Annotated in this window: 51 protein-coding genes, 1 pseudogene and 2 riboswitches (2 of these 54 cut by a window edge); of the genes and pseudogenes, 7 read left to right on the forward strand and 45 right to left on the reverse strand. The window is 35.6% G+C overall.

Translation table 11 applies throughout. The annotated features are described in order from the left end of the window. The 19 genes from NST60_RS09185 to NST60_RS09275 all read right to left on the reverse strand — a co-directional run. Positions 1–24 carry the 5' portion of an alpha/beta hydrolase gene (locus NST60_RS09185; protein ID WP_341098699.1) on the reverse strand. Its footprint begins 669 nt before the window's first position, so 24 of the gene's 693 nt are visible here — the first part of the coding sequence; the start codon lies at positions 22–24; its stop codon lies beyond the left edge, outside the window. Positions 25–348: 324 nt separating this feature from the next. Then, positions 349–1710: a UDP-N-acetylmuramoyl-tripeptide--D-alanyl-D-alanine ligase gene (locus NST60_RS09190; RefSeq protein ID WP_101729031.1), complete on the reverse strand. Its 1362-nt coding sequence runs from the start codon at positions 1708–1710 to the stop codon at positions 349–351. Between the two features lie 113 nt (positions 1711–1823). Then, positions 1824–2897, reverse strand: coding sequence for a D-alanine--D-alanine ligase (locus NST60_RS09195; RefSeq protein ID WP_016201257.1), 1074 nt, complete (start codon positions 2895–2897; stop codon positions 1824–1826). A gap of 230 nt (positions 2898–3127) precedes the next feature. Next, positions 3128–3841 carry a hypothetical protein gene (locus tag NST60_RS09200; RefSeq protein WP_016201258.1) on the reverse strand — a complete coding sequence of 238 codons (714 nt, stop codon included), beginning with the start codon at positions 3839–3841 and terminating at the stop codon, positions 3128–3130. Continuing rightward, entirely contained in the window at positions 3838–4323 is a 486-nt protein-coding gene (locus NST60_RS09205; protein WP_016201259.1) for an ECF transporter S component, read from the reverse strand. Before NST60_RS09205 ends, NST60_RS09200 begins: the two co-directional genes overlap by 4 nt. Then, complete coding sequence (locus tag NST60_RS09210; RefSeq protein ID WP_169187735.1) at positions 4304–4903, reverse strand: cob(I)yrinic acid a,c-diamide adenosyltransferase; 600 nt, start codon at positions 4901–4903, stop codon at positions 4304–4306. Before NST60_RS09210 ends, NST60_RS09205 begins: the two co-directional genes overlap by 20 nt. Positions 4904–5194: 291 nt before the next feature. Continuing rightward, positions 5195–5638 carry a bifunctional adenosylcobinamide kinase/adenosylcobinamide-phosphate guanylyltransferase gene (locus NST60_RS09215; RefSeq protein WP_169187734.1) on the reverse strand — a complete coding sequence of 148 codons (444 nt, stop codon included), beginning with the start codon at positions 5636–5638 and terminating at the stop codon, positions 5195–5197. Beyond that, positions 5587–6213 (reverse strand): histidine phosphatase family protein, encoded by a 627-nt coding sequence (locus NST60_RS09220; protein WP_101729032.1) that lies wholly within the window; start codon positions 6211–6213, stop codon positions 5587–5589. Before NST60_RS09220 ends, NST60_RS09215 begins: the two co-directional genes overlap by 52 nt. Next, entirely contained in the window at positions 6171–6965 is a 795-nt protein-coding gene (cobS, locus tag NST60_RS09225) for an adenosylcobinamide-GDP ribazoletransferase (RefSeq protein WP_224427838.1), read from the reverse strand. Before cobS ends, NST60_RS09220 begins: the two co-directional genes overlap by 43 nt. A gap of 1 nt (position 6966) precedes the next feature. Beyond that, complete coding sequence (locus NST60_RS09230) at positions 6967–8463, reverse strand: cobyric acid synthase (protein WP_169187733.1); 1497 nt, start codon at positions 8461–8463, stop codon at positions 6967–6969. After that, on the reverse strand, positions 8460–9017 hold the full coding sequence (locus NST60_RS09235; RefSeq protein ID WP_169187732.1) for a bifunctional adenosylcobinamide kinase/adenosylcobinamide-phosphate guanylyltransferase: 558 nt from the start codon (positions 9015–9017) through the stop codon (positions 8460–8462). The genes NST60_RS09230 and NST60_RS09235 overlap by 4 nt, the downstream gene beginning before the upstream one ends. Then, complete coding sequence (cobD, locus tag NST60_RS09240; RefSeq protein ID WP_169187731.1) at positions 8987–10078, reverse strand: threonine-phosphate decarboxylase CobD; 1092 nt, start codon at positions 10076–10078, stop codon at positions 8987–8989. The genes NST60_RS09235 and cobD overlap by 31 nt, the downstream gene beginning before the upstream one ends. Beyond that, positions 10053–11015 carry an adenosylcobinamide-phosphate synthase CbiB gene (cbiB, locus tag NST60_RS09245; RefSeq protein ID WP_169187730.1) on the reverse strand — a complete coding sequence of 321 codons (963 nt, stop codon included), beginning with the start codon at positions 11013–11015 and terminating at the stop codon, positions 10053–10055. Before cbiB ends, cobD begins: the two co-directional genes overlap by 26 nt. Continuing rightward, positions 11012–12478: a heme ABC transporter ATP-binding protein gene (locus tag NST60_RS09250; protein ID WP_169187729.1), complete on the reverse strand. Its 1467-nt coding sequence runs from the start codon at positions 12476–12478 to the stop codon at positions 11012–11014. The genes cbiB and NST60_RS09250 overlap by 4 nt, the downstream gene beginning before the upstream one ends. 4 nt (positions 12479–12482) lie before the next feature. Beyond that, positions 12483–13535: a FecCD family ABC transporter permease gene (locus NST60_RS09255; RefSeq protein WP_169187728.1), complete on the reverse strand. Its 1053-nt coding sequence runs from the start codon at positions 13533–13535 to the stop codon at positions 12483–12485. Next, positions 13501–14460, reverse strand: coding sequence for an ABC transporter substrate-binding protein (locus NST60_RS09260; RefSeq protein WP_169187727.1), 960 nt, complete (start codon positions 14458–14460; stop codon positions 13501–13503). Before NST60_RS09260 ends, NST60_RS09255 begins: the two co-directional genes overlap by 35 nt. A 130-nt stretch (positions 14461–14590) precedes the next feature. Then, a riboswitch (cobalamin riboswitch) is annotated at positions 14591–14778 on the reverse strand. Positions 14779–14848: 70 nt separating this feature from the next. Then, the gene (gene sfsA / locus NST60_RS09265; protein ID WP_016201270.1) at positions 14849–15583 is read right to left on the reverse strand and encodes a DNA/RNA nuclease SfsA; all 735 of its coding nucleotides are present in this window, start codon (positions 15581–15583) and stop codon (positions 14849–14851) included. A gap of 12 nt (positions 15584–15595) precedes the next feature. Beyond that, a complete protein-coding gene (locus NST60_RS09270) occupies positions 15596–16372 on the reverse strand; it encodes a hypothetical protein (protein WP_016201271.1) in 777 nt (258 codons plus the stop codon). Between the two features lie 881 nt (positions 16373–17253). After that, on the reverse strand, positions 17254–18588 hold the full coding sequence (locus NST60_RS09275) for a 5'-deoxyadenosine deaminase (RefSeq protein WP_016201272.1): 1335 nt from the start codon (positions 18586–18588) through the stop codon (positions 17254–17256). A gap of 62 nt (positions 18589–18650) precedes the next feature. Continuing rightward, positions 18651–18749, reverse strand: a riboswitch (purine riboswitch). A 233-nt stretch (positions 18750–18982) separates the two neighbouring features. Here NST60_RS09275 and mgtE point away from each other — a divergent pair. From mgtE to NST60_RS09300, 5 genes are all read left to right on the forward strand, one after another. Then, positions 18983–20341: a magnesium transporter gene (gene mgtE / locus NST60_RS09280; protein ID WP_016201273.1), complete on the forward strand. Its 1359-nt coding sequence runs from the start codon at positions 18983–18985 to the stop codon at positions 20339–20341. A 534-nt stretch (positions 20342–20875) separates the two neighbouring features. Continuing rightward, positions 20876–22045 carry an FtsW/RodA/SpoVE family cell cycle protein gene (locus tag NST60_RS09285; RefSeq protein ID WP_016201274.1) on the forward strand — a complete coding sequence of 390 codons (1170 nt, stop codon included), beginning with the start codon at positions 20876–20878 and terminating at the stop codon, positions 22043–22045. A 292-nt stretch (positions 22046–22337) separates the two neighbouring features. Continuing rightward, positions 22338–22790, forward strand: coding sequence for a Dps family protein (locus tag NST60_RS09290; protein WP_016201275.1), 453 nt, complete (start codon positions 22338–22340; stop codon positions 22788–22790). Between the two features lie 178 nt (positions 22791–22968). Beyond that, a complete protein-coding gene (locus tag NST60_RS09295) occupies positions 22969–23631 on the forward strand; it encodes a potassium channel family protein (protein WP_169187725.1) in 663 nt (220 codons plus the stop codon). 294 nt (positions 23632–23925) lie between these two features. Continuing rightward, complete coding sequence (locus NST60_RS09300) at positions 23926–25431, forward strand: mechanosensitive ion channel (protein WP_016201277.1); 1506 nt, start codon at positions 23926–23928, stop codon at positions 25429–25431. A 260-nt stretch (positions 25432–25691) separates the two neighbouring features. On the opposite strand, the gene NST60_RS09305 is transcribed toward NST60_RS09300, so the two are convergent. The 9 genes from NST60_RS09305 to NST60_RS09345 all read right to left on the reverse strand — a co-directional run bounded on the left by NST60_RS09305 (position 25692) and on the right by NST60_RS09345 (position 33777). Further along, positions 25692–26477, reverse strand: coding sequence for a divergent polysaccharide deacetylase family protein (locus tag NST60_RS09305; protein ID WP_016201278.1), 786 nt, complete (start codon positions 26475–26477; stop codon positions 25692–25694). Between the two features lie 341 nt (positions 26478–26818). After that, entirely contained in the window at positions 26819–27367 is a 549-nt protein-coding gene (locus tag NST60_RS09310; RefSeq protein WP_101729043.1) for a hypothetical protein, read from the reverse strand. A 149-nt stretch (positions 27368–27516) separates the two neighbouring features. Further along, a complete protein-coding gene (locus NST60_RS09315) occupies positions 27517–28590 on the reverse strand; it encodes an ABC transporter substrate-binding protein (protein ID WP_101729044.1) in 1074 nt (357 codons plus the stop codon). Then, positions 28587–29390, reverse strand: coding sequence for an ABC transporter permease (locus NST60_RS09320; RefSeq protein ID WP_016201281.1), 804 nt, complete (start codon positions 29388–29390; stop codon positions 28587–28589). The genes NST60_RS09315 and NST60_RS09320 overlap by 4 nt, the downstream gene beginning before the upstream one ends. Position 29391: 1 nt before the next feature. Further along, a complete protein-coding gene (locus NST60_RS09325) occupies positions 29392–30189 on the reverse strand; it encodes an ABC transporter permease (RefSeq protein ID WP_016201282.1) in 798 nt (265 codons plus the stop codon). Beyond that, a complete protein-coding gene (locus tag NST60_RS09330) occupies positions 30179–31285 on the reverse strand; it encodes an ABC transporter ATP-binding protein (protein WP_101729045.1) in 1107 nt (368 codons plus the stop codon). Before NST60_RS09330 ends, NST60_RS09325 begins: the two co-directional genes overlap by 11 nt. A gap of 187 nt (positions 31286–31472) precedes the next feature. After that, positions 31473–32015 carry a helix-turn-helix domain-containing protein gene (locus NST60_RS09335; protein ID WP_101729046.1) on the reverse strand — a complete coding sequence of 181 codons (543 nt, stop codon included), beginning with the start codon at positions 32013–32015 and terminating at the stop codon, positions 31473–31475. Between the two features lie 358 nt (positions 32016–32373). Continuing rightward, a complete protein-coding gene (locus NST60_RS09340) occupies positions 32374–32628 on the reverse strand; it encodes a hypothetical protein (RefSeq protein ID WP_016201285.1) in 255 nt (84 codons plus the stop codon). Between the two features lie 426 nt (positions 32629–33054). Further along, the gene (locus NST60_RS09345; protein WP_101729047.1) at positions 33055–33777 is read right to left on the reverse strand and encodes a hypothetical protein; all 723 of its coding nucleotides are present in this window, start codon (positions 33775–33777) and stop codon (positions 33055–33057) included. 233 nt (positions 33778–34010) lie between these two features. Here NST60_RS09345 and def point away from each other — a divergent pair, with 233 nt between their 5' ends. Continuing rightward, the gene (def, locus tag NST60_RS09350) at positions 34011–34592 is read left to right on the forward strand and encodes a peptide deformylase (protein WP_016201287.1); all 582 of its coding nucleotides are present in this window, start codon (positions 34011–34013) and stop codon (positions 34590–34592) included. 38 nt (positions 34593–34630) lie between these two features. On the opposite strand, the gene NST60_RS09355 is transcribed toward def, so the two are convergent. The 17 genes from NST60_RS09355 to NST60_RS09435 all read right to left on the reverse strand — a co-directional run bounded on the left by NST60_RS09355 (position 34631) and on the right by NST60_RS09435 (position 56662). Next, positions 34631–35515 carry a peptidylprolyl isomerase gene (locus NST60_RS09355; protein WP_016201288.1) on the reverse strand — a complete coding sequence of 295 codons (885 nt, stop codon included), beginning with the start codon at positions 35513–35515 and terminating at the stop codon, positions 34631–34633. Positions 35516–35702: 187 nt separating this feature from the next. Beyond that, on the reverse strand, positions 35703–37175 hold the full coding sequence (locus NST60_RS09360) for a S1C family serine protease (RefSeq protein WP_205835562.1): 1473 nt from the start codon (positions 37173–37175) through the stop codon (positions 35703–35705). A gap of 247 nt (positions 37176–37422) precedes the next feature. Beyond that, positions 37423–38859, reverse strand: a complete 1437-nt coding sequence (locus NST60_RS09365) for a sensor histidine kinase (protein ID WP_016201290.1) — start codon at positions 38857–38859, stop codon at positions 37423–37425. Next, complete coding sequence (locus NST60_RS09370) at positions 38849–39535, reverse strand: response regulator transcription factor (RefSeq protein ID WP_016201291.1); 687 nt, start codon at positions 39533–39535, stop codon at positions 38849–38851. The genes NST60_RS09365 and NST60_RS09370 overlap by 11 nt, the downstream gene beginning before the upstream one ends. 236 nt (positions 39536–39771) lie before the next feature. Beyond that, a complete protein-coding gene (locus NST60_RS09375; protein WP_016201292.1) occupies positions 39772–40668 on the reverse strand; it encodes an ROK family protein in 897 nt (298 codons plus the stop codon). Between the two features lie 35 nt (positions 40669–40703). After that, positions 40704–41696, reverse strand: coding sequence for a Gfo/Idh/MocA family protein (locus NST60_RS09380; protein ID WP_016201293.1), 993 nt, complete (start codon positions 41694–41696; stop codon positions 40704–40706). A gap of 362 nt (positions 41697–42058) precedes the next feature. Next, complete coding sequence (gene qoxD, locus NST60_RS09385) at positions 42059–42364, reverse strand: cytochrome aa3 quinol oxidase subunit IV (RefSeq protein ID WP_016201294.1); 306 nt, start codon at positions 42362–42364, stop codon at positions 42059–42061. After that, entirely contained in the window at positions 42365–42967 is a 603-nt protein-coding gene (qoxC, locus tag NST60_RS09390) for a cytochrome aa3 quinol oxidase subunit III (protein ID WP_016201295.1), read from the reverse strand. Continuing rightward, entirely contained in the window at positions 42967–44919 is a 1953-nt protein-coding gene (gene qoxB, locus NST60_RS09395) for a cytochrome aa3 quinol oxidase subunit I (RefSeq protein WP_016201296.1), read from the reverse strand. Before qoxB ends, qoxC begins: the two co-directional genes overlap by 1 nt. Beyond that, the gene (qoxA, locus tag NST60_RS09400) at positions 44909–45838 is read right to left on the reverse strand and encodes a cytochrome aa3 quinol oxidase subunit II (RefSeq protein ID WP_212119521.1); all 930 of its coding nucleotides are present in this window, start codon (positions 45836–45838) and stop codon (positions 44909–44911) included. The genes qoxB and qoxA overlap by 11 nt, the downstream gene beginning before the upstream one ends. Positions 45839–46465: 627 nt before the next feature. Beyond that, on the reverse strand, positions 46466–48565 hold the full coding sequence (locus NST60_RS09405) for a PBP1A family penicillin-binding protein (RefSeq protein ID WP_169189592.1): 2100 nt from the start codon (positions 48563–48565) through the stop codon (positions 46466–46468). Positions 48566–49057: 492 nt separating this feature from the next. After that, positions 49058–50209: a mannitol-1-phosphate 5-dehydrogenase gene (locus tag NST60_RS09410; protein ID WP_169187724.1), complete on the reverse strand. Its 1152-nt coding sequence runs from the start codon at positions 50207–50209 to the stop codon at positions 49058–49060. A gap of 4 nt (positions 50210–50213) precedes the next feature. Beyond that, positions 50214–50645 (reverse strand): PTS sugar transporter subunit IIA, encoded by a 432-nt coding sequence (locus tag NST60_RS09415; RefSeq protein ID WP_016201299.1) that lies wholly within the window; start codon positions 50643–50645, stop codon positions 50214–50216. 21 nt (positions 50646–50666) lie between these two features. Beyond that, positions 50667–52739 (reverse strand): BglG family transcription antiterminator, encoded by a 2073-nt coding sequence (locus NST60_RS09420; RefSeq protein ID WP_169187723.1) that lies wholly within the window; start codon positions 52737–52739, stop codon positions 50667–50669. Positions 52740–53022: 283 nt separating this feature from the next. Further along, positions 53023–54450 (reverse strand): PTS mannitol transporter subunit IICB, encoded by a 1428-nt coding sequence (locus NST60_RS09425; RefSeq protein ID WP_224427879.1) that lies wholly within the window; start codon positions 54448–54450, stop codon positions 53023–53025. A 229-nt stretch (positions 54451–54679) separates the two neighbouring features. After that, entirely contained in the window at positions 54680–55987 is a 1308-nt protein-coding gene (locus NST60_RS09430; RefSeq protein ID WP_040342621.1) for a hemolysin family protein, read from the reverse strand. A gap of 282 nt (positions 55988–56269) precedes the next feature. Continuing rightward, positions 56270–56662 carry a MerR family transcriptional regulator gene (locus tag NST60_RS09435; RefSeq protein WP_016201303.1) on the reverse strand — a complete coding sequence of 131 codons (393 nt, stop codon included), beginning with the start codon at positions 56660–56662 and terminating at the stop codon, positions 56270–56272. Between the two features lie 229 nt (positions 56663–56891). Between NST60_RS09435 and NST60_RS09440 the strand changes: the two are divergent. Continuing rightward, positions 56892–57671, forward strand: a pseudogene (locus tag NST60_RS09440) (AI-2E family transporter) (it continues 203 nt past the right edge of the window).

The following is a 57671-nucleotide window of genomic DNA, read 5'->3' on the forward strand; positions in this document are numbered from 1 at the left end:
ATGTATACATAAACAAGCTGTCATTTTATCTCTCCTCCTATTAGAGACATTTTACACTTTAATAGTATTTTTATCCATCATTTCTTTTTTCACCTTATAAAGAAAATTCAATCAGTGCGGGTTATTCCTCTTCCCTCAACTGATGTTTAGTTACCCTTAACACCTAGTCCTCGTTTTTCTGCAACTTACAATCGGGTCTTATTACCTGTTAAGAGTGGGACAAATGATGTCCGTTAATTTCCAATCGGTCACTTGGCTTCTGAAAAAATTTACTTTTTACTCCAGAAAAAAAGCCAAACCTATAAAGAGAACGTTTTTCGCGTATCTGATAAGGCTTAGCTTTTTCTATTATTGGATAGCCTTAACTATTTCCTCTAACTTCATTCCTCTAGAGGCTTTAACTAAAACTACTGTCTCCTCATTTAGATAAGAGACTAATTTATCTATTAACGGTTCTTTTTCAAAAAAAGCAAATACTCGATCTGCTGGAAGGACTGTTTTTGCACCTTCTGCAATGAAACTACCCAGCTTTCCATATGTTAAAACGTAATCGACATCTTCGAGACGTTCTCCCATTTGGTAATGAAAAGATTCTTCTTTATCGCCTAATTCTAGCATATCACCAAGTACTGCAATTTTTTGGTCGTAGCCTGGCAGCTTCTTTAATACATCAATAGCTGCAAGCATAGAAGTAGGACTGGCATTATAAGCATCATTAATAATTTTCACACCAGATTTTCCTTCAACTAACTCCATGCGCATATTTGTAAGTTTTAGCGATTGAAGTCCTTTATTCATTTCTTCATAAGGAATATCAAAATACTCTGCTACTAGCATTGCCGCTAACGCATTTAAAATATTATGATTTCCTAAAACAGGCAATTGGAATGGAGCGGCTATTTTATTAATATGAAAAGCACTGCCATTTTCTAGCGCATTGATTTCAAGCGGATATAAATCATTAGCATGATCCATTCCAAAAGTTTTTGTATCAACCTTACTATTTTTCATACGACTTGATAAAAGTAGTTCATCTCCAAAGTAAATAAATCTTCCTTTATCCTTCAATCCATTTAAAATTTCTAACTTTGCCTCTGCGATGCCTTCTCTTGAACCTAAATCCTGCATATGAGATTCACCGATATTCGTAATAACAGCAATATCCGGTTCTGCTAGCCGGCTCAAAAAGTCAATTTCTCCCCGGCCACTCATTCCCATTTCTAGCACCGCAATATCCGTATCCTCTTCTAAACCTAGAACAGTTAAAGGAAGACCAAGATGATTATTATAATTACCTTCTGTTTTTTGCACTTTATATTTTAAGGAAAGAAGACTTGTTGTTATATCCTTTGTAGAAGTTTTTCCATTACTCCCTGTTATCCCAACTACCTTAACATTCAGTTGGCGAAGATAGCTTTTAGCAAGAGCTTGAATAGCCTTTAATGAATCGTCAACAAAGATAAGTGGTAGATTCTCTGGTGGATTAGGAACATCCTTTTGCCAAAATGCTGCAGCGGCACCTTGTTTTATTGCATCTGCCACATATTGATGTCCGTCCGTTCTTTCGCCTTTAAATGGGATAAATAATTGCCCTGCTTCTATTTTTCTCGAATCAATCGTAATCCCATTAATTTGAACATTCGCATATTGCTCGAACGTTTCTACACTACCTGCCATTGTAGCAATTTCTGCATATGTACGTTTAATCAAAAAAATACCTCCTTTTTTCACAGTTATAGATCATTAGAGGAGCAAATCTCCGTTTCATGGAACAAAAGAAGAGGCTATGTTGTTGCTCACCTCTCCTTTTCTTATTCTCTCTATTAGATCGTATATTTAATATTTTGTTTTTCTGTATGTCTTTCTACAGCAAGATCCACTAATTTATTGATAAGAGCATCATATTCTAAACCTGTATGTTTCCATAATAATGGGAACATGCTGAATGGTGTAAATCCAGGCATTGTATTCACTTCATTAATGTAAACTTTTCCTTCTTTTGTTAAGAAGAAATCTGCACGGACAAGGCCAGAACAATCAAGTGCTTTAAATGCTTTAATTGCATCTTCTTTAATAGCTGCATACTCCATTTCCGTGATTTCTGCAGGAATAATTAAAGCCGTGTCTCCATCTTCATATTTTGCTTTATAATCATAAAAATCTTTTTTCGGAACAATTTCGCCAGCTACAGAAACTTCAGGATGATCATTTCCTAGCACCCCTACTTCAATTTCTCTTGCTGTTAAGCCTTCTTCCACGATTATTTTGCGGTCAAATTGGAATGCCTCGATAAAAGCCGTCTCTAATTCTTCTCTTGTCGTACATTTACTAATTCCTACACTTGAACCAAGATTAGCGGGCTTAACAAAACAAGGAAAGCCTAATTCTTTTTCTACGCGATCATACGCTGCATCCTTATCACTTTGCCAATCACTGCGGATAAAAGAATTATATTTTACTTGATTTAGTCCAGCTACTTCAAAAATATTCTTCATAATTACTTTATCCATCCCAGCAGAAGATGCTAGAACACCATTCCCCACATAAGGAAGATTTAATAGTTCCAACAATCCTTGTACTGTTCCATCTTCTCCATTTGGTCCGTGAAGCAATGGAAAAATCACGTCTAAGGTAGCCTCATCATTTGCTTGGAAAAGAGTAGTAGAAAGAGCATTTGAACCAATTTGCTCATGTGAATGGAACGCAAGCTCTTTTACATTTTCAACTGGTCCCATTAATTGTGGTCCACGCACCCATTCACCACTCTCAGATATGTAAATCGGGTGAATATCATATTTATCCGTATCTAACGCTTTAATTACAGCCATCGCCGTTTGCATACTAACTTTATGTTCAGCAGATTTTCCGCCATATAATAATCCAAGTTTCTTTTTCATTATGAGTTTACCTCCATTTAATCAATGCACTTGTTTATTCTACCACTAGAATCATACCTTTAAAAATAAAACATGTAAGTCAAATAACAATTTAATCAAAAACACATATTCCTGTAATAGACAGGTGCTAAAGCCAGATAATCCTTTTCCATTTTAACTCTTATTACCATATGAAAAAAGGGCTAAAATGAAGCTTATTCATTTAAATTTTTCTCCTCGCTTGCGCTTTTTTAATTAGAGCGCTGAGTAATAATCACTTCATGAAAATAGGAACCCGCTATTCTCTTTAGTTCTGCTTCTTTTTCATACTCTACAATAAAGCATGTAGCAGGTCCTGCTGATTTTAAGAGATCAAGTGAGCATATCACTTCTTCCTTCTTAAACAGTGTTCCCTTTAACTGACCCAATTCATAAAGAATACCTTTAGAACCTACAGGCTGTATTCGATAATTATAATTCTTCGCCAATTGCATAAATATTGCTAATGGAACTACTCTTTCCCCTTGTAAAATTACTTCTTCTCCGACAAGCGGACTTCCAATAACAGCTATTTTCCCATTGGAAATCGATAGCTCCCTTGAACCTGCTTTCCTTTTTCCAATAATGGTTAAACTTACTGCAGATTGCTGTAATGAAAAGTTACTTTCGGTACTTCCCGTTATTCCAATCTCACTATTTAAATTTAGTTCGTTTATACCTTTATGTATACCAGAAACAAGCTGATGCCAAGCGGGATCTCCACAAAAGTTCTGCAAAACAATAGAAACGGGAACTCCTCCTGCAGCTATGCACTCCATTACAGCTACTCTAAAGGAAAAATAAGAAACAATATCATAGGACGCAAAAACTATATCTCCCTCTTTTTGTCCAATTCCACCACTATTATCTACACTAATAACTAGCTCTTCTTTTTTATTCCAAGGAACAATTTGCACATCTCTCATTGCTTGACCTCACCCCATACTCTTCTGAAACGCTCTAGTCTTGGCATTAACAACTGTGCAATAATCCCATTTAATACTGCACCAATCAATAGTACTGGAACCATTGAAATGTAAAACCCTTTTCCTAGAAGCCATAAAAATGGAAGTGGAAGAATCGCTGCGTTTGCTAACACAAAGAATAAATAAGAGACAATTTTATTTCCCATATGATAGATTTTCGTATACATAACAACAAGAATAAACATTTCAAGCGCAATAAATAAATGAAACATTCCAAGTGGAAGTCCCCCTATAAGGGCTGAAACAAGATGACCAAAAGCCGCTACCATGCCTCCTGCCAATCCACCAAAAAACACTCCTGCAATTAAACTTGGAAAACTATCAAGCGCCACACTTCCAATAAAACTCGGAATTTTTATAAATGCACCAACGACCGATATAGCGATAAAAATGGCTAGGATATTAATCTTCTTTCCCTTCATTTTTCTCTCCCTTTTTACTTGTTCGAAATACTTTTGCACTACGAACATACTCCACATCAGCCACATTACTTCTATAATTAATTACTCTTGCTAACGCAAAAAAGTAATCTGAAAGTCTATTTAAGTATTTTAACGGTAAGTCTGAAATATCCTCCTTTGTCTTCCCTAACGTGACAACTAATCGTTCTGCTCTTCTCGTCACTGTTCGTGCAATATGAACAGTTGCTGCTGCCTCTGTTCCACCAGGAAGAATAAAGCGCTCAAGATCTGGAGTTTCCTCTATAAAAGCATCAATTCTCTCCTCTAAATAGTAAATAGCATCTTCTGTTAATTTAAGCGGTCTTCTTGATGAAACACTCGCTAAATCTCCCCCACAGTCAAATAATTCATGCTGAATTTTTTCCAGGTCTTCTTTTATATCAACGAATTGCTCTCCGTCTAATTGTGCGACTGTTAATCCTACGAAAGAATTTAATTCATCCACCGTTCCATAAGCTTCTACTCGAATATCATCCTTTGCTACTCTTCCTCCTATAATACTTGTTTCCCCTTTATCTCCCGTTTTTGTATAGATACGCATCTGATATCCCACTTTCCGTTTTTATTTTTGTGTAAGGCTAGGTTTATTGGCTTTATGTTAGTTAATGACACTTTTTTGCTTGTTGAGCTGCGGATTTTGGCTTTCAGTTTACTTATGAACACCACTTTTCTCTTTGAGGCTATGCTTTTTGGCTTTCATTCTGCTTATGAACACCGCTTTTCCCTTTGAGGCTATGCTTTTTGGCTTTCATCCTACTTATAATCACTTTTTTCGCTCAAAACTTCTGCAATATCAAACTTTCCTATATCCCCCAAATCAAACCCTATACTGCTATTTCAATCGCTCATTTAATCCATACCATATAACATCCACTCTATCTGCTTTTTTAACGATCTGCTGAAAAATAAGCCCTGTAGCATCACGCCACATCCGATCTTCTTTATCAATAGGAACGATGCCTTTCGTAATGTCACTACCAATTAAAAACACACATCTATTTTTCTCTATCCTTTCCCATTGAAGCAGCTCTTCCACAAAGGTTTTCATATAAACTATCGTTTGTTCCAATGATTCCTCCTGAAGACGATGTTTAATCATCCACTCTAGACCTTCCATAATATAAAAATCAGTAGACTGCTCTTTGTCACTTTCGATATCTATCTTCTTTGCGTCAAATAAACGAATTACCTTTCCATTTACAAAACCTTGTTCCTTTGCAAACGTTAATGCCCAGCTTTTTTTCCCGTGAAGGCTACCTCCTGTAATAAAGTGCATCTTTCCTTCCTCCTAAAGCTTTCTTTTCTCGACCATATTAGCTCTATGCCTTCTCCTGGCTGTATGGTGTAGTCCCAGAAATTCTTTATTTCAGCCCCATATACACTAAGCAAATAACGAATAACGCCGCCATGTGTGACAATCGCTATACGATGATGCTGTTCTGCTCGCTTCATTAGACTCTCCCAGCCCTCTTCCACTCGCTGAGCCATCTCTTTAAAGGATTCGCCATTTGTTGCGGAAACCTTAAATGGAGCATTCAGCCAATTACGGTAATCAGGAAGAGATTTCAATTCTTCATATGTTCGCCCTTCCCAATCTCCAAAATTGATTTCACGAAAACAAGCCTTTCTCCACAACTTTTGATCAGGAAACCAATAAGCTGCTGTCTCCTTTGCTCGTACTAGATCACTGGTACAAATCCATTCATACTCAGGAATCGGTCTCCCTTTTTCTTGAAGCTTGTCTCTTCCATTTTCGCTTAAAGGAGCATCCGTCCATCCCATATACGCTTTCCGTTCATTTTCTGCTGTTAGACCATGACGAAATAATGCAATAACCATAGTGTCGACCATAATACTAACTCCGTCCCTTCTACACTTGCTCCTAATAAATCGCCTGTTAGTCCTCCAAAGGCCCGCTTCATAAATCGACTTAATAAAAAGTAGCAGCCTATGCTTATGAAAAGAAACAAAAAAAATAGTGGTAGCCATTGCGGAAAAAGCAATAAGAAAACTAGCAAAACAAGACCAAAATAACTATTATAAAAAAAGGTCCGCTGTCCTTGCACAGACTTTTTGAAATATGCTCCTAGCCCGTCCTTCTTCGCTTCCTGAACAAACAATAAGATCCAGCCCATTACCGTTTTAGAGAAAAATGGAAGAAGCAGTACAAAAAGATAAGTGAACTCCTGCATATGTGTCACTATTTCATAGATAAAAAGAAATTTTGCACTTAATAAAACAATGACAGATAAGAGCCCAAATGCACCAACATGCGGATCTTTCATAATCGCTAATCTTTTATTGGTATCTTGATAAGAAAAGTAGGCATCGCTTGCATCCATCCAGCCGTCTAAATGAAGCCCCCCTGTTAACAAAATCATACTAAGCCAAACAAAAAAGGCTACTGCAAGAGCTGAAAAGGGGGTATATTCATTTAATAAAAAGAAGATACTCACATAAATAAAACCTTGGAAAAGACCAAGCAGTGGAAATGTTTTTATACTTTTTTGAACATACTCCCTTTCCATTGGAAGTACTACCCTAACTGGTATTGCTGTAAAGAATTGAATATTTAATAGAAATCCAATCATCCATTTTTTCATCCTAATCACCAGCCTGAAGGATATCCATTACTTTTTCCCAATCCAAGTGTTTTTTTATCTCATCTGCAAGCACGTCAAAGCGTTTATCCTTCTGTTCCTGCATAACTAGCGGTTTTCGTTTTGGCAGTCCTTTTTGCAAACGAATTTGATCTAACCATGTATTGCGAAACACATCATTATAGAATAGGTGATGCATATAAGTACCTATCAATCTTCCGTTTTCTCGATAATAGCCTTCTTCTCTGCTATCCAGCCATAGAAACGGACATCTTTCCTTAGAGGTATATTCTGTTTTTCCTAAATGAATCTCATAACCTTCGACCTTTTCACATGCTAACTCCGTATATGGATGATAGGTGCCTTCCACTCGAATCGTTTGTTTTTTCTTTTCAAAGGTCGTTGTCGCCGGGATCAGACCTATGCCTTCTATTTCCTCGTTTATTATTCCTGTATCCGTCCCATGGGGATCCTTCAAGACTGTACAAAGCATTTGATAGCCACCGCATAATCCTATTACTCTGCCGCCTTTGGCATAATAATTTTTAATTTGATCAGCCAATCCACTCCTTTTCATCGCTTCCAAATCAGCAATTGTACTTTTCGTACCTGGAAGAATGACTGCATCTGGATTTCCTAAATCTTCTCCTTTATGGACAAGTCGGACGCTAACATCTTGTTCAAAAAAGAATGGTTCTATATCTGTAAAATTTGATAAATAACGATTGTTGACTACTGCTAAATCTATTATTTCTTCCGTATTGGCCAATCTTTTCTCCCGAATAGACAATGAGTCCTCCCCTTCAATCATATGGTCATGAATAAAAGGAAGGACTCCAAGAACAGGAATGCCTGTCTTTTCTTCCAACCAGCGAACCCCGTCTTCAAAAAGCGATTGATCCCCTCGGAATTTATTAATAATGATGCCTTTTACCCTTCTTCGTTCCTGCTCAGAAAACAAAGCAAGTGTACCGATAATACTGGCAAATACACCACCACGATCAATATCAGCTACAAGAATTACTGGAATATCGGCCAGCTCAGCAACTTTCATATTTACAAGTTCTCTGTCTTTTAAATTAATTTCCACCGGGCTTCCTGCGCCTTCCATAATCACCATCTCATAGTGACTATGCAGATATTCTAGGCTTTTTTGAATAACGCGAATTCCTTTTTGATAAAACTGTTCCCGATAGTCTCTACCAGAAAGAGTAGTAGTTGCTTCTCCAAGGAGGACAACCTCTGATTGCGAATCAGATCTTGGCTTTAGGAGGATTGGATTCATCCAAACTGTTGCTTCCACCTTTGCAGCTTCCGCTTGAATTCCCTGGGCTCGGCCAATTTCTTTTCCATCCATTGTTACATAGGAATTATTAGACATGTTTTGTGATTTAAATGGCGCTACCTTTATTCCCTTGTTTGCCAAGATACGGCATAAAGCAGTAGCAATCAGACTTTTCCCAACATCCGAGGAAGTCCCTTGTATCATCACACCCTTCATCCTGCTTCTCCCTTCTTCCTTTGTACGATTCCACTTTCCACTAAGTAAGCCTCTTTGGCATATTGTACGAGAAAAAGATGAAGTCGATTTAGTATCCGGCAATACTTCTGTACAAACGGATCGCTTAACGGTTCATACGTCACTTCATTACTAACAAGGATAAAATATCGACAAGTCCGGCTTAACTCGACTATTTCTTTTTTCAACTTACCCTCTATTAAATCTTGCGGCTGATCTTTAAAAAAAAGCTCATTATTTACTAATAACGTTAAACAATCAAGTAACACAACGTCCCTTTTTGAAAATATTCCCGTCAATTCGCCGATATCTGCTGACTGTTCCATGCTTTTCCACTTCACCTTGTGCATCTTTCTTATCTGTTGATGCCGTTCTATTCTTTCTTGCATCTCAGCGTCTGTATTAAGAGAAGTAGCTATATAATACAAATCGCCTCTTTCTTTCCTTGCATATTCGATCGCCAAGCTTTCTGCAAAAGAAGATTTTCCACTTCTTACGCCACCAGTTACAAAGATGATGGATGAACTTGTCTCCATTTAGTTAACACTCCTTGCAGTTGCTGATTTTCTTCTTTGCTTTTAACGGCAAATCTTAGCCATTTTCCTTCTAGACTTGGGTAATTATATGTATGTCTTGCAATGATGCCATTATTTAATAAGAAAGTAAGCAGCTCCTTTTGATCAATAAACAGTGGGTCTCTTAATAAATAATAATTAGCTGCTGATTCTGAGTGCATGAATTGCTCTTTTATAAAAAAATTGTATAACTTTTTCTTTTCTATTTGTACAAAGATTTGCGTTTTTTGTTGGAACTCTTCTTGATCGATTAATAATTCGCCAACCTGTAAAGCAATTCCATTAATACTCCATTGAGATTGAAAATGTTGTAACTGCTCGATAACTTGCTTTGATGCGAAAACATATCCAAGACGTATTCCTGGAATACTGTACATTTTAGTCAATGATCGCAAAATAATGAGCTTCGAATATTGTTTTAATAGAGGAACCATATCTTCATAGTCCTGAACAAAATCATAGAAAGCCTCATCAAGAATTAAATAACAATTATTTTGTTCACAAATAACTAACATCTCTTCTATAATCTGTTTTGGATAAAATGTACCTGTGGGGTTATTGGGATTACATAAAAATACCGCATCCATTTTGGAAATCTCCTTCTTCAATACTGAAGGAGATAGCTCCCAATCATTTTCTGCTGCTAAATAATGATGGGAGATTGCACAAGCATTAATACGACATACCTCTTCATATTCAGAGAAAGCAGGTTGCAACAATAATACTTTTTTTCCTGCAAGGATTCTACCCAGTAAGGAAATAATTTCGGCAGCTCCGTTACCAATCAAAAGTTGCTTTGGATGAACTCCATGCAGTTCCGAAATTTTCTCCTTTAAACGACTAGCAAAAGGGTCTGGGTATAGATGGACAGTCTGAAATAGTTCTTCCCACTTGTCTAATAGGATAGGCGGTGGACCTAATGGATTAATATTCGCACTAAAATCAAGCGCATTTTCTGGCATCTCTATACTTGCACGTTCATATAAATACTGTGGGTTAGCTCCATGCATAGGCCAATTCAAATCCTATCCCTCCGATACATAAAAAAAGATAAAACCATATGACTGCTTTCTCCGCGATTTTTGTTGCTGCTATAATATGACTGTTATTAAGGGGCTGTAATGCTTTTCCCATCCTGGCTCTATCCGATTTTTTCCCACGGTAATAATTAATGCCTCCAAGCTGTACCCCAAGAATAATAGCGGTCACAGCTTCTCCCCAGCCGCTGTTTGGGGAAGGATGCTTCTTTGCATCTTGGAATAATAACTTCCAGGCTTCTCGTTTACGATAGAATGGGCAATGACTAAATAAGAGTATAAGCATTGCTGTAATGCGACTAGGGAAATAGTTAACCAAGTCATCGCACTTTGCAGAGAAATAACCAAAATCCCTGTACTTCTCATTCTTATAGCCAACCATACTGTCACATGTATTGATAGCCCTGTATACAAGGCTTAATGGCGCTCCTCCAATAAATGCCCAAAATAGTGGGGCAGTAATTCCATCACTCGTATTCTCTGCAACTGTCTCAACCGTTGCCCGCACTATTTCCGCTTCCCCTAATCGCTCAGTATCTCTCCCTACAATATACGAAAGCTTTAGTCGTGCTAGCGCTAAATTATTTACTTCTAACGGTTCATATACCTCTAGTGCCGCATCCTTAAGACTTTTTTGAGCGATTGTTGTTGCAATAAGCAAAGCCTCTACTATTACCCCGACCCACCAATGGAGCTGGTAGCTAATGTATACAAGAAAAAAGCTAGCCAGAAAGGTAATCAATAGAACCATAACTAACATCCATAATCCCTTCACGCTTCGATTTTTACCATGATTGAATCTCTGATCTAGAAAAGAAATCAACTTCCCCATTCCTTTTACAGGATGTGGCAGGCTAGGCGGATCACCAATTAGCTTATCTAAGATAATGGCAAATGTAATGCTAATTAAATGACCAATCATTCTTGAGATAACCTTCTTTCTCTTTTATCTAGTGCTTCTGTTATGCAGTTATAAACACCTTCCGCCACACATTTTCCGAGTGATGTGATCGTACCGGCAAATTCTAAATAATTCCCCTCTTGTGTAGCGGCCACCAATATACTGTCTGTTGAAGTGCCTGTTGCAATCGTTCCTGTTTCCTGATCTTTTATCTTTCGATCTCGCAAGACAGCTGCCTTTGCTTCCGTTGCAGTAATCACACTTTGCAAGAATGCCTGCTCCGATATTTTTCCATTAACAAAAATCCAAATATTAATTGTTCCTGGATGTAAGAAGGACGAGTGTTCGCTGCTATGTGCTGCATCGACTGCATTCCCAACCCCTGCTGTTACAACAAGCAATACAGAAAATCCCTCTCGCTTAATAAATTGAAATGTGGCATCTTCCGTATAAACAGCAGTCATCATTCCTACTGTTTCTGATGGAATAAAGCCATTTCGAAGTAAATATTCCTCCATATCCTCTCGATAATCTTCACAGCGATATGTCTTATCTACATGTCGATTCACAAAGCCTTTATACCATCCCATTCCTGCCCCGACAACGCCAGAAGAAAGCGTGTAGAGCGGAACCGGAACTCTCACTTCGACTCGTTCGGAAGTAATCGTAATAGCAGAAGGATCCACTTCTCGCTTATGTCTCTCTATCTTTCTAGGTACTAGCGCCATTTGAGGAGCTGGGCGGATCGGATGAAACGTCCTCTTAATATCAGTTTGATAGATTTTCTTCACCCTGTTCTCTTGTAATACAACAGAAGGAGCAGCGTCTACTTCTACTTTTCCATCATGTAATAAAAGCAGTCGGTCACAATATAAGCCTGCCAAGTTTAAATCGTGAAAAATACAAATAATCGTTAAATCCCTTTTCTTACTCCATTCTCTTAAGTTATCCAATAAATCCTTTTGAAAGGATAAATCCAAATGGTTGGTAGGTTCATCTAAAAGTATAATTTCCGGCTCTTGAGCCAAGGCTTGCGCTAAATACACACGCTGTTTCTCACCGCCAGATAATTCATGAATCGATTTATCTTGAAATGTAAGGACACCTGTTTGCTGCATAACCTGATTAACCATTTCCTCATCCCTCGTACTCCTTGATTGAAACAAACCAGACTGATGCGCATATCTTCCTAATGAAACGATTTCCCGAACTGTATAGGAAAAAGACTCATTCACGTGCTGAGACAGGACAGCAACTACCTTCGCTAATTCTTTTGTTTTATAATCATTAATTGGTTTATCTTTTATATGAACCTGTCCCTTTTGTGGTGTTAAAATACCACTGATAACTTTCATTAAGGTTGTTTTCCCACTACCATTTGGACCAAGAATTCCTACCATTTCTCCCTTTTTCACCTTAAAGGAAATATCTTGTAGGATCTTTTTTGTTTCATATTGAAAAAAGAGATTTCTTATATCGAGCATTTTTTTAACCCCTTTTCCGTCTTCTCAGCAATAAACCAGCAAATACTGGAGCACCGACTAATGCCGTTATTACTCCAATTGGAAGTTCAGTTGGAGTAATTATCGTTCTAGCTAGCAAATCAGCCAAAATCATAAATCCACTACCGACAAACAGAGAAACACCCATTAAATGTCTGTGGTCAGGTCCTACGAGTATTCGAACAAAGTGAGGTATCACAAGGCCTACGAAACCAATCGTCCCAGATACTGCGACGGCTGCACCAGTAAGCATAGATCCAGCTAGCAAAATAATCATTTTTCTTCTTTGCACATGAATTCCTAAATGCTGAGCCCTTTCCTCCCCAAATGCTAAAGCATTTAACTCTTTTCCTTGCGAAAGAAGAAGACCTGTTCCAACAAGAAAGAATGGCAGAAAAATTCTGATATATTCCCATCCTCTCATCGATACACTTCCAAGTAACCACCCAATAATTTGCCGAAGTTCGTTTCCTGTTAATGCAATCATTAGAGAAATGAACGCGCTTAAAAAAGAACCAATAATAATTCCAGTTAGTATAATTGTTTCCACTCGCATTGCGGGATCCATTTTCTTAGCAAAAAAGACTACAAATATAATGGTCATAAAAGAAAATAATACACTCATAAATGGCAAAGTAAGACCGCCAAGAATAGGAATACTAAACTGAAAAAACAAAGTAATTACTGCTCCAACAGATGCACCAGAAGAAACGCCCAGCGTATACGGGTCTGCCAATGGATTTCTTAATAATCCTTGGAAGGCAGCTCCAGCGATCGAAAGGCTTGCTCCGACAAGTCCCGCCAATAACACTCTAGGTAGACGAATATTTTGGACGATATTTACATGCATCGGATCGACATTGTTTACTAAGCTATCTGGTCCTAAATAACTTGTTAGTATTTTTATTACAGATAAAATGGGAACAGAGATTGTTCCGATCGATATACCAATCACCATCGTGAAAAGGAGAAAAAAAGCGGCATAAAAATAAGCCGCTTTTCTTTTATTTAAAAACATCTGGGTACACCGCTTCTGCAATTGCTTCTACTCCTTCAACTAAACGAGGACCAGAACGAGTTACCATGTCAGAATCGACATCTACTATTTGCTTTTCTTTAACAGCGGTAATATCTTCCCATCCTTTTCTCGAACTAATTTGATCAATTGGTTCTTCTTTTGCGTAGGCTCCATATGTAGTAATAATGACATCTGGATTAGCCGCAATTACCGCCTCTTGATCCACTTGAATCCAGCCTTCTTCAGAAAAAACATTGCTTGCATTAATAGTATCCAGCATTTCTTGCATAAATGTATTTTTACCAGTCGTAAACAAAGGATCTTCGCTTACTTCTATGTAAACAGATTTTTTGTTACTATCAGAAATGGTAGCTGCTTTTTCCTTGATATCAGCTAATTTCTCCTTCATATCTGCAACAAGTTGTTCTGCTTCCTTTGTCGTTCCCGTAGCTTGTCCAATCATATCAATGCTTCCATAGACGTCTTCGAAATTCGCTGCATCATTTACAACAACTACATCAATACCAGCATCGCGGATTTGCTGCAATCCTTCTGTTGAGTTATGGGCACTAGATGCATGTGCTAATACCACATCTGGATTTAGAGAGATTATTTTCTCTACATTAAATTCCATCCCGCCAACTTTCTCTTTTTCAGCTGCTTCTGCTGGATAGTTATCATAATCACTGACACCTACTAACTCATCCCCTAATCCTAATGCAAATACAATTTCTGTATTACTAGGCATTAAAGAAACTAGTTTTTCTGGCTTTTCATCAATCACTACCTCTTGATCTGAGGCGTCCTTAATGGTTACTGGAAAGCTAGCCTCTTCTGTAGTAGATTGCCCGCTATTTATATTATCTTCTGTCTTCGTTTCTCCACATCCAGCAAGCACACCCAAGACGAGCATCATTGCTAGAAATAAGGAATAAAACTTTTTCATCTCTGTTCACCTTCCTAATTAAAATATGGGAAAAATAAAAAACATCTCTATTATCGACCATAGAGATGTTGGGATGTCTTCAAAATTATTTTCAAAGCGCAGTCCACACCTCCCTATCCTCGTAGGCTTATTAGGTGTATAGAAAATGGCAGGTCTCCTGACTTATGATTTGCGCAACATGGAACCTTCCCATACATTCGTACAGTGGCATTTACCCATGATACAATCACTTACAGTGGCGGGACCGTATTGGATTTTCACCAACTTCCCTTTTAAGAAACTTTTTGAAATCAATCAACCCTTTACAAAAAGTCTCACCATTATCTAACTATTTTCATTTTTCGTCTTTTTGATTATACAATCAAAGTAAGGAGAAATAAATGTTCTTTTATTGAATTTTTAAAAATGGATCAACTGGGATAGCTTTACCCAATTCAATTCCCTGCTCTGTCAAAATACAAGTATAACTTAATAATTGCACCCCTGCGCGTGCAGCTTCTTCTAAGTTTTTGGCAAAGACCGGATCAATTGCTGCTGCTCCTGTCACTATTTCAACATCTTCTCTTTGCACAACAAATAAAATCGCTGTTTTTATAGTGCCTTCCTTCGCAATCGCAGTTAATTCTTGCACATGCTTTGAACCTCTTTTTGTGACTGCATCAGGGAACATCCCAATTCCATCATTTGCTAGAGTGACGCTTTTTACTTCGAGAAGCAATTGATTCCCTTCTTTATCTTCTAATAAAAAATCCCATCTTGAGCTTCCATACGTATATTCTGATTTAATCCAACGATACGGCCAAAGCTCCTCCACCATCGCTTCTTTCAGCATAACTTCTACTAGCTTATTAGGATATGAAGTATTTATTGATACAAGCAGTCCGTTTGACTCGACATATACTGCCGTCCATTTTGTTTTACGATTAGGATTTGTGCTTGGGAGAACATAAATCATAGCCCCCTCAACCAAAAGCTCTATTAGTCGGCCCGGGTCTGCTAAATGTACCTTTTCGATTTGCTCTGTTTCTTCATCATAGCAATGTAAAATAAACCGATTCGGTCTCTCCACAAAAGTCATTTTCTTTAATGCTGCTGGAAAGCCTACAAATACTTTTTTACTCATATCAGTCTCCAATTAAACCGTAGCTAATTGCCACTCTCTTAATTTTTTATCAAAAACAAGCAATGCATCACTTTTTTGCTTACTGTTCTTCTCATATTCTTCGTACATATCATCCATATTATCAAAATCCCCTAAAACCCATATCGGAATCTCCAATTTCAATCGTGTCTGATAGGCTCTTTCAATGGATAAAACTACGCCTTCTCTCATATAACGTTTTAACTCCACAACAATCTCTTGTGGGAGCGGAGGATAAAGTCTCTTCTTCTTCATACCAAGCAGCGCCTTCTCCAATTTAAGGTCTGTCACTTTATGTGCAAGGACTTCTGAAAACAATCGATAAAAAGAATCCATGTTTTTATAATAAATTTTATTAAACCAACCATCATCATGAGCCAAATAAGCATATTGGTTATTCAGTTGCTGAAAAAATGGCTTTCTGAGCGCCTCCAGCTTATGTCCTAAGTAAAGCAGTTCGGCAATTGTCTGGCCCTCTAAAATATCCAATGTCTCTGTCTCATCAAAATCGACCCATACAAAATCTCCGTACCCATAAACATCTTCCCTCGATAAATGGGCTAATTTATTGTTTGGAACATATTCGAACTGTGTATGTATATGAAATTCTCCATCTTCATACTGATGCTTTAACAACAAAATAGAGGAAAGAGTATCTGCCAGTATTCTGTAAAACTCTCTAAACTCTATGCCATAAGAGAGGACAAAGCGTTCTTTCTCATTTAGATGGATATAAACCACATCTCGAATATCATTATTACCTTTTTTCATCAAGTAAACCTCCAAACATTATTAGCTTGTAAACGGAAGAGCTATAGCTTACTTTCTTGTTACTGAAATTGCCTATACTCCATTTTATCTATCTGATTACAAGAAATATTCCCTTGTTCTATGTTATTAGACTTTAAATGAATGCCCATGTATTCATACTTTCCATCATACATCTAGTTTTACATATTGTAACCATTTTAGTTTAACAAATATTAGGCAAAATAGCTTACATAATCTCCAATTTAGAAAAAAAAGGAATTTAAGCATCTTGGATTACGGATTATTTAGGAGTAATCCATGGTGGATATTCGTTAAACTTTCTATTATGGGTGTGTCCGAGGACAGATACCATTAAAAAAGTGAATTTTTCAGACAAATTTGTGATATTTCAACCAACGGAGGGGAATATCAGCCAAATTTTCTTGTTTTTCAGCCAAACTGCTGATATATCAGCCAATTCTGCTTCCTTTTCAGCCAAACTGCTCATATATCAGCCAAACTCGATCCCTTTTCAGCCAAACTACTCATATATCAGCCAACTTCGATTCCTTTTCAGCCAAACTGCTCATATATCAGCCAAACTCGATCCCTTTTCAGCTAAACTACTCATATATCAGCCAACTTCGATCCCTTTTCAGCCAAACTACTCATATATCAGCCAACTTCGATCCCTTTTCAGCCAAACTACTCATATATCAGTCAAACTCGATCCCTTTTCAGCCAAACTACTCTTATATCAGCCAAACTCGATCCTTTTCAGCCAAACTGCTCTTATATCAGCCAATTCCACCATCTAAAACAAAAATACACCGTACTATAGGGCAACGGATTAACTCAACTATCCATCTTCCCTAAAATACGGCGTCCATCATTTGTCCAAATTAATTTATTTTCGTTTTACTTAACAGCCTTTTAATACTTTTATCTGCTTCCTTTAGCACGATAGATTTATCCACTGTCTTCATGATTTTATTTTCCATTACTATTTGTCCGTCTACGATAGTTGTTTCTACATCAGCTCGTGTTGCGGAATAGACAATTCTTGAGATTGGGTCCACATCATAAGAAGGGAAGGTATGAAAATTTTGCAGGTTTAAAATTGCTAAATCTGCTCTCTTGCCAATTTCGAGACTGCCAATTTCTTTCTCGAGCCCCACCGCCTTTGCCCCACCAATAGTTGCCATTCGAAAAACGGTTTTTGCATCCATTGCCGTTGGACCATGAATCGGCTTTTGTATAAGTGCGGCCAGCCTCATTTCATTAAACATATCCAAGTTATTATTACACGGAGCACCATCTGCTCCTAAGCTAACAGAAGCATGATGGCAAAGGAGATGGTGCGTATCCGCAATTCCAGATGCCAGCTTTAAGTTAGAGCCAGGGCAATGGCTGACATGAACTCCTTTTTCTCGAATAATCCGCTTTTCTTCTTCATCCAACCAAATGCAATGCGCTAAAATTAAGCGGTCATTTGCTAAGCCGAGGTGATCTAAGTAAACAATATTTCTCATCCCTGTTTCTTCTTGGACGATTTGAATCTCTCCTTTATTTTCTGATGCATGGGTGTGTACTTTTACTCCATATTTATCTGAAAGAATCTTTACCTCTTTCAGCAGCTCCTCTGTACAAGAAACAACAAACCGCGGCGAAAATGCATACCGAATTCTTCCATCATCATAGCCATTCCATTTCTCCAATAAGTCCACACTTCGCTGAATAGAATCCACAGTTTTTTCTTGTAAGGCTAAAGGAACTTCAGTCCCTTTATCCATCATCACTTTTCCAGAAACTGCTCTTATGCCGCTTTCAGCAATCGCTCGAAAAGCATAGTCAGTATGGTGAACTGTTTCCATATCTACAATGGTAGTTGTTCCACTTTCCAGCAGCTCTCCGATTCCAAGCATGGCGGAATAATAAATAGATTCTTCATCATGGGCAGCCTCAAGTGGCCAGATTCTTTGTCTGAGCCAATCCATCAACTCGAGATCATCCCCTTTTCCTCGAAAAAGTGTTTGGCATAAATGAATATGTGTCTGAACAAATCCAGGGATTACCGTTCTATTTGTTGCATTAATTATTTTATCCACCTGTTGTTTATGAATATCCACCCCTATTTCCTTAATAATATTATCCTCCATATAAATATCTCCCATAACAATTTCTTCCGCTTGGTTCATTGTTACTATCTGTGCATTTTTGATTAACAAATTCCCCATTGTTTTTCCCCCTTGCTTGTTTCAATTTCGGAATAAACACAAAAAAACTACGAAAAAATATGCTAGTTAAGCATATTTTTCGTAGCAAGAAATTTACGGTTTCCAGTAGAGACCCTTAACCCAATTATTAAGGATATACGAAAAAATGTCGCAATTGTGGCAGATGCCTGTGACCATTTATTCATGATATATCCTAATTTTAATCCAGAATCTTATCTTTTCAAGTAAGTTGTCAGAATATTTAACACTGTTTTTTCATGTGTGATGAGATATTTTCTCAAAATCTCCTTTTTTACAAAGAATTATCCATTTCATTCTTTCATTTAATTACATATAATAAAACAGGGTATATGTCGAATAATTGCCTAAACCTAGAGAAGGGAGAGTGAGAAGTATGATACACCAAATGACAGAAAATCAAATCACACTTCACATCATTCAGACACTAAAAGACAATAAAAAATCTGAATTTGAATCCATCGTTGATGAGCTACAACCTTATGATATAGCTCAAATTTATGAGGGTCTCCCCGATAAGCATAGGGCACGTTTTTTGCTTTTTCTTAAAGTCGACTTATTAGCCCATCTCTTAGAGGAGTTAGATAAAGAGGAGCAGCTTGAAGTTCTTAATACATTAGGAATGGACAAGACAGGGAAAGTTCTAGACTTAATGGATAACGATGACCTAGCTTCCCTTTTAAATGAACTAGCCCCAGAAAGAATTAAAGAACTCCTTTCTGGTATGAAAAAAGAAGAATCTCTCATTGTACAAAACTTAATGAATTATCCAGATGAAACTGCTGGACGTCTCATGACCAACCGTTTTGTTTGGATTCGTGATTATTACACTACACGTGAAGCCGTGGATAAACTAAAGTCCTTTGCTGATTTTGCGGAAACATTAAGCTATTTATACGTAGTGGATCAAAAAAGAAAGTTAGTCGGTGTTGTTTCCTACCGTGACCTTTTGATTGCTGAACCACAGGATAAGATTCGTGACATTATGTATGAACGAGTTATTAGTGTAACCGTGGATCAGGACCAGGAGGAAGTAGCGCAAACCATACAGAAGTACGATTTCTTAGCTATCCCAGTCGTTAATGAAGAAAACATATTAATGGGGATTGTCACAGTCGATGATATGATTGATGTTGTTTTTCAAGAGGCAAACGAAGATATTGAAAAACTATCTGCTTCAGGTAAATCAATAGATTTTGATACAAAAGCAACTGTTGCAGCCTATCGAAGACTCCCATGGTTAATCTTACTTTTATTTATCGGTGTTGTATCTGGCAGTATTATAAGCAACTATGAAGATGTACTAACAAAAGTTGTAGCTTTATCCTTTTTTATGCCCATGATCTCAGGTATGACTGGTAACACAGGAACTCAATCATTAGCAGTTGTTGTTCGTGGACTTATTTCTAATACAATTAATAAAACCGTTGTAACGAAATTGATATTTAGAGAATTGTTAGTTGGCTTGATTATTGGGATTACATGTGGTGTGATTATTACATTGATTGCCTATGTATGGCAAAGTGATTTAATGCTTGGTCTCGTAGTTGGTCTGTCCTTAATTTGCACACTTATAATCGGAACATTATCGGGTACCATCATTCCCATCATTCTTTATAAATTGAACATTGACCCAGCAGTTGCATCAGGGCCATTAATCACTACACTTAATGATATATTTTCGTTGTTTATTTACTTCGGAATCGCGCAAATTTTCCTTAATCACTTAATGTGAGCAAAGAGGCTGGGACATAAGTATTCCAGCCAAGGATAATTCCGAACAATTATACGAAGATGCTAATGAATGTTCCGTATAATTGTTCGGGCTTTTATTTGTTTTTCAAAGGATGTTTCCATGAAGTTTGGTGCGATTCCCCGCAGCCGGAATACACTTCGCTTTCCATGGGGCTCGCGCTGAGCCGCTTCGGCCTGTGGCCTGCAGGGTCTCAGACTGTCTCGCTAATCCCATAGGAGTCTTCGTGTATTCCGGCTGCTCTGTTTTTCCAACTAATTATATTTCCTCTTGTAAAAAGTATGCGAAAGCAGCCGCTATTTACTAGCTATATTAGAAATTGTTCGTCTTTACAGAGTATCTATTTAGTTATGTCCCATCCTCTTTGTTTTGTTTTTTAGAGTTTATCTAATTTTCCTCCCTCTATCTAAATCAACAGAGCCATCTTTTTTATAGGATTATGAAAAATAAGGAAACAATTTTGGATTCTATTCCGTCTATATACATGTAAGAAATTTGAACTAGGGGTTTGCCGGAATGAGAACAAAAAAAGGATTTTCTGAAAGATTCGATTGGACATTATGCCTCTTACTTATGTTATTTTGTTTAGTTAGCTGTATTGCTATATACAGTGCACAAGGTCCAAAAGATTCCTACTTACAATCACAAATTATGTGGTATGTTATCGGCTCGATTACGATTGCCATTATTATGTACTTTGATAATGAACAGATTCAACAAATAACTTGGATTTTATACGGGATAGGGGCTATTCTACTGATCGGTCTACTAATTGCTCCAGTAACAGAATTCACACCAAAAAGAGGTGGAGCGCAAAGTTGGTATGTTATTCCTCACCTTGGCAGTATTCAACCATCTGAATATATGAAGGTCTTTTATATTTTAGCGATTGCGAAAGTAATAAATAATCACCATAAGAAAACAATCTATAAGACGCTCTTAACTGATTTCCTATTAATGTGTAAGCTCGGCATTGTAGCTGGAATTCCGATTGGCTTAGTTATTGTCCAGGATTTTGGGACGACACTCGTGTTAATGGCTATCTTAATTGGAATGATGTTAGTATCAGGGATTTCTTGGAAGATACTTATTCCTTTATATGGAGTGGCAGCAGCTTTTGGTTCCCTCGTTTTCTACTTAGCTATTTTCGGAAGAGAATTGTTAGAAAAATATTTGGGAGTCGATCCATATCAATTTGATCGTATTAATTCTTGGCTCGATCCTCATAATGCTGGAGACGCAGGAATGCAGTTAGTTAAATCATTAATGGCAATAGGTTCAGGCCTTATTAGCGGAAAAGGATTAGGAAAAGAAGAAGTTTACATTCCAGAAAGACATACAGATTTTATTTTTACAATTATCGGCGAAGAATATGGTTTTATCGGCGGCAGCATTGTCATTATTCTTTATTTTCTCTTAATATTTCATCTTGTTAGAACCGCTTTACAAACAGCCGATCCATATAGTATTTATATTAGCGTTGGAGTCATTAGCATGATTACCTTTCATGTATTCGAAAATATTGGCATGACAATACAGCTATTACCAATAACAGGAATTCCTCTCCCCTTTATTAGCTATGGCGGCAGCTCCCTAATGACAAATATGATGGCAATGGGACTCATGTTTAGCATTCGATATCACCATAAGTCTTATATGTTTTCTTCCAACTCTCTTTCTTTTTAAGGTTAATTATCATCTAGACTCGGCGCATTGCTGAGTCTTTTTTTCAAATTTGTCTATTTGATGAATTCTTCCTCCTTTAGTTTCCTTTCTTATATAATTAGGGTATATAATTTAATAGGACAACAAAAAATAAAAAGTAAAATCTTAAGTTCAGCCTGTTATAACAACAAGATGACCATTCATTTTATCTAATTATAATAAAAACTAAATTAAAATAATTACAAATAAGTATTGATTTTAATTTAGAATTTGTTATAATTAAAATATAATCAGTTGAAGGGAGTTTGTTAACATGGGATTACAAACAAAAGTTGAATTACAAAAAGAATTAAACGTACAAATCGCTAACTGGAGCGTATTATACACAAAACTTCACCAACATCATTGGTATGTAAAGGGACCTTTTTTCTTCACACTACATGAAAAATTTGAAGAGCTATATGACGAAGCGGCTGAAGCAGTAGATGAAATCGCAGAGCGCTTGCTTGCTATTGGTGGAAAACCGGTTTCTACATTAAAAGAATTTATTGAAACTTCTACACTACAAGAAAGCACAGACAAATTAACTGCAACTGAAATGGTGAAATCTTTAGTGGAAGATTTCAGCCATATCAATACGCAATTAAAAGCATTAGCAGAACATGCTGATGAATTAGAAGATGTGATTACAAATGATTTAGCAGTTGGTTTAATTGGCAAGATTGAGAAACATTTATGGATGCTAACTGCATATCTTTCTGAATAACACTTATTTTTAGAATGGACAAAGCCACTTTTTCTTCTTAATGTTGAAAAAGTGGCTTTTATTTTCCCCCAAAAAACCCCATTATCTACTCATCCCATGAAAAAATTATTTTCATTCTCATCTAGAAAAAAGTATAATAATGGCAAAAGCATGTATTTTTCATCCTTAGGAGGATAACATGAAAAAAAAACAATTTGTTGTAATAGGACTAGGAAGCTTTGGTGGCAGTTTAGTAGAAGAATTCCATACAAAGGGAGCAGAAGTATTAGCCATTGATCAGTCTCTAGAAAAGGTTGAAAAATATCGAGCATATGCTACACTTTGTGTGCAAATGACACATATTACGGAAGCATCGTTAACCCAAATCGGAATTCGAAATTTTGACCATGCTTTTGTATCCTTTGGCGATGATGTAGAATCCAGCACCCTCACTACGATGCTTTTAAAAGAAATGGGTATTAGCCAAGTTTGGGTAAAAGCAGCAGATGTCTATCATAAACGCGTTCTCGAGAAAGTCGGTGCTGATCGAGTGATTCATCCAGAACAAGATATGGCAAAAAGAATTGCACACCATGTCATTTCAGATAGTATGATTGATTATATTCAGCTTTCTAAAGAACATGGGATTGTGGAAATGGTCGCTTCCTCTAAAATACATAACCAATCCATCTTAGACCTAGATGTGCGGGCAAAATACGGCTGTACCATTATCGGAATCCAACGAGCAGGAGAAACAATCGTCTCTCCATCTGCAAATGAAGTAATCCATCAAGGCGATATTCTAATTATGGTAGGCAGTAATGATTGCTTATATAATTTTGAAGAAAAGGCGTTAAGATAACCACACGAAAAATAAATTTAAATATTTATTAAACACCAAAAGAGAAGGCTTTCATTCAAGCATTCTCTTTTTTCATTTACTCTCCTATTTACTAAACTCCATTTTATCCAACGTTTAATCCTTCCATCACTGGGTATTAAGTAGAATACATTATGGCTGATTAAGTTGTTGTTTCTAATGGGAAATAAAGTTAACGCGGATTAGAGAAGGAAATCGACTCTGTAAACAAATTTACTTCCTATGCGGAACAATATTCTTTAAAAAATGCCTAAATCAAATCAAGGAGTGAAGTATATGTACTATAACTGGAATTGGAATTCCTTTTGGGACAAGCTACCTGATTTTATTTTAGCGGTAGTTGTTTTAATTGTAGGGTGGATTATTGCAAAAATCATTGAAAAAGCCCTCTATAAAGGACTGCAAAAAACAAACTTAGATAATAAAATTTTTCCCGAAGGAAAACCTAAAAAATATTCTTCTGAAAAGATAATAAGTAAAATAGTTTATTATTTATTATTAGTTTTTGTCTTTACCCTATTCTTTAATATTTTAAATTTAACGGTGATTACTTCTCCACTAGTGAATATGCTTTCATCTATCCTTGGAGCAATTCCTAATATATTAAAAGCAGCGTTGATTCTATTAATTGCTTGGGTCATTGCTTCCGGATTAAAATACCTTATTAAGAAAACAGGAAGCACCTTAAAGGTTCATGAGAAATTACAGAAGTGGAATCTTGCAGAAAAGAATAGCCCGCAAAATGTAATGGATAAAGTAGCTAATATTGCTTTTTATTTAGTGTTGTTATTATTCTTACCTGCCGTTTTAGGTGCTCTTAATTTATATGGTGTTTCGGAACCATTTGCCAATATGCTTCAAAGCATTCTTGCCTTCTTACCAAAACTTTTAGCTGCAGCACTGATTGTTTTAGTAGGTTGGTTTGTAGCAAAAATTGTGCGTACCATTCTAACCAACTTCCTGCAAGCAATCGGCACAGAGGCTTTAGCTAATCGATTAGGCATTAACAAACTTCTAGATAATGTAAGCTTATCTTCTGTTATCGGAAACATTGTTTTTATTTTCATTCTCATTCCAACTGTTATTTCAGCGCTTGAAAAGTTGGATATCCAAGGAATCTCTCAGCCAGCTATTAATATGTTAAATGATATTCTGACGATGATTCCTAATATCGCTACTGCCATTGTCCTCATCTTAATTGGTATTTGGATAGGAAAATGGGTAAAACAAATGGTCGTTACGTTATTAGTAAAACTTAGTTTAGATACTTACGTACGAAAAATGGGTCTTAACGCCAATACTAGTATTTCTAACATTATTGGTACTATTGTTCAAATTCTGATCGTTTTCTTATTGGCTGTACAAGCCTTAAATATAGTAGGACTAGAATTTTTAGTAACATTATCTACTGCGGTTATTGCTTACCTACCAATGGTTATCGCTGCAATTGTCATTCTTGGCGTTGGCTTATGGTTAGGCTATCTCGTCCAGCAGTTACTAAGCAGCATTTTACAAGGTGCTCACTTCAAAGTATTACCAGTTATCGCAAAATATGCGATTATCACTCTTTCTGTTTTTATGGCTCTTGACCAATTAAGAGTAGCATCTTCTATCGTCAATTCTGCCTTTATTTTAATCCTCGGCGGTCTTGCATTAGCATTTGGTCTTGCGTTTGGTCTTGGCGGCAAGGAATTTGCTAAAAAACGATTAGATAAACTGGATACAAAAATGGAACAAACATCTATCCAAAAACCAAATGATGATAATTCTTTAAACAGCTAATCATCATAAGAGGACAGACGGAAAATATCGTCTGTCCTCTTTTCTTTATGCTGTTTTCGTTAAGTTTATTGCTATTACTCGCAGCTGGAACAGCCTTTCCTTCAAAGTATGAAGCCATTTTGTCAGTATTTTCAAAAACGGCTATTGTTATGAAACCCATTTCATAGTTTAATCTAATAAAGAGAGCATAGACCAGCGTCATATTTCGATTTCGTTATAGCGTGATGGCTTGCTCTTTTTTCTATTTCTTTAAAATTTGGTTATGGCAAATCGGTATCCAGCAGTTCATAACCTTCTACTAGTGTAGAAAGTGGTACAATATCGGCATCTTTTTGATAAACAGGAATATATTCTTTTAAAACACTTACTACTGCTGGTCCGGAAACTCCAACATGCCCAATCGCGATAAACTCCTGCTCTGTATCTAGTTTTTTCGCTAAACGACTAGCTTGCTTCGTAATATATTGACTTGTGTATATATGATCAAAAAAAAGACCATTTTCTAAATAAGGTACATTTAATTCCTCAGCTAAATCCTTTATGACACTTTTGCTCGTTGTTTTACTGTCTAAATAGTAAAGACTGTGGTTACGGCATTCCTCAAGGATAATTCTCATCACTCTTTTATCTTCCGTAGCCTTTGATCCCATATGATGATTCATTCCAACAGCATAAGGGATACTTTCAATCGCATCCTTCACCCGTTTTCTAATTTCCTCATCTGATAAATCCGTTGTAATCGCACCAGGTCCAAGCCAGCTTTTTTTCCCTTTTTTCGGTTCTAATGGCAAATGAACTATAACCTCATGACCTTTTTTATGGGCACGGATAGCATCTTCTTTACTCGTAGATAGGAAAGGCATAATCGCGACCGTGATTGGAACAGGTAAGTTAAGCATCTCTTCTGTTCCTTTCATGTTATTACCGAAATCATCAATAACAATTGCTAACTCTTTTCTCACTTGATTCTTAGATGGATCCGCCTCTTGTGCGGAGATACTTAATGGAAACGAAAGAAAACATAAGAAGAATATTATCTTTTTCATTTTAAAACCTACCTTGTTTTCCGTTAGTATTTTCCATAAAGGCAGGTTGCATACCACGATATATAAGAATCAATGAAGTTCTTATTAATTATAAGGCTGTTTTCGTAAAGTTTGTTGCGATTACCCGCAGCCGGAATACACTTCGCTTTCCGTGTGGCTAGGCTTAAGCCTCTTCAGCTTCGCATCCGGGGTCTCAGACTGTCTCGCTAATCCCCGTGGCGTCTTCGTGTATTCCGCTGCTCCATTTTTCCAACTAATTCTTTTTTTCGATTAAAAAAACAACAATCCTTTAGAAAACAGCCAATTATAAAAAACAATCCTCCGCGAGAATAAGGGGTATATTAATTTATATCCATTAATTCCTCCCATAGTTTATTCCCTTTAATTTCCATCCCAGTTATCAATCCGTCCTTATTTATATTTGCTTGCCCAGTAACATTTACAACTTTCTCTTTTTGATAATGAACAGTTAAAGAGAAATTGTAAATATTCTCTAATTTAGTATCTGCTTTCTCCACTTCTAGATTGCTCATTTTTAACTGATAGCCGTTCCAATGAGCCTTTTGCAAGAAATTCTCACCATATGAAGCAATATAAGAATGATAGAATTCTTCTGTAAAGTAGGGTTTAAAATTATTAGCTGTATATGAATTCCATTCTGCTAATGCTGCCTCCACTTCATTATCCTCTATTTCCTTGTTATCAATAGTCTCCCACAAATTGGCCAGTTTCTCTTCTGGTCCTGTGAATGTATGTTCCAAAACCGTTTGAATGGTAGTGACAGCTTCCTTTTGTTCGGCAATCTCAGTATTCGAAGTACGATAAACAAAGAAGAAAATAGTTCCGATTACGAAAAGGATTATAAAAACGCGCATTACAGTTTTTTTCATCGTATCCCCCCTTACTTTAGATACGATGAAAACGCTATTTGGTTTCAAGGTATAGATTTATCTTTTCAACCTTTTCACGTATTCATATATATTTTTTTCATACAAAAAACAGTTCGCTAAATTTAACGAACTGTTTTTATTGACGTTATTTATTTCCGATGCATTTTAAACTCCAGGAATAAATCATTATATTCTGCTAAAGAGCGATGACCGAGGTTTTCATATACCTCTAATTTAGAAGTCAATTCTTCATCCGGATAGAAACGCTCATCCCCAGTAATATCCTCAGGCAAAAATTCCATTGCTGCCTTATTCGGAGTAGAATAACCGACGTATTCTGTATTTTGGGCTGCATTTTCAGCATCTAACATAAAATTAATAAATTGATGAGCTCCGTCGATATTCTTAGCTGTTTTCGGGATAACCATATTATCGAACCATAAGTTAGATCCCTCTTCAGGAACCACGTATTCCACATCTTCATTTTCCCACATAATTTCAGCAGCCATTCCAGACCATAAAACACCGATAGACGCTTCTCCATTTTCGATAAGCATCCGAATTTCATCTCCAACAATCGCCTTTACATTCGGAGTTAGCGTATCTAGCTTTTCTTTTGCTTCCTTTAGGTGCTCATGATCTTTATCATTTAAAGAGTAATGTAAGCTATTTAAGCTCATGCCCATGATTTCCCGTGCACCATCTATCAGCATAATTTCATTTTTTAAATCTTTATCCCATAAATCATTCCAAGAAGTAATTTCCTTATTATCAAGCATGGTTGGATTATAAACAATTCCAACGGTTCCCCAAAAGTAAGGAATAGAATATTTATTGTCTGGATCAAAGGAAAGATCCATAAACCTACTGTCAATATTTTTTAAATTAGGTATCTTTGTATGATCAATCGGAATTAATAAATCTTCTTCCTTCATTTTGTCAATCATATATTCAGAGGGAATAGCAATATCATAGCTTGTTCCTCCCTGCTGAATTTTTGTCATCATTGCCTCATTTGAATCAAACGTCTCGTAAATTACCTTTATTCCAGTCTCCTCTTCAAACTTGGTTATTAAATCAGCATCAATATAATCTCCCCAGTTATATACAGTTAATGTGTTTCCACTTGTATACCCTCTGCTCGAATTTAATTGATGAACAATAAATAGAAGAATGAAAGACAGTGCAAAGATAAAAATTAAACCACGTATTAGAGATTTCATTTTCTCACCCCCGCTTGTGGAGTCTTATTAACACGCTGTGTAATGAAATAATAGCCAATTACAAGGAGCAGCGTAAATAAGAATAATAGGGTCGATAGCGCATTAATATTTAAAGAAATACCTCGTCTTGCTAATGAATAAATTTCCACAGATAGTGTTGTAAAGCCATTACCTGTTACAAAGAAAGTTACAGCGAAATCATCTAAGGAATAGGTTAACGCCATAAAGAAGCCAGCAAATATTCCTGGTGAAATATAAGGAATAATTACTTTTGTAAGTACATCCTTCCAACTAGCTCCAAGATCTAATGCTGCATCCACCAAAGTTGGACTCATTTCCTCTAGCTTCGGTAAAACCATGATAACAACAATAGGAATCGAGAAAGCTATGTGAGACAGAAGAACAGAAAAGAATCCTAGTTTAATCCCAATAATCGTAAAGAAAATTAAGAAAGACGCACCGATGATAACATCTGGGCTTACAATCAGCACATTGTTTAAAGACAAAATGGAATTCCTAAACCCTTTTTTCCTCATCATAGAAATACTAATTGCCCCAAGCACTCCAATAATAGTTGATATAGCTGCAGACAAAAGGGCAATAATAATTGTATTTAAAACAATAACAAGTAATCTCGTATCTTGGAATAATTCCTTATACCAGTCAAGTGTAAAGGAATCAAAATCATGCATGGTTCCCCCACTATTAAACGAATAGAAGATTAAATAAAAGATAGGTGCATATAAAATGACAAAAACAATACATAAATAAAAGATAGACCATTTTGATAGCTTTTTCATTTTATATCCCTCTCTTTCTGTTCCCTGTAAGAACCATAATAATAATCATACTAATAATCAAAAATACAGCTATTGTTGAACCCATTCCCCAATCTTGTGTTATGAGGAAATGCTGCTCAATCGCCGTACCTAGTGTTATAACACGGTTACCTGCAATTAAACGAGTTATCATGAATAAAGACAATGCTGGAATAAATACAGCTTGGCATCCAGATTTCACCCCATTTAGTGTAAGGGGAAAAACAATCTTTTTAAATGTCGTCCAAGCAGATGCCCCTAGATCTTGTGATGCATCAACTAAGCTAGGATTCATCTTTTCCAATGCATTAAAGATAGGCAAAATCATAAAGGGAATAAAAATATAGACACTTACAAAAAGAAAACTAAAGTCTGTAAATAATAACTGGTGTTCCCCTATCCCTAGAAAATCAAGCATTTGATTGGCCGCACCATGCGTCCCAAATATCCCTAAAAACGCATATGCTTTTAATAAAAGATTAATCCAGGATGGCAAGATTATTAATAACAGCCATAATTGCTTATGCTTCGTTTTTGTTAATAAATAAGCAGTCGGATAAGCAATGATTAGAGAAAAAAACGTAATTAGAAATGCATACCAAAAGGAACTCAACGTCATTTTTAAATAAACCGGTGTAAAGAACTTCTGATAATTTTCAAACGTAAATGCCCCTTCAATATCAAAGAAAGAATAATAGACAACAAGCGCAACTGGAGCAATTACAAAGAGTGCAATCCAAAGATAATAAGGTACAGTATACCATTTAGTACTACTTTTCATTGGCTGCCCCCTCATATGCTTCTAGTCGTTTATCAAACTCTTCCTCCGTTTCTCCAAGGCGCATAACATGAATTGCTTCTGGTTCAAAATAAAGACCTATTTCTGTTCCTACTGTTGCTTTCTTAGTAGAATGGACAAGCCATTCATTTCCGTCTTCATCGTATCCGCAAATCTCATAATGAACCCCTCTAAACAATTGAGAGTCTACTTTCACCTTTAATTTTCCTGCTTCAAGAGAAGTTATTTCTAAATCCTCTGGACGAATAACTACTTCTACTGCTTCATTTTCGTTAAAACCGCCATCTACACAATCAAACGTTTTACTGCCAAAATGGACAACAAAATCTTTTTTCATTGTTCCTGGTACAATATTGGATTCGCCGATAAAATCTGCAACGAAGCGATTAATTGGTTCATCATAAATATCTGTTGGTGTTCCGCTTTGCTCAATGCGCCCTTTATTTAAAACAAAAATTTCATCCGACATCGCCAATGCTTCTTCCTGATCATGGGTAACAAAGATAAAAGTAATTCCTAATCTTCTCTGTAATTCTCTTAATTCATATTGCATTTCTGTACGAAGCTTTAAATCCAACGCTGATAATGGTTCATCCAGAAGAATAATCTCTGGTTCATTTACAATCGCTCTGGCGATAGCAACACGCTGTCTCTGTCCACCAGACATCTCACTGATTTCTCTCTTCTCATATCCTTCTAGGTTAACGAAACGTAGAGCTTCTTTTACTTTTTCTTCAATCACTTGCTTCTTCCATTTTTTAATGCGAAGACCAAAAGCCACATTTTCAAATACATTTAAATGAGGGAAAAGCGCATAATCCTGGAAAACTGTATTTACCTGTCTTTTGTTCGCTGGTATTTTATTTATTAGCTTACCGTTAAAATAAATGTTTCCTTCTGAAGGTTCCATAAATCCAGCGATCAATCGTAGTACAGTTGTTTTCCCACAGCCTGATGGCCCAAGCAGTGTATAAAATTTACCTCGCTCAATTTCAAAGCTCACATTTTCTAGAACAGTTGTATCTTGATCATAACTTTTTGTTACATTTTCAAATCGAATAATATGCTGCTCGGACATAATATCCCCCTCTTAATTTATTTTCACTTAAGGATGCTTTGGTGAAGTTTGTTGCTATAAGTGAGCAACGTGAATACACTTCGCTTTCCGTGGTCTCAGACAGTCTCGCTAATCCCCATGGCGTCTACTTGTATTCCCGCTGCTCTATTTTTCCAATTTTTTTAAAAATTAAAAAAGATCCATCTCATTATAAGTAAGAATCGGTAACTACGAGAATTAGTTCTGTTACGCCATCTGCTAGATTCACTAATTGATGTTCCTCTGTAGCATGATAGTAAATAGATTCCCCTTTTTTAGCTCTATACTCTTGCTTTCCTAATTTCAGCAAAATCTCTCCTTCTACTACGTAAGCAAATGTTTCTGATAAAGAAGGCTCGAATTGCTTAAACTCTCCATTCTTCAAAAAGAAGAGACGTATTGGCTCCATTTCTTTTTCATTTGATTCAGGAACTAGCCATTGAATACGATATCCCTTTTCTTCATCAAGGAAGTCTGTAATGTCTTCCTCTGTATAGACTACTTTCTGCTTTCGCTCTTCATCATCGAAAAATTCCTTTGGTGTACATCCCAACACCTCTAAAATATCAAAGAATGTTTCAATGGAAGGAGAACTTAAATCTCTCTCTAGTTGGGATATGTATCCCTTACTTAAATCCGTTCTTTCTCCTAATTCTTCTTGTGTAAGTCCTTTTTTCAACCGTAAATTCTTTATCTTTTTCCCAATTTCCATGATTTAACCTACTTTTTGTTTAGAAATAGTAAACTTGAAAGCACAAAAGTTTGGTATTTATAAACTTAAAGTTTACTCATACCCAGTTATTATACAATAATTTATCTAACTTTCAATCCTTTTTTCGTTATTAATATACCTATTCTTTCCCACAACTAACCAATTCGAAATTCCCCCGTATTCAATACATATAAAAGAAGGCTGTTTTCGTAAAGTTTATGCTATTAAAAAACAACCATTCTTTAGAAAACAGCCAAAAAGAAAGAAACCCCATAAAAGAACGTTTTAGCAAAGCTTATCGTGTTAAAATAAACACTGCTCTACAAACATTTTTTATGAGGCTCAACCTTAAACTAACTTATTGTTCTTCCTTACCCATCTCTATTGGTATGTACTTTCCGCTATCTATTTTTTCAATTTTTTTAAAATGAATTAGCTTTTTTAGAGATGCGTTGCAATACGCAGAAGCATCATAGGAATCTCTTCCAACTCTTATCCCAATTTCTGTAGGACCAATTCCTACTTTTCCCCCTTTTTCCTTATACAAATCACACAGTGCTTTATAAATATTTTCATCTTTTTCCGTAATTCGTAGTTTGGAATATTGCTTCAATCTTTATTCCTCCTATTGCTCCCATTTTACTGCAGCTACAAAAACAGATTCCTTTTCCCTTAAATCGTTCTTTCATTTCTTCTAGAAACTTTTTGTGTAAATTTTCAATATATAAATTTCACTGTCTAAGTCTGCTAATTTAAGCATACTAATCCTTTATCAAAATAACATGCATTTATGTTTTTTTTTTCGAAAAATAGATAATAGGTTTCAAAACTTCATTTGTTAATAGGTCAAATGAATCATTTCAATATATTGAACACCTAGTCATCATTCCTATTTTTTTTTGAAGGAATTATCCTGTTGGTTTTTCTTCCTTTTCCCGCTTTTGAAAAATTCCAACCTTCTAATTTTGTTCAATATAATGAACAAATAAATCAAATAAAAAACCACTCGAAGTTTCCAAGCGGTTTTTCTTGTTCATTTTTAATCTTCTTTTTTAAGTTTATAGTGCTTTTTAAACATGAAATGCTCCCCATGTGAAGGAAATAATTTTAATTTCTTTACTTCTTCTGGGTATTTTATCATCATTTCTTTTAATAGTTCCTTTGGCTTTTTATTTTCTGTATCTAATCCTAACTCTTTCGCTTTATTCAAAATTTGTATTTCTCTTATTTCATCAGCAATTTGTTTAAGATCTTTTCCTTCTGTTTTGATACTTAATTTTTTTGCTTCTTCCATCGTCATTTTTTCTTGTACTTCTTTGCCTAATTGTTGCATCGTTTTTCCTTTTGTATCAATTCCTAATTCCTTGGCTTTTTTCGAAATTTTCGCTTCAAAAACTTCTTTCATTAATGCTTTAGCATCTTTTCCTTCTGTACTAATTCCTAGCGATTTTGCTTCTTCCTTTAAATGAGCAGTATGTACTTCCATCGCCAGTTGATGTATATCTTTTCCCTCTGCTTTGATACCTAATTTTTCTGCTTCTTTCTTTATTAATGCTTCATGAATCTCTTTTTTTATGGCAACTGGATCTTTTCCTTCTGTTTTAATCCCAAGACTTTTAGCCATTTCTATTAAAAACTGTTTATCATCCTGAGATATCTCCCTTTTTTCTGGTGTTGCTGGAGATGGTGCTGCACTAGTTAAAGAACCAAAGCTGGTTAATGCTACTAGTAAAGCTAGCATTAATAGCGTCATTTTTTTCATCTTACTCTTCCTTTCCATCTTTAAATAGGTAAACTTATATCTTTTATATCCTTTCCTCTTCTTTATTTTATATGTACGTTTTCTCTAAAAATATTTGATTTGTCTTTATGATTTACCTTCTATCTTCTTTCTCCCAGTAGCTAATCATTCATTTCATACTTAACAATTAGACATACTAATCATCTTCTGCTATTTTACATATATATCATATTTGCTGGAGATGAGTTTATTAGATGAGTAAATTTACAAAAGACTATATTATAAAAATGGAGGATATTGTGAGGGAAGGAGATTCTATCCTTCGCGAAAAAACCAAAGAAGTAACCATTCCTCCTACTAAAGAGGATCAAGAAGAGCTAGAGTGTATGCTACAATATTTAAAAAATAGCCAAGATCCAATTCTATCGGAAAAATATCAATTACGTGCTGGTGTAGGATTATCCGCTAACCAAATTGGCTTAAATAAACGAATGTTTGCGGCATATATTAGACAGGAAAATGGAGAGGCATTGGAATTTATGCTCATCAATCCAAAAATAATCAGCCATTCGACTGCAATGACCTATATTCCCGAGAGTGAAGGCTGCCTTTCCATCGATCGCCCCATTGTAGGCTATGTACCGCGCTATCGGAGAATAACTGTTCGTGCCTACAATATAAATGGAGAAGAGGTAAAGATTAAACTGAGAGATTATGAGGCAATTGTCTTTCAACATGAAATAGATCATTTAAATGGGATATTATTTTATGATCATATCAATAGTACAAACCCGTTTGAACTGCCTGCCAATGTAGATATTAGTCCTCTCTATTAAATAAAAAAGCAGATGGCCTTTGCCATCTGCTTTTTTATTTACTCAGCATCTTTTTCTAATTTATTCTCTACTTTATATTTTGCCGTTGCCTCTGTTAACCATGTGCTAGCTTGCTCTTGTACTTTTGTAGCTAATAAATCTTCTTTAATTTTAGCTTTTGAGTCTTCTAATGTTGCTTCTTTTGCTTCTTTTTTACCAGTTACTTTAATAATGTGATAGCCATAATCCGTTTTAACTGGATCACTAATTTCATCTACCTTCATAGCGAATGCAGCTTTATCAAACGCTTCAACCATTTGGCCTGTAGAGAAATAACCTAATTCTCCACCATTCTCAGCAGTTTGTGTGTCAGTTGAATATTCTTTCGCCAATTCAGCAAAGTCTCCACCTTCGTCTATCTTCTTCTTCACTTCTTTAGCAGTCTTTTCATCCTCTACTAAGATATGACTTGCTTCCACTTGTTCTGGAGTGTCAAAGCTTGCTTTATTATCTTCAAAATATGTTTTAATCTCGTCATCTGTGATTTCGATAGATGGCTCAAGAATTTTTGTCACTTTTAGGTTTTGCTCAATTTGCTCTTTAAATAGATCTTCGGTTACTCCATTTTGAGCTAATAGCATATTAAATGTTTCTTGCCCACCGTATTGTTCTACCATCTTGTCCAATTCTGCTTGGATTTCTTTATCTGTTACTTTTACTTTTGCTTTATCAGCTTCAAGATCTACTACTTTATTAGAGATCATCATATTTAATACACTTGCGCCATATTGCTTATTTAGCTCTTCATTTAATTGTTCTTGTGTAATTTTTTCCTTGTCCACTGTTGCAACCGTTTCACTACGTTGTGTTAGATAAACCGCTCCTATAATTAACGCTATTAGTACTACCGCTAGTATAGGAATAAGAACCTTCTTATTTTTCATATTAAGCTAAAATCCTCTCTGCACAAAATTTTGGATATAACAGGCATACCCCTATTATAACTCTTACACTATATTATCATATAATTATGACGAAATTATTAACAGATTTAAAAAAAATTCCACCTTACAATTAAATAAGCTGGAATTTTTTCGACAATTTTCGTATGTTTCACATGAAACGTGTCGATTAATTGTTTGTGTTGTTACTTGTTAACGTTAATTCCACTTTTTGAGATTTACCATCTCTATAAATTTCTAGTTCTACTTTGTCTCCAATTTTCACTTCTGTATATAGATATTTTCGTAAATCGGTTGAATTAGTGATTTTTTTACCATCAATGGATACAATCACGTCTTGAACTTTTAACCCAGCCTCTGCAGCTGCAGAATTGGAATCAATATTAGTAACCATTACACCTTCTGAAACTTCGTTTGGAAGGTCTTGAAGATACATGCGAGGAACTTCCTCTAAGCTTGCTAAACCTACTCCAAGATATGGTCGCTCTACTTTACCTTTTTCGATAATCTCATTCACAATTGGGATAAGATCATTACTTGGAATCGCAAAACCTAGTCCTTCTACACCGGAATCAGCAATTTTCAAACTGTTGATACCTATTACCTCTCCCGAAGAATTAATAAGAGCACCGCCGCTATTTCCTGGATTTATGGCTGCATCTGTTTGGATAACATTAAATTCCCAATCTCCTGCAGATGTATTAACCGTAATACTACGTTCTACAGCACTAACAATTCCCTGTGTTACAGTTCTAGATAGCTCTAGGCCAAGGGGATTGCCAATGGCCCATACTTGATCTCCAGGTCTTAGTGTAGATGAATCTCCAAAATTAATGACATCTGTTGCATACTTGGCATCAATTCTTACTACGGCTAAATCTGTTAACGCATCTGCACCAATTAATTTAGCCTCTGTTTTCTCTCCGTTATATAGAGAGATTTCTAATGTATTTGCTCCTTCAATGACATGGTTATTTGTCACTATATATGCATATTGATCATCTTTTTTAAAAATAATGCCAGAACCTGATCCAGATTCCACATCACTGGATTCCTGTGAAAATGGATTTGATTGTTGTTGTTGAAGATTTTCAATTCCAACGATTGCTTTAGATGATGTTTCTACCATATCAGCAATGGCTACTGTCCCATCACTAGTTGCTGTATTTGATGTAGTGCTTGCAGTAATTGCCCCTGTCTTGCTTTCCACTTTATTAGAAAGCTCTGCCACTTGCTTCTCCAGCTTATCATAAGAATCATTGTATAAATCCGTATGGGGAATCGTAAAAAATGTTAATGCGGAACCAAAGATACCTGCTGCCAGCAAGGAGAAAAAGCCTTTGGCCTTCGAATTTCCTTTTTGATTATTAAAAGCTCTTCCTTCTTCACTTGAGCTTGCCACTGCTTGTTCTGTAGCTTTAATTTCCTCTATTTCCTCTTTATCAGGAGAGATTTGTTCGCTATCATCTGTCGGGAGCATAGGTTGTTCTTCTTGTGGCGTATCCATTTCTTCCTTAATTGTTGCCTCTTCCTCATTTTCTGGTTCTTGTTTCTTTTCTGAGAAATCATCTTCACTCAAGTTCAGTTGCTTCTCTTGTAGTGGTTCTTTCTCCCATTCATTTCTTTTTTCAAAGTCGCTCATCTTTTGTTCCTCCTATTTCTAATTTCGAACATTTATTTCAATTCATTAATATTCTTTTCATTTCTATTAACTTGTTTATACATACATAGTAACCACTATATATGAATAAATTATGAACAAAGTTTGAAAAGACATAGAAGAATTTTGGAACAATTTATTCTTACCAATTCGTTTAATCCTTTACAGCCACTTACCTTCCGTTCAAAATAGAATTCATTAGCGAACCTATTCAGCCTATTTTATACAATTACGCGAACTCTGTTACTTTTTCCTTTGGTAGAGGGAAGTAAATCGTGAAAGTAGTTCCTTTTCCTTTTTCACTCATTACATGAATATCTCCTTCATGAAACTGAACTAGCTGCTTAACAATGGATAAGCCAAGCCCAAATTCTCCGTAAGGGTTATTGGTTCTTGAAATATCTGCTTTATAAAATCTCTTCCAGATGTTTTCTATTTCATGGGCATCAATTCCAATCCCCGTATCTTTCACCTCGATAATTGTTCTGTCCACTTCCATACGCCCGGATAACCAAATACTTCCGTTCTCTGTAAATTGAATACTATTTTTCGTAATATTCATGATGATTTGAATGAGACGATCATAATCTGCATAAATTACCGCAGCATTATCCACATCTACATAAATTTTCACATTCTTTTCTTCGGCTAAAATAGACAGTTGCTCCTCAATAATCTCTAACACTTCTTGGAGAGAAATAAATTCCTTCATTAAAACAATTTGATTTGAACGGATTTTATCATAATCAAGATTCTCATTTACCAAACGAATAAGCCTTTTCGCTTCTTGGCTAATTAATTTGAGCCCTTTTTCCCGCTCATTTTCTGGTATCATATTATTATTTAAGCCTTCTATGACGCCACTGATTGTTGTTAAAGGGGTCTTTAATTCATGAGAAACATCCGACATAAATTGTCTTCTCCGATTTTCTAAAGCATCAATTGCTTCTTTTGACTCTCTTAGTCGATCTACCATCTGATTGAAATCTTGCCCGAGTTCACCTATTTCATCAAACGTAGAAGAAGAGACTTTCACACTGTAATCCCCTTCCGCAACATGGCTTGTAGCTTCCTGTAGTTTTTTTATCCGATTGACATGTACTCTTGAAAAAATAAAACTCATTAATAATGCAATTCCAAACACTAGAAAAAGGATATAAATTAAATACTTATTGATTTCTTGTATCATTTCTTTCGATTCGACAAGAGGAGATGTTAAGATAATTCCTCCAACAACGACATTATTTACGGAATACGGTATCGCAACTAGTGCAACCTCTTGATCTCCTCTTCGCGTGCTAGGCTTAATAACCGTACTACTGCCGTCTTTTATTTCATCCCACTCTGCATGAGTAATATTAATATTCAAATCTTTCCCAAAAGACCATATTCGATTTCTTTGTGTATTAAATATACCGATTGTTATTCCTGTCCCTTTTAGTTCTTCGGAATACCGTAATAACGTCGAATACGTTGCAGCAGACCATAAATCATCTCCTTGCACATCTTGAACAATATTATATCCGTATCCTTGAAGCTCATCTGCCTTCATGGAAAATACTAATTTCTCTATATAATGAGAAAAAACAAGGCTTAATACTAACAAGGCTACTAGGATGACGCTTAAGTGACTTATTAGCTGCTGATAGATGTATTTAATTCTCATGTACTACCACCGTTTCATCGAATTTATAGCCTACACCCCATACTGTATGTAAAAAGGGCTGACTATCCCTTCCTATTTTTCTTCTGAGTCTTTTAATATGGACATCAACCGTCCGATCATCTCCATAGAATTGAAATCCCCATACTTGCTGTAAAATTTGTTCTCTAGAAAATACTTGTTTTGGATGCTGAACGAAGAATGCAAGTAAATCAAATTCCTTGGGTGTTAATCCTAATACAGGTCGATTATACATAAATACCTCTCTTGTTTCTTTATCTAATTTAATGATTGCATTCGTTCTTACTTCTTCTACATTAGAATTTCTTCTTCTAATTGCCTTTATACGAGCAATTAAAGCTAAAGGGCTAAAGGGCTTCGTGACATAATCATCTGCTCCCATTTCTAATCCAAGCACTTGATCCGATTCAGTATCCTTTGCAGTTAACATAATAATTGGTGTCCCTTTATCTGTTTCTCTTATTTTGCGACAAACAGTTATTCCGTCTAAATCTGGAACCATCCAATCTAAAATAATCATATCATATTTATTATTCATAAAATGCTTATATCCTTCCAAGCCATTATGAAAAAAGGTACCCTGAAAACCTTCCTTGATAAAAAACATTTCCAACATAGAACAAACACTTTGGTTATCCTCTATTACTAAAATATTCATCTATACTCTCCTATTTTTCTGCTTTTAACTAATTAAAGCGACTTTCACTAAACGAATCAATAGGTTACCAGCATGTTTAATGGATTGTTAAAGGATAGGAAATAGTTTGTTCATAATTTTATCGGTTTGCATAATAAATAGGGATTTTCGCGATTCCCCTGCTCGGAATGCCGCATACAAATAAAAAGACCATTTAAAAGATACCCTCCTTTAAATGGTCTCATTATCACGTTTATTTAGTTAATTGGCGCTTTACTTTCCTCCAAAACTTTTTCCGCAAGAAGAAGCCCTCCTGTTATGCCAGCATTATCTCCTAATCCTGGTCTAACAATATACTCATTCATCTTATCTTGGACTTCTGGATACGAAACATAACCATTTAATAGATCGCTTAAATGACGATAAACATGTGTCAGCACATGCTCTTGATTCATTACGCCTCCACCAAGAATAATTTTTTTAGGAGATAGGATTAAAATATATTGCATAAGGGCTTGGGCAATATAATAGCCTTCCATTTCCCATACTTCCTCTTTATCACTTAGATGAAAAGCCTTTTCGCCCCAGCGTTCTTCAATTGCTGGTCCAGCAGCTAAGCCTTCTAAACAATCACCGTGGTATGGGCATCTTCCTTTATACGTATCTTTTGCATGCCTTCTTACTAAAATATGGCCCATTTCTGGATGGGTTAACCCTTGTAACAGTTCTCCATTAATATAAGCGCCCGCACCAATGCCTGTACCAACCGTAATATATAAGCAATTATCTACGCCTTTAGCAGCACCAAGCTTTGCCTCTCCTAAAGCAGCTACATTTACATCTGTGTTAAAACCAGTTGGTACAGAAAATTCATCTTTAATTGCTTTCAATAATGGATAGTCTTTCCAAGCTAATTTTGGAGTGGTTGTTACATTTCCATAAGTAGGACTATTTTTATCCACATCAATCGGACCAAATGATCCGATTCCAATTGCGTCGATTGGAAACCTCTTAAAAAAAGCGATAACCTCTGGCATTGTTTCCTCTGGTGTTGTCGTTGGAATAGAAATTCTTTCTTGAATGTTTCCTTTTGCATCTCCCACTGCACAGACAAATTTTGTTCCGCCAGCTTCAATAGCACCGTATAGTGACATGGTTCCTCTCCCCTTATAATGTTTTATAAACTCACTTACTTGTTTGTGTCCGCAGGAAATACAACTCCCGTTTGTCTTCTTACCTCATCCATAATTTCCATTACAGACAAAGAAACGTTATAGGAGTTTACGGAAGATTCTACTTTTCCTGCCTTAATCAATTCAATAAATTCTTGCGCCTCATAAAACATAGAAGCTTCTTTTTGAGGAAGGGTTAGATTCTCCACTTCCCCTTTTCGAGGAATAAATTCTACTTTCGTAGGGGTGTTCATTTGATTGATTAATAAATTTCCCTCTTCTCCTTGAATTTCAGACGGAATATAGGAATTTGCTATTTTAGAATACATTAGTATCACATCCATATCCGGATAACCTAAGATAATACTTCCTTCTCCGTCAACCCCAGATTCCAATAAGAAACTATTCGCCTTTACTTTCTCTGGTTTTCCAAAAAGAAGTACCATTGGGTAAAGACAATAAACACCAATATCCATTAATGCTCCATTTGACAATTCTGGCTTAAATGCATTTAATATAGTACCTTCCTTATAAGCATCATACCGGGAAGAATACTGACAATAGCTTACAAAAGCACGACGGATTTTTCCGACTTTATGTAAATTCTCTTGTACAACCTTAAAGTTAGGAAGAAAGGTAGTTTTAAGCGCCTCCATTAATAGGACATTATTTTCCTTCGCAGCAGCAATCATTTGTTTCACTTCAACCGCATTGGAAGCAATTGCTTTCTCTGTTAGAACGTGCTTTTTATTTTTCAAAAAAATGATAGACTGTTGTGCGTGATAGGCATTAGGACTAGCAATATATACTGCATCGATTTTGTCACTCTTTGCCATTTCCTCTAAACTAGTATATGTATATTCTGCATTGTGCTTTTTCGCAAACGCTTTCGCTTTTTCCTCTGTTCTTGAGTATATAGCAGTTAATTGAAAATCCTCTATTTCGCTAGCGCCTTCAATAAAAGATTCTGTAATCCAATTAGTTCCGATGATTCCAAATCTAATCGTCATATAGGCCTCCTCATTAAATGAAATATTCCTTCTCTCTTTTATTTTGGAGGGAAGTCATTAAAAAAGCAACCATCTGCTAGTATTTTTATCTTTTGAAAATGATTTATTAATTACTACTAATAAGTATTTATTTACAATATGAAAGTTCGCTTTTCATAGAATAAGCGCAGTATTTTGATTGCTCACTTATAGAAATATTTATAGCTCCTATAAATGGAGAGATAATGCCTTTTCGGAGACGGGGATGAATTATCTCAAAATTTCAAGAAACAACCATTCCTATTACCTAATTATTTTGTCATGTTTTATACAAAAGAAAAAACCCCCAAATGGAGGTTTTTTTCTACTTTATACATATTTTATTAGTAATGAACGTGTCCTGATGTCATTACCCAAATTGTTCCTCCCGCTACGACAATCGCGCAGAAGAATGCATAAATGATGTTAATTGTTTGTACTTTTCCTTCGCCTTCTGTAAGATGCATAAACATAAACAGTTGAAGAATAGCTTGGATAACTGCCAATGCACCGATAATCCACATAACAGTAATCATTGGTAGATCCGTATATTTCTTAGCCGCTACTGCCGCAAAGGTAAGTAATAAAGATACGATGAAACCAGCAATATGACTGATTGGAAACTTTTCATTCTCATGATTTTTCGCCATCTAAAACACCATCCTTGCTAGATAAACGAATGTGAAGATGAAAATCCACACAACGTCTAAGAAGTGCCAATATAAACTTATAATAAATGTCTTACGAGCAGTTGTTGGCGTTAGGCCGTGTCTAATCAATTGAATAATGATTAATATAGCCCAACCAATACCTAAAGATACGTGCAATCCGTGTGTTCCTAGCAATACAAAGAATGAGGAAAGGAATGCACTTGTCTGCATTGTTGCTCCTTCATGTACATAATGAATAAATTCATTTATTTCCACAAAGACGAATCCTGCACCTAATGCTAAAGTGATAATTAACCAAGTTAATAATCCTTTTAAATTTTGGCGACGCATATACCAGATAGCGATACCGCATGTGAAACTACTTGTTAATAGTAGAAGTGTTTCAATCATTACATCTTTTAATTTAAATAATTCTGCTGGAGTAGGACCGCCTGCAAAGTTATCCTTTAAAGATCCATAGGCTGCAAACAAGGTAGCGAATAATACAACCTCCGCACCAAGGAAGATCCAGAAGCCTAGAATGTTTAAGCGGCTTTGCTCTGTCTGATATTCTAGTGGTAAAGACTTATCGACTTTTGCCATTATTTCTCACCTCTCCATGCGCGTTCCGTTTTCTTAATAACATCCAGTTTAATATGGTAACCTTCGTCATAATCAAAGGAACGAATTATTAAGCCTACAAAAATACCTAAACTGCAGATTGCAGCTGGAATAAACCATTCAAATACTAGGAAGAAACCAACTACACCAAATACAACACACATGTAAATTGGCAGCCAAGAATTGCTTGGCATGTGTATTTCTTCTAATTCTTCTTCTTTTAATACTAAACCTTCGTTATTTTTCTTCATATACCAGAATGCATCTAATGCTTTAACTTCTGGTGTAATAGCAAAGTTATATGGCTGAACTGGAGAAGCTGTATGCCATTCTAATGTTCTTGCATCCCATGGATCTGTAGAAATCTTTCTATCTGCATAACGAGTACTATAGTAAATGTTATAAACAAGTACAGCGAAACCTGCTGCAAGAATTAAGGAACCAATTGCAGATAGCATAAACAATGGTGCAAATCCAGATTCTGCAGAGAACGTATAAGAACGTCTTACTGCCCCTTTTAAACCTAAGAAGAACATTGGCATAAATGTTACGTTAAAACCAATATTAAACAACCAGAAATGCCATTTTCCTAAACGTTCGTTTAGAGCATAACCGAACATTTTTGGCCACCAGTAATAGAAACCAGCAAATACTGCATATACAACACCTGGTATTAATACATAGTGGAAATGAGCTACTAAGAATAATGTATTATGATATTGATAGTCTGCTGCAGCCATTGCAAGCATAACTCCAGTTACCCCACCGATAGTAAAGGTTGGAATAAATGCAAGAGACCATAGCATAGCCGTTGTAAACTGAATGCGACCTTTTCTCATTGTAAATAGCCAGTTGAAAATTTTAACCCCGGTTGGTACCGCAATTAACATCGTCGTAATCGAGAAAACAGAGTTTACAACTGGTCCAGATCCCATTGTATAGAAATGGTGAACCCAAACAACGAAACTCAATAAAGCAATACCAATAATAGAGATAATCATCGAGTTATAACCGTATAAACGCTTTTTCGAGAATGTTGCGATGATTTCTGAGAACATACCAAACGCTGGCAAGATTACGATATATACCTCTGGATGTCCCCATAACCAGAATAGGTTATTCCAAAGCATCGCATTTCCTCCGCCAGAAATCGTGAAGAAATGTGTTCCGAATAAACGATCAAATGTCATCAATGCTAATGCAACCGTTAAAATAGGGAATGCAAACACAATAATAACGTTTGTGATTAAAGATGTCCAAGTGAACATTGGCATTTTCATTAAAGTCATGCCTTTTGCACGCATTTTCAAGATGGTAACAATAAAGTTAATACCCGTCATCAGCGTACCAATACCGGCAATTTGCAGCCCAATTGCATAGAAGTTGTTACCAACCCCTGGTGTAAATTCTTTCCCAGCTAGAGGGAAATAGGATGTCCATCCTGCATCAGGAGATCCACCAATTACGAAAGAAATATTGAAAAGCATCGCCCCACTAAATGTTAGCCAAAAGCTTAATGCATTCAACTGTGGAAACGCAACGTCACGTGCTCCAATTTGCAAAGGTATTACTACGTTCATTAATCCGATTAACGCTGGCATCGCCATAAAAAGAATCATAATAACGCCGTGCGTTGTAAATACTTCATTGTAATGCTGTGCATCTAAGAATTTCATTTCAGGAGCTGAGGTTTGATATTTCATCATCAAACCGTCGACTCCACCACGGAAGAACATTAATACGGCAACAATAATATACATGATACCGATTTTTTTGTGATCAACCGTTGTTATCCATTCATCCCATAAATATTGCCACTTCTTAAAATAAGTAACACCAACTACAATAGCAAGCATTGTTAGCGTAATACCTATTTGAGCAGATAATATAAGGGGATCGCCAGTAATAACGATATCATCCCACTTAATGTGCATCCTTTTCACCCCCGTCAGACTCTTGGTTCTTTTCAAATGTTCTACCTGGATATCCATGAACTCGATATAACTCAGGGTTTAAATAATAATTTGAGTCTCCACCTTTACCGTGATCGATCCATTCTAAATGTGTATTAGAGAAAGTCAAACGGCCTAAGTGTGTAGGCTTGATAATTTCTTTATATTTTTCCTCTGTTAATTCAGGGGCATTCTCTTTTACTTCGTCTACCCACTTATCATAGTCTTCTAAAGTTTTTGCTTCGACATCAAACTTCATCTCTGCATAACCTTTACCATTAAAGCTTGTATTTTGTCCTTCATAGTTACCTGGGTTATCTGCCACAACATATAAATCTGTTTCAGCTCCATACATTGTGTATTTTTGACCAGCTAATGCAGGAATCCAGAATGATTGCATGGTACCAGCAGAAGTTAATTTAAACTCAACAGGTACACCAGCAGGAATATTTACGTAATTGACTGTTTCAATTCCTTCTTCTGGATAGCTAAAAATCCACTTCCAATCTGCAGAAGTTACATTAATCACAATTGGATCATGGTCTTTGTAATCTTTTGGTACATCCTCTAATGCATAAATTGTTTTTACAGTTGGAATCGTTAATGCAATAATAATTAAGAATGGGATTACAGTCCAAACAATTTCAAGCTTAGTACTTCCATGTTCATCTGGTTCATAATCAGCATTCTCTTTCGTTGCACGATATTTCCAAACTATGTAGCCAAATAGTGCAAAAACTACAAGACATACAAAAGCCATTAATAAAATTGACCAGTTAATTAAGTCCGTAATACTTCTAGCGACAGGACCTTGCGGATCGAATACAACCATCGATTCACAGCCACTTAAAATGAATAATGGTACAATTGCTAAAAGCGAAACTAAAACTCCCTTTTTCATTTGTACAGCTCCTTCCGTTTAAGTTCAAATGTTAAAATATTCACAGAATGTTCGCTATTTAGACATAGAACATTCATATTACATGAGGTAAAATAACGATTATTACTACCTGTATGATGATATCACATCTCGAACCTATTATTTGTGACAAAAAACGTAAGTATAAATTTACCAATTTTAACATTTTCTATTCTTATGTTTTCCGCGAATTCAAGATTTTATCAACCTTTTTATTATAGCAGATGCCATTGTTAAAATCCATGTCCACAATTCTGTCACAAACATTTTTTCCAAACTTATTATTCGCTTTATAAATAATATAAAACGCTTACATTAATTATAATTGAACCTAGTTGACTTTTCCATTATTTTGCTTAACTTTCACTCCTTAAAATTTCGTCTCCTCCTTTTCATTTATTCTGTTATATTTATCACATGCCTCATTTAATTAAACGTATTTATCTTGATTATTCTCTATAGTTTCTACAACAAGTTATACTTCAAACATAGACTTTCTCTACAATCTACTATTCCAGTAACGGAAGAATAAAAATAGATAGAAAAATATACTGTCTATAGTCGCATTAACTACTAGTTCCAGTATATTTTTCTACCCTGTTGAAAATACTAATTTCCCAGTATTTCTTGTAACTTCCCTTTTACCTTTTCATTTACCTTTTTCGCATCTTTTTTTATTTCATCTACGACCTGGCTCCATTTTGACGAATTCTCTTTAATAGTGGTTTCTAATTCCTCCGCTTTTTCTTTAATGACTTTTTTCGTTTCTTCCACTTTTTTATTAACATTTCCACTATCTTTATTTGCAAGTCTATCACTTACAGATAAAACATTAAAATTCTCTGGCTCCACATATTGCACAGCTTGGTCCATAATAGTTTTAAAAATAGGTACTACATCTCCCGAACTTTTGCTTGGTAGATAATGTGTATCATCTGTTTTATCATAGCCTAACCACATCGCTCCAACTAAATTAGGAGTATATCCGACAAACCACTGATCCTTCGTACCAGAAATATTACTATTATCCAATTGAGTAGATCCAGTTTTTCCAGCAATTTGGAATCCAGTCACTTTTGCCCCTTGACCTGTTCCTGATTTAATAACATCTAGCAACATTGATGTCATGTCATTGGTAACAGATCTAGAAGTAACTCTTGTTGACGTTGGTTCATAATCGGCAATAACATTGCCTGTCGGTCCAACAATTTTGGTAATCAAATGACTTTCCATTCGAATTCCCTCATTAGGAAAGGCAGAATAAGCACTCGCCATTTGCAATGGAGAAACCCCTCTGGTCATCCCACCTAAAGCTATCCCTAAATATTCATCCTCTTTTTCATAAGGAATACCGAACCGATCAAGTGATTTAAGACCATTCTCCAATCCAATTTTGTCTAATAGCCAGACTGCTGGAACATTTAAGGAGTCTTCTAAGGCTTCATACATCGGAACCTCCCCTTTATATGTCTTCGTGAAGTTCTGTGGTTCGTAATCCCCCTTCTTAAATGGCTTATCTTCTAACATCGAATCAATCTTATAGCCCTTTTCTAAAGCGGGTGTATAAACAGCAAGTGGCTTCATCGTAGATCCTGGTTGTACTCTAATTTGAGTAGCCCGGTTAAAACCTCTGAAAACTTGTTCCCCTCTACCTCCAACTAACCCTCTTACTCCTCCTGTTTCTGGGTCGAGTAATACTGCTCCGCCTTGTGCTGATGTTCCATCAGCACTTCTCGGAAATAAGGAATCCCTAGCAAAGGTTTTTTCTAATGTAGACTGGAGATTTTGGTCCATCTCCGTATAAATTTTATACCCTCTTTTTAAAAGTTCTTCTTGGGTAAGACCGTATTTTTTTATCGCTTCATCGATAACTGCGTCCACATAATATGGATATTCTCTTTCAATAAAAGAGCCTCCCCCATTTTCCAAGACAATTTTTTCATTTACTGCCTGTTGATACTCGTCTTTTGTTATTTGTTTTAAATCTACCATTTTCTTTAGAACAAGATTACGACGATTAACAGCACCATCATAATTGTTATATGGATCTAATGCAGATGGCGCTTGCAATATTCCCGCAAGTAATGCAGCTTCACTTATAGATACATCCTTAATATCTTTATTGAAATATTTCAGTGACGCCTGGCTAATCCCCCATGCTCCACTGCCAAAATAAACATGATTTAAATACATTTGCAAAATTTCTTCTTTTTCATAATGCTTCTCTATTTCTACCGCAAGAAATAATTCTTCTGCTTTTCGCTTATAAGTCTGTTCGGATGTTAACAAAGCGTTCTTTGTTAACTGTTGCGTAATCGTACTTCCTCCACCGGTAATTCTTCCTGCAAAGATATTTTTAAAGAAGGCGCGGCTAATCCCTTTTATATCAAATCCATTATGTTGATAGAAACGTTCATCTTCAATTGAAACAACTGCGGCTGGAACGTATTTAGGTACATCCTTCAATTCGATGCCTTCTGTTCTTTCCGTTCTAATTTGGGTTGCTTCATCCCCATCTTTATCATAAATAATCGTAGCTTGGCTTAATCCAGCCTTTAGCGTACTGACATTTGCTTGTGTTGCTAAATACGTAAAATATAATATCGCTATTAAAACAACTAATAATAAAGCCAAAAGTATAATTTGGGTAAGATGTCTCTTTTTCCAGAAACGTCGAAATCCTTCCCAATATGGTTTTAATCTATCCATCAATTACCTATCCTTTACTTTTACTCATGGAATAATTTCTTCTTTCGGTCTATCCATACATTAGACGTTTATTATCACTTATATGTTGCAAGTATCTATGAAAACTATATTCTCTTTTTTTCTAAATTACAAGAAGGTACTTCGCTCTAATATTACCAAATTTAACTAGAATAGGGATTATTGTTTATACAATCGTTCTTTCGGGAAAAGACCTTATAAAGAATAAAAGGATGTGAGAGATAATGAAAAAAATGTTCAGACGAATGATTACGTGGGGACCTATCATTTATCCCTTCGCTAAAAAACTATGGGAAAAACGCAAACAATCAAAGGTAAATTCTACAACCGCTGCACGTTAATAGTGACCTAAAGTTTGCTAGGCAAAAGGCGCTCGGTCTAGATAGGAATAGACTTAAGAAACATATCTGCCTTATGTTAACTATCAAAAAAATCCAATGTAGCCTTGAAAACACGGCCACATTGGATTTTTCTTTATGCATGAATATTGTTATAAACACGTATAACTTCTGTTACTAGTTCATGATCTTCGCTTAAGCCTGATACTTGAACGAAAGCTGATTGAACTCCCTTTTCCTCCACTAGTTTCTTCAATTCAACAGACTCTTGATCTTCTGGTGTGTAAAAATGAAGAGCGGATGCCATAACTTCTACTAAATGAGCAGGAATTTCATGAAACTCCTTATAATAAGCTAGAGCTGGCGCAACTAAGCGATCGTTACCACTTAATTTTCGTAACGGCGATCTACCTACTCGTTTTACGTCGTCCACAATATAAGCATTTGCAAAACGACCTAAAATTTTATCAATATATTTTTGGTGATCTGCTTCATTAAAATTATATCTAGCTACAAGTACTTTTCCTGTTTCTTGTAAAACATGAAGTACCTTTTCTTTCACACCTTCATGATGGATTGTTTCTGAAATGGTCTCATAGTTCTTGATATTGCCTAAGTATGCTGTTGCAGCATGGCCAGTATTTACAGTAAAAAGCTTTCTTTCAATATAAGCCTGTAAATTACCTACAAAATGAGCTTCGGCAATTTCTGGTTTCTCTCCTTTGATTGCAGTTTCATCTATAACCCACTCATGGAAAGGTTCAACTAGAACGTCTAATAAATTGTCATTTTTCTGGTTTGGCACAATTCTGTCAACAGCAGAATCAGGGAAACCTACATATTCTTCTAACCATGCTGCTTCTTCTTCATTTAAATGCTCTAATACAAACTGCTTAAGGGCACTACTTCCACCTATCATATTTTCACACGCAATCACATTTACAGGTGTTTGATTATTTTTCATACGTGCTTTAATTCCGTCTGCAATCAGTGGTGCAATAAATTTTAAAATGTTTGGACCGATAGCTGTAGTAACAATATCTGCCTGGATAAACCGTTCTACTACTTGTTCAGGATTTATTTTACTATTAATCCCTTTTACATTTTTTACTGTGAACTGCTCTTTTGTTTCATTAGCAAGCAAAACATTGTATTGACCAACACGATTAATTTCATCGATTACTTGCTCGTTAACATCTACAAACGTTATAGCATAATCTGACTGATGCAATAATAAACCAATAAATCCTCGACCAATATTTCCAGCTCCAAAATGAATAGCATTCATAGTATTATTCTACCTCGCTTAAAATTTGGATTATTTCCTCTTCTGATTTCGCAGCAACTAATTTTTCTACATTTTCAATTTCAGAACATACAATAGCAATTTGTGATAATAACTCCAAGTGTTCGCCATCTTTCCCAGCAATACCAATAATAAGTTTTACAATATTACCATCACCGAAATCTACTCCATTTGGCGCTTGAATAACAGATAGTCCAGAGTTTAATACAGCTGTTTTTGCCTCATCTGTACCATGTGGAATTGCTAAGAAATTACCCATATAAGTAGATGAAATTTCTTCTCTTTGTAACATTGCTGGAATATAATCCTCAGATACATAGCCTTGGTCTACTAGAATTTGACCGGCTTTTTTGATCGCTTCCTCTTTACCTGCTACACTGCTGTTTAAAATAATATTTTCCTTTTTTAAAATGCTCATTTTTTATTCCTCCTATTAATTTTACAAATGATGTCTTAAAAACTGGCTGCTAATAAAATTCAATAGTTCTTCTTTATTGCCATTATTGAATAGATCGATACTCCTCTCCGATTCAATAATAGATGCACTTAAAAAACTTAATACTTCCATTACACTTGGACTTGCATTTAATGGTGCGAGTAAAAGTAGGACTCGTTTCACCATTTCATTAGCACCATTCATTGCCCTCAAACTCACCATCTCGGGCAAGTCAATGATATCGAAAGATGGACTTTCAATTTGATTACTACTTGTATGATAGAGTGCTAAATTGGTTTCAGGAATAGCAAGACCACCTATTTCAGCCCTTGCCTCTAGAGCTTCATACACCTCTGTATTACTTAAAATAGAGCCTTGCTGCTTCAATACCTCTAATCCCCTTTTTAAGCTTTCACCTAAACTTACTCCCTCATCCCATATATGCATTTCTTTTAAAACAGTAGATAGAATCTGCGATTTCTCTGTAAACAGAAGAAATGACTGAAAATCCATACATTTTTGTTTAGGAGCTTCTATAACCTTCGCTTCTTTTAAAAGATGACCACTATTCTTCTGCAAATAGCTTTTCACTTCTTCTAAATCTTTATCGCTTAGTATAGGATTAACTACTAAATAATCTCTAGAGATATCCTCCAGTGGGATTGTCGAAAGAATTGCATCATATTCATCAATCGAAATATTCTTTAGCTCAAATACAGAAGCTGTTTTAACTTCTGATAGGCTTGGAATTTGATTGATTATTTTTGCCGCAAGCATTTTCGATGTTCCAATTCCGCTTGAACAGATAATCAATAACTTTAAATCTTTTGTTATTTTTTTATCATTAAGAGCAGATCCAAAGTGCAAGACCAGGTAGCCAATTTCTTCTTCAGGAACATCTCTGTTGACAAGCGTTAGCTCCACTGCTTTTTGTACTACTGCAAACAATTCAGCATAATCCTCTTTTATGTTTTCTAATAAAGGATTGGAGATCCTCATTTTTTGATCCAACCGATATAATGTTGGCTGAAGATGGGCTAACAACCCTTGGAACAAAGAATCACCTAATAATGTCGTATGCAGCAATTTCTCTACATTCGTAATTAAAGTTCTTACTAGCATAGCCACTTCTACATTTTCATCTTTAATACCAACCTTATTATCATAACGAACTTTGGCACCTCTTAAGTGCATCGTAATATAGCCAATTTCCTCTTCTGGAATCACTATATCAAACGTTCGTTCCAATCTCTCAACAATTTGTGTTGCAAACTCAAATTCTTTTGTTTTGGAAAGTTCATTTAAATAGTCTTCCTTAAAGGAGATATTTTCTCCCCGCTGTATTCTTTCCATTGCAAGGGCGATATGAACAACTAACCCAACATATGAACTGTCTGCCAATGGATAAGGCAATTGCTCATTAATATCTTCAATAATATTTTCAATCCGAAGCAACTTCTCCTTTTGAACAAGCCCTAAAAGCCGTTCAGATATAGAGTCAATTTTATTGCTAGACTTCTTCTGAATATTTTCCTTTACCATTTTAAGAAACTCTGGTACATCGAATCGATCAGAAATAAGACTGCGAATTGCTTTCCTTTTATCTTCTTCTGTTCCAACTAGTTCAATCCCGTAACCTCTTTTTCGCAGTAATCGCAGATTAAATTTTTCAATAGTTGGTTCTAACTTATCTAAATCATTGCTTACGGTAGCAGTAGTTACCCCAAGCTCCTTTGCTAACGAAAACAGCTTAATCGGTTCTTGATGATCTAGTAAAGTACACAAAGCAACAAGGATTCGTTCATCTGGAGTGTACTCTACATAATCCTGTTTTAATATAGATACCCTTAATTGGTAAATATCATTAGGGTTACCAATGATTTTTACCCCAACTCCCGCTTTCTTATTCAATTTAAGATGGAAGCCTTCTAGAATATCTTCTATATTTTTCAAATCCCGATGAATGGTTCTTTCGCTGACATTTACATGCTCAGCAATCCCTTTAATCGTCATTTCTTCTTCTATATTTTCTAATAATATTTGTAAAATAATTCTTTCACGAGCGGAAATAATCATAGCTTATCTCCTTAATTCCCTGACATAATTTAATTATAGAACTACTAAATACACTTATTCAAACAGTTTTAAACATATTTTTTTCAACTTTATTGTTGTCAATTTTAATTTAGGGTTCCCTATCTCCCTCTATAAATACTGAAAAGTAAATACTTTCATTTACACTTGGGTAGATTAAATAGAAATCTTTTAAATGACTTTGTTCTTTACAGCTATATGTGCAAGTATCAACAGAAAAAACCGCCGGCCAGAGTTGGCCGACAGCTTGTTAATAAGCATAAGCTTATTTCAATTTCTCAACAATTTCATCATATTTAGGGCTGTTCATGAAGTTCTCAACAGAAACATGCTGTGCAGCTGGTAATTTTTCTACTGCTCTTGCTGTTAAATCTTTATGTGTAATAACAAGATCTGCATCACTTGGAAGATTTGCAATAGATGTATTTGTTACATCTACTCCTTCAATTCCTGCCTTTTTCACTTTATTACGCATAATAGATGCACCCATCGCACTTGAACCCATACCTGCATCACATGCGAAGATTATTTTCTTCACATTTTTATAATCAAATTCTGTTGCTTCAGAAGTTGCAGTAGTTGCAGTAATTGCACTTGCTACTGAACTCTTTTTCCCTTTTAAAGCTTCCATTTTTTCTGTTGCTGCATTAATATCTTCTTCTTTTTCTTTACTTGTTTTCAAGATGATAGCTGCAATTACGAAAGAAATAATAGTCGCAACAATAACACCAGCAATTACACCTAAATGTTGTCCTTTTGGCGCCATTGCCATTAATGCAATGATACTACCAGGAGACGGTGTAGCAACTAAACCTGAATTGAATAATGTAAAGGTGAATACTCCACCCATACCGCCACCGATAACAGCTAATAATAACATTGGCTTCATTAAGATGTATGGGAAGTAAATTTCATGAATCCCACCTAAGAAATGAATAATTACTGCACCAGGTGCTGTTTGTTTTGACGTCCCTTTACCAAATAAGCAATAAGCTAATAATACCCCTAGACCAGGTCCTGGGTTTGTTTCTAATAAGAATAAAATCGATTTACCAACTTCTTTCGCTTGCTCTACTCCAATTGGACCTAGAACACCTTGGTTAATCGCATTGTTTAAGAATAATACTTTTGCCGGCTCAATGAAAATACTTGCAAGAGGCAATAATTTTGCATCTACAATCCATTGTACTCCACTTGATAAAATGCTACTTAAACCTTCAACAATTGGACCTACATATAGAAAACCAATAATTGCAATAATTGCTCCAAGAACACCTGCTGAGAAGTTGTTTACTAGCATTTCAAATCCAGCTTTAATTTTCCCTCTAAATAAGTCATCCACTTTTTTGATTAAGAAACCACCAAGTGGACCCATTACCATTGCTCCAAGGAACATTGGGATATCTGCTCCAACGACTACACCCATTGTAGCAATCGCACCGACTACACCACCACGTTCAGCATATACCATTTTACCGCCTGTATAACCAATTAATAATGGTAATAAATAAGTGATCATCGGACCAACTAGTTCCGCCAACTTCGCATTAGGAGTCCAACCTGTTTCAATAAATAAGGCTGTAATTAACCCCCAAGCTATAAATGCTCCAATATTCGGCATAATCATGCCGCTCAAATGACTACCAAAACGCTGTATTTTTACACGAAAACCATTTTTATTTTCGTTTGACATCTTTTTTTACCTCCTTTTATTTCATACTTTCATAATAAAGCGTTTACAGAATTATAACAATTTAAAGTAAACATACTTTTGACAGACACACTGCTGACACAATTAAATTAATTTAATTGATAAAATTCAATAAAATCAGTATTCGAATTCTAATCCATTTTTAAAATGCCACTAAAACACCTATCTATACACAATTCCAAACAAAAAAGAAGGGGTTTCCCCCTTCTTACTATTGCACTTCTACTACACTTACATCCTTCATAACTTCAATAAAGTGTATATGATGTTCTTCAATATTTTTAATTTTAAAGATATATCCTTCTTCTTCTAATATATCGCCTTCAACTGCTTCGAAATTATTAGTCAGGAACCATCCGCCAATTGTATCCACTTCATCTTCAGATAAATGTGTCCCTAAAAGGTCATTAACTTCACTAATCAATACTTTCCCATTAAGGATATAATGATTATCTTTAATTTTACGAATGTCAGAAATTTCATCCTCATCAAATTCATCTCTGATGTCGCCGACAATTTCCTCTAATATATCTTCTGCTGTAACAATCCCTGAAGTACCACCGTATTCATCAAGCAAAATCGCCATATGTGTACGTTCCTTTTGCATTTTTATTAGTAATTCACGGATAGGAACTGTTTCAATCACACGGATAATCGGTTTCATGTATTCCTCTAGTTGAATCTCTTGTTTGTTTTGAATAGTCGCTGTTAGAAATTCACGAATGTTAATTAATCCGATCACATTATCCTTATCCCCATTCACTAATGGATAGCGAGTATAATTCTCTTCTTCTAAAATAGCCATTATTTCATCAAACGTATTATCAACACTAATAGTAACCATTTCTGTTCTTGGTACCATGATTTCTTTTGCAATTCGTTCATCAAATTCAAAAATATTATTTACATATGCTAATTCATTTTTATTGATTTCACCGCTTTTATAGCTTTCTGACATTAAAATTCTTAACTCTTCTTCCGAGTGTGCAAGTTCATGTTCTGACGCTGGCTTTAATCCAAAGATACTTGTCAAAAGTCGTGCCGATCCATTCAACAACCAAATAAAAGGATATAATAGTCGATAGAACCAAATAATTGGCGTTGCAAAGGTTAAGGATATTAATTCCGCTTTTTGAATAGCAACCGTTTTTGGAGCAAGTTCTCCGACAACGACATGCAAAAAAGTTACAAGTAAAAAAGAAATAATAAAGGCAATCAAGTGCGAGAGCGCATTCCCAATAGATAAACGAACAAATAACGGTTCTAAAATTTCTGCGAAAGTAGATTCCCCAATCCAACCTAGACCTAACGCTGTAACTGTTATCCCTAATTGACAGGCAGATAAATATTCATCTAAATGGGTCGTTACTTTTTTTGCTGCTAACGCACCTTTTTTTCCTTCAGCAACTAACTGATCAATTCTTGAACTCCTGACTTTTACGATTGCAAACTCTGTTGCAACGAAAAAAGCAGTTAATGCAATTAATATCACGAATAAAATCAAATTAAAAATTTCCAATAAGTAGCCCGTAAAGGGGCTTACACCTCCTGATTAATAAAAGCCACGCGCGGCATTTCTCCTATACAAAGAAAGAGACGCTGTTGCTTGTAAAATTACTACTTCAATCATATAAATAAATGCATCCTATAAAGTGAAACTTCCATCAGTAGGGGTTTTCCTTCCTCCCCCACTGATGGTCAGTTAAACCAATCGGACCTTTCCGGACAGTTGATCTCCCACCGTATTCTCATAAGCTTATGGTTGAGTCTTACTGTCCGTTAAGAGTGGGATAAATTACAGTTAATTTAGCAAAAGCAACAGTGCTTGTATTAAAGAAATACTTTCATGAGATATAGTATTTCTTACTTCCTTTTTTTTATGATGGTCCTGAATATCAACTGTTGTAAGCATCTGATGGATTTTTTCATTAAGATCCTTCATATTTGTTTTTAATTCTTCGATATCAAAGGAGTTCATTTTATGCTTATTTAATTGTTCCTTAATTTCCTCGAGCGATAGTTTTCTCTTTTTAAATTCCTCTATCGTTTTAATTTGTTCAATCTGCTCTTCGCTATAGTAACGATAATTTGTTTGAGAACGTTCTGCTTGAAGAAGACCAAGGTTTGTATAATAATCAATGGTTCTTTTCGTTACACCTGTAACTTTTGCCAAATCACCAATTCTTAATTTCACAGCCCCATCGCTTCTCCTCCTAACCATAACGTTTTAGTTTTACTTCCTAATTATATAAGTCAAAGGAGGAAAGATTCAAGCAAAAAACTTCCTATCTAGAATGCCTCTTTTTTTCTTCTTGCTAAATTTTCGAAAATGTCGGCTTTTTTATATTATTAAAATTCAATTTAGGTTAAAATATAGGAAGAAAGATAGAAAAGAGAAAATATATCAAAAAAGGGGAAATGGAGTGGAAACAATTATCAATTTTCTTACAAGTAAAAGTGTAAAAAGGTTTTTCATCTTTGCTTTCATTATTCTGGGTATCTACGCCCTTAGAAGCATGATTAATTTAATGCTTTTTACCTTTATCCTTTCATTTTTAATGGACCGGATGGAAAAAATTATCTCTAAGCGTATTCATGTAAAACGAAACGTTATAGTTAGCATCCTCTATCTAATAACGATCGGATTACTTTCCTATAGTTTTATTAAATATTTACCAATGCTAGTGGAAGAAATAACGGCACTAGTTAGACAATTAATGGATTTTTACTCCCGTCCACATGATAATGCTGTCTTAAATTATATTGTTTCCATAATTCAAGAAAGACAAATTAACAGCTATTTGGAACAAGGACTAGGCATTGTAGTCAAATATTTTTCCAGCATTAGCTCGATAAGTATACAATTCATATTAGCTATTATCTTAAGCTTCTTCTTCCTTTTGGAGAAGCCTCGACTGATCAAATATAGAGAAAACTTTCGAACAAGTAAAATAGCACCTTTTTATAATGAAATTGAATTTTTCGGCAAAAAATTTGTTTTAACGTTTGGAAAAGTGCTAGAAGCTCAAGTTATTATTGCTTTAGTGAACTGTATTTTAACGACAATCGGATTATGGATTCTTGATTTCCCTCAATTACTAGGCTTGTCTCTTATGGTATTTGTTCTTGGTCTTATTCCAGTGGCAGGAGTTATTATCTCCCTAATACCATTGTTGACGATTGGATACACCATTGGAGGCTAT

The organism is Niallia sp. FSL W8-1348 (assembly GCF_038006745.1).
GTDB classification, from domain to species: domain Bacteria; phylum Bacillota; class Bacilli; order Bacillales; family Cytobacillaceae; genus Niallia; species Niallia alba.

Excerpts from the sequence above, each read along its gene's own strand:
- NST60_RS09195 (WP_016201257.1), bottom strand. The coding sequence starts at position 2,897 with ATGAAAAAGAAACTTGGATTATTATATGGCGGAAAATCTGCTGAACAT.
- NST60_RS09200 (WP_016201258.1), bottom strand. The coding sequence starts at position 3,841 with ATGAGAGATGTGCAAATTGTTCCTTGGAATAAAAAAGAAGAGCTAGTT.
- NST60_RS09205 (WP_016201259.1), bottom strand. The coding sequence starts at position 4,323 with ATGAAGGGAAAGAAGATTAATATCCTAGCCATTTTTATCGCTATATCG.
- NST60_RS09210 (WP_169187735.1), bottom strand. The coding sequence starts at position 4,903 with ATGCGTATCTATACAAAAACGGGAGATAAAGGGGAAACAAGTATTATA.
- NST60_RS09215 (WP_169187734.1), bottom strand. The coding sequence starts at position 5,638 with ATGCACTTTATTACAGGAGGTAGCCTTCACGGGAAAAAAAGCTGGGCA.
- NST60_RS09220 (WP_101729032.1), bottom strand. The coding sequence starts at position 6,213 with ATGGTCGACACTATGGTTATTGCATTATTTCGTCATGGTCTAACAGCA.
- cobS (WP_224427838.1), bottom strand. The coding sequence starts at position 6,965 with ATGAAAAAATGGATGATTGGATTTCTATTAAATATTCAATTCTTTACA.
- NST60_RS09230 (WP_169187733.1), bottom strand. The coding sequence starts at position 8,463 with ATGAAGGGTGTGATGATACAAGGGACTTCCTCGGATGTTGGGAAAAGT.
- NST60_RS09235 (WP_169187732.1), bottom strand. The coding sequence starts at position 9,017 with ATGGAGACAAGTTCATCCATCATCTTTGTAACTGGTGGCGTAAGAAGT.
- cbiB (WP_169187730.1), bottom strand. The coding sequence starts at position 11,015 with ATGATTGGTCATTTAATTAGCATTACATTTGCCATTATCTTAGATAAG.
- NST60_RS09250 (WP_169187729.1), bottom strand. The coding sequence starts at position 12,478 with ATGCTCGATATAAGAAATCTCTTTTTTCAATATGAAACAAAAAAGATC.
- NST60_RS09260 (WP_169187727.1), bottom strand. The coding sequence starts at position 14,460 with ATGAAAAAGTTTTATTCCTTATTTCTAGCAATGATGCTCGTCTTGGGT.
- sfsA (WP_016201270.1), bottom strand. The coding sequence starts at position 15,583 with ATGAGTAAAAAAGTATTTGTAGGCTTTCCAGCAGCATTAAAGAAAATG.
- NST60_RS09270 (WP_016201271.1), bottom strand. The coding sequence starts at position 16,372 with ATGAAAAAAGGTAATAATGATATTCGAGATGTGGTTTATATCCATCTA.
- NST60_RS09275 (WP_016201272.1), bottom strand. The coding sequence starts at position 18,588 with ATGGGGAATTTGTTAATCAAAAATGCACAGATAGTAACAATGAACCAA.
- mgtE (WP_016201273.1), top strand. The coding sequence starts at position 18,983 with ATGATACACCAAATGACAGAAAATCAAATCACACTTCACATCATTCAG.
- NST60_RS09285 (WP_016201274.1), top strand. The coding sequence starts at position 20,876 with ATGAGAACAAAAAAAGGATTTTCTGAAAGATTCGATTGGACATTATGC.
- NST60_RS09290 (WP_016201275.1), top strand. The coding sequence starts at position 22,338 with ATGGGATTACAAACAAAAGTTGAATTACAAAAAGAATTAAACGTACAA.
- NST60_RS09295 (WP_169187725.1), top strand. The coding sequence starts at position 22,969 with ATGAAAAAAAAACAATTTGTTGTAATAGGACTAGGAAGCTTTGGTGGC.
- NST60_RS09300 (WP_016201277.1), top strand. The coding sequence starts at position 23,926 with ATGTACTATAACTGGAATTGGAATTCCTTTTGGGACAAGCTACCTGAT.
- NST60_RS09305 (WP_016201278.1), bottom strand. The coding sequence starts at position 26,477 with ATGAAAAAGATAATATTCTTCTTATGTTTTCTTTCGTTTCCATTAAGT.
- NST60_RS09310 (WP_101729043.1), bottom strand. The coding sequence starts at position 27,367 with ATGAAAAAAACTGTAATGCGCGTTTTTATAATCCTTTTCGTAATCGGA.
- NST60_RS09315 (WP_101729044.1), bottom strand. The coding sequence starts at position 28,590 with ATGAAATCTCTAATACGTGGTTTAATTTTTATCTTTGCACTGTCTTTC.
- NST60_RS09320 (WP_016201281.1), bottom strand. The coding sequence starts at position 29,390 with ATGAAAAAGCTATCAAAATGGTCTATCTTTTATTTATGTATTGTTTTT.
- NST60_RS09325 (WP_016201282.1), bottom strand. The coding sequence starts at position 30,189 with ATGAAAAGTAGTACTAAATGGTATACTGTACCTTATTATCTTTGGATT.
- NST60_RS09330 (WP_101729045.1), bottom strand. The coding sequence starts at position 31,285 with ATGTCCGAGCAGCATATTATTCGATTTGAAAATGTAACAAAAAGTTAT.
- NST60_RS09335 (WP_101729046.1), bottom strand. The coding sequence starts at position 32,015 with ATGGAAATTGGGAAAAAGATAAAGAATTTACGGTTGAAAAAAGGACTT.
- NST60_RS09345 (WP_101729047.1), bottom strand. The coding sequence starts at position 33,777 with ATGAAAAAAATGACGCTATTAATGCTAGCTTTACTAGTAGCATTAACC.
- def (WP_016201287.1), top strand. The coding sequence starts at position 34,011 with ATGAGTAAATTTACAAAAGACTATATTATAAAAATGGAGGATATTGTG.
- NST60_RS09355 (WP_016201288.1), bottom strand. The coding sequence starts at position 35,515 with ATGAAAAATAAGAAGGTTCTTATTCCTATACTAGCGGTAGTACTAATA.
- NST60_RS09360 (WP_205835562.1), bottom strand. The coding sequence starts at position 37,175 with ATGAGCGACTTTGAAAAAAGAAATGAATGGGAGAAAGAACCACTACAA.
- NST60_RS09365 (WP_016201290.1), bottom strand. The coding sequence starts at position 38,859 with ATGAGAATTAAATACATCTATCAGCAGCTAATAAGTCACTTAAGCGTC.
- NST60_RS09370 (WP_016201291.1), bottom strand. The coding sequence starts at position 39,535 with ATGAATATTTTAGTAATAGAGGATAACCAAAGTGTTTGTTCTATGTTG.
- NST60_RS09375 (WP_016201292.1), bottom strand. The coding sequence starts at position 40,668 with ATGTCACTATACGGTGCTATTGAAGCTGGCGGAACAAAATTTGTCTGT.
- NST60_RS09380 (WP_016201293.1), bottom strand. The coding sequence starts at position 41,696 with ATGACGATTAGATTTGGAATCATCGGAACTAATTGGATTACAGAATCT.
- qoxD (WP_016201294.1), bottom strand. The coding sequence starts at position 42,364 with ATGGCGAAAAATCATGAGAATGAAAAGTTTCCAATCAGTCATATTGCT.
- qoxC (WP_016201295.1), bottom strand. The coding sequence starts at position 42,967 with ATGGCAAAAGTCGATAAGTCTTTACCACTAGAATATCAGACAGAGCAA.
- qoxB (WP_016201296.1), bottom strand. The coding sequence starts at position 44,919 with ATGCACATTAAGTGGGATGATATCGTTATTACTGGCGATCCCCTTATA.
- qoxA (WP_212119521.1), bottom strand. The coding sequence starts at position 45,838 with ATGAAAAAGGGAGTTTTAGTTTCGCTTTTAGCAATTGTACCATTATTC.
- NST60_RS09405 (WP_169189592.1), bottom strand. The coding sequence starts at position 48,565 with ATGGATAGATTAAAACCATATTGGGAAGGATTTCGACGTTTCTGGAAA.
- NST60_RS09410 (WP_169187724.1), bottom strand. The coding sequence starts at position 50,209 with ATGAATGCTATTCATTTTGGAGCTGGAAATATTGGTCGAGGATTTATT.
- NST60_RS09415 (WP_016201299.1), bottom strand. The coding sequence starts at position 50,645 with ATGAGCATTTTAAAAAAGGAAAATATTATTTTAAACAGCAGTGTAGCA.
- NST60_RS09420 (WP_169187723.1), bottom strand. The coding sequence starts at position 52,739 with ATGATTATTTCCGCTCGTGAAAGAATTATTTTACAAATATTATTAGAA.
- NST60_RS09425 (WP_224427879.1), bottom strand. The coding sequence starts at position 54,450 with ATGTCAAACGAAAATAAAAATGGTTTTCGTGTAAAAATACAGCGTTTT.